This window comes from Winogradskyella eckloniae (assembly GCF_013249045.1).
Classification (GTDB): domain Bacteria; phylum Bacteroidota; class Bacteroidia; order Flavobacteriales; family Flavobacteriaceae; genus Winogradskyella; species Winogradskyella eckloniae.
On record NZ_JABRWP010000002.1, the window covers coordinates 1 to 57671 of the forward strand.

A 57671-nucleotide genomic window follows, 5' to 3' on the forward strand; every position below is an offset into this window, starting at 1 on the left:
GTAATAAGCTATTAAAACAAGCCTTTGCTATTGCTAAATCTGGATTAATATATGATGATACTTATAGAAGTACTTTAGTGAAAAATTAATGAGTTTTTACTTGTTTTTTACCACAGTACTTTGTTGTGGGTAGTACTTTATGCTTTTGGTTCGTCTTTTTCTTTAATTTCATACTTTTCAATTAGTTTAACTCTATCCTCTTTCGGCAATTCTTTTAATGCTCTTCGATTACTTATTGAGCTTAATCTAATTTCTTCAGCATCATCTTCAAGTTCCTCGTATTCTTCAGGACCAGCAAGTAATTTTATATCATTTCCTTTCACTATGTGCTCTGATAGAATATCTGCAACATCTTTTACTTTTACTTTGATAGCTGTTCCGTCAATTGCATTGTCTTCTTTTTTTGCTAATTTATGTTGCTCTAAAACTTTGGCTTCAATTGCTTTATGAATATTTTCAAGCATTGCGTCTTCTCTTTTCTTTTCTTGAGCAATTAGTACTTTATTCCCAAAATAAGTTGCTATTATATCTTTCGCTTTTGATTTGTATAGTAGATATCCACCAAAGACCTTAAAACCTAATTTTATTAATTCTACTAAATCTACAGCAATATCAAAATCTATATTTACTAAAACATCAATTGAGCCATTTTGAACTTCAACAATCTCTATGTCTTTTGGTGGTTCACTTGACAAAAGTTGATGATAAATCAGTAGAGTCCTGTTCCATTTATTTAAGACTCTTGAAAATTCTTTTAGACTGGTTGTCGTTTTTAAGTCTTTAAAAATTAATGAAATGACTGCGTTTTCTTCTGAATTAATCTCCTGTTGTTCAAAGTCTGCATAATTTTGAAAAATAGTCTTAAGTCGATTGAGTTCCGTATGATTTGCCTCAATTTGAGTTTGAAGAGTATTTAGTAAACTATTTAATTTGCTAAAATATTGAGCAGTTGCTAATTCGCTGTCATTCAGGATTTCATTTAATTTTTCTAAATGGTCTGTTTCCGTAAATGGTCTTCTTGAATCAGTTGGAAGTACAGATTCCAAAGCTTCTGGTAAATCCGATTCATAAATCATAATTAGATACGATTCAATTTTTTTTGCAATATCTTGAAAAAGTTGAAGATTCTGCCTGTTTTGTTGTGGTGCAATACTTTCCTTAAATCCTGTAACGTCTCTTTTAAATCCGCTGTCAATTATAAGTTTTTCAAAAAGTTTAATTTTTTCTAATAAGGATTGTATGTTCATAAATGTTCGTTTTTCGTATTACCCACAACGTGTGCGTGTATGGTTAGTGGTGTGTTTAAGCACGTAATTTAGCAAATAAAAACCGAATAGAAAATCCGCGAGGATTTTCGTAAGTAGGCGAGAACCAGCCATTAATTATACACGGTGTTATGTAGCGTTTTTATTTTTTTTCGTTTATCCATTCAATTGCTTTTTGAATTACTAAATCGCTTTGTTTTCCAATTGAATTGTAATCAAACTCTACGATTTCGTCAGGTTCAATTTCAGCTCCAAATATTATTCCTTTTCTATCTGCATAAATTGAAGTAGTTAATAAAATCATAGAACCATCGCTTAAATCAAAATTTTGATTTCCAGTGGATACTCCATAAGTTTTTGTTCCAAAACTTTTAGTCTTTTCTTTATTATGAAAAGCTGTTACAACTACTTCTCCAGAACTTCCTGTTTTTGAACCAGTCAAAACTGCAATTGGTTTAGTATTGTCATAAAGTTCATATGGTTGATGGCTAACTTTTGTAATCGTAAACTCATTAATTCCAGATTCTCCATTCTTATAGAACCAAGAGGATTTGTTTCCTTTTCTGTCAACGAAATAACCACAGATTCCATTTCCTAAAATCGGTCCAATTCCAGTCAACATTGGCCAACAATTTCCGCCTGTATTCTCTCTCAAGTCTAAAATCCAACCTTTAATATTTTTATTATCAATAGATTTAATTTTATTCTGTAAGCTGTCAGCATATTTTTGAATCGAAATAGAATCTCCGCTACTAAATCCATCCATTTTTATATACCCATAATTATCTTTTAATAATTTTCCTGAAAAAGTAATTAGCTTAATTTCTTCAGTAGATTTACTTGTCGATTTCCAATTTTTCACTTGTTCTTTTGACATAAAGAAACTATGATTATCTCCTAACTCTCTTAAAATTGATTGAACTATTGGATAACATTCTTCAATTGTATTTGTATTGGATAATTTAGAAAGAGCATTGTGTTTTATGGTTTTGAAATCAACGGAATCTCTGTTAATTGAGTTTTTTTCAACTATTTCTAAAACTTCATTTAAGTATTTTTTTGGGGTCAATACTTTTTCTTTCGAACTCGAACAGTTTGAAGTTATTGCAAGTAAGAAAATTATTAATAAATGTCTCATAGTTGGCTGGTTCGTCAAATGCTACATAACGTGTTTGTGTATGGTTAGTTGCGTGGTTTAGCAACTAAGTTAACAAACTTTTACGGACCAGAGAAAATTCCGCAGGAATTTTCGCAAGTAAGCACGTAAAAAGCAATTAATTATACACGGTGTTGTGGTGTCGTACTTATTTTTTATCCTCTATTAATTCAATTTCGTCTATTTCTTTCGGTGGTGGCGGTGGTGGTGGAATATCAAATTTTTCATTCAGCCATATTTTCAACACAACGCTGTCCGTTAATTTTTCATATTCATTAAGTACTCTTTCCAATGTTTTTGGAAGTCGTTCCATATTATTGTTGTCGTAAGAAATGAAAATCATTAGCTTTTCAGGACTAACGCTCCAAGATGGAATTTTACCATTGTTTTCAAAGTCTTTTTTCAGAACACTTGTTAAACTATCTAATGGATAAAAAAATCTGTCTGATTTACTAATCGTATCATTATGTATTTGAATTGTATTTTTTTGCTTAATTAAAATACAACCTATTCCTTCCCAACAAGGATTCCTCAAATAAACCCTTTTTATAATGCTATCGTTGTCAAAAGTTATTTTTGGAAGACTATCATTGCAAACAATTTGTTCAGTCCGTTCGAGTAATTCGTTCCAGTTATTAAATTCGTTTAATTTTAATTCAACCGCAATGCTGTCACTTTCATTCTCGTAAAGACCGAAATCTTTTTCGATTTTTTTTATAGGTTTTTGTTCCGCATTTTGACAGCCAAAAATGCACAAAATCAATATAATTAAAGACGATATTTTAATGTTAGTTACCATTTTCTCGTATGCACCACAACGTGTTTGTATATGGTTTGTTGCGTGGTTTAAGCAACTAAGTTAACAAATAAAAACTGAATAGAAAATCCGCGAGGATTTTCGTAAGTAGGCTAGAACCAAGCAATAAATTATATACGGTGTTGTGGTTAGTTTTTTTCAGTTATTGGAATTCCATAAGGACCATTTTCAGATGTTGATTTTGAGTAAGATTTTCGGTTTTTTAAATCCATAATCAGAAAATCAATTCCGTTTAGTTTTATACTTATTTCGTTTCCGTTCCAATCAATTTCTATGTCCTTATTTTCAATTTCTCGTTGGATAGAGAATTCATTCGAATACCTTTTCATTAATGGCGCAGAAATAGCGTTATTGATATAGTTTTTTATTTCTTTACTTGACTCAACAAGAGTTCCACGAGAGCATATAAATCCGTCAAATTCAATTCCGATACTTTCCTCCGAATGTTTCAAGACATAAGCCCAAATAGAATGGTCATCTCCTTCGACAATGACCTCTCGATTTTGTTCTTCATTTATTTTTGATAAATAGATTTCGTTCATTTTAGACTTCTTCATTTGTTTTACCATAAATGTGGTTTTGCAAAATAAATCCAACTACACCATAAAGTCCATAAGCAACTGAATAAAATTCCGAATATGAAAAATAATATTCGGAACCTTTTAATTCCGACTCTGTTTTTCAGGTAATACCAGTCAAATAATTCCAATAAAATTCCTAGTGAATAAAAAATATTTGCTCCAATTCCCCAAATCAAAATTCCGATTGTGTCGTCTACTGTCCAAGAGTATTCTCCTCTTGAAAGTCCATCGTAAATTCCAAAAATTCCGAAAAGTCCAACAGCAACATTATAAATCCATCTTTTGGATTCCCACCATTTTATGTTCGATTTTAATTGTTCTATCGTCATTTTTTAAATTAACCACAACGGTTCGTGTATAATACGTTGCGTGGTTAAGCAACTAATTTAGCAAACTTTTGCGAACCAGAGAAAATTCCAGCGGAATTTTCGTGAGTAGTCAATACCAAGCAATGGATTATATACCTTGTTAGCAGCAGTTTTTTTTAGAATAAAGAGTTAGATTGGTCACAGAGATTAAAAGTCCTGCGTAGTGAGGCAAATAGGCTTTAATAAACTCACAACTCACGAATTACTCGGACGAGGAACCTGTCCTGCGTGAGAATTGGGAATTTTTGGTTTCCAATTATGGTTTATCTGACTTAAAAATCTAAAAAAAAATCGCGAAAAAAGGAAGCTGGTAAATTTTGAGTGGCTATTGCTGCTAACGTGTTTGTGTATGGTTAGTTGCGTTGTTAAGCAACTAAGTTAGCAAACTTTTAAGAACCCGTGAAAATTCCGCAGGAATTTTCGCAAGTAGGCACTAAAAAAGCAATTAATTATACACAGTGTTGTAGCACGTTTTTATTTTTTGTTATTCCACTCGTCATTTTCTTTCCAAATACTTTCTTCGTCTATTATATCAAAACGATATTTATTCAGATTGTCAATCAGATGAGTAAAATCAGATGATTCATCAATTTTATACTTGAAAAAATCCGCATCAACAAACTGTGTTAAAATATCATCATCTTTATCGATACAATCTTTAATCTTCGTTTTTAATTCGGTCAGTTTATAAGTTCCTATTTGTTTCCAATTCAGAGTTACATCAAATGATGGATTGTAAATTGTTTTCGCTAAGAATCTATTCCACTTGGTGTTTTTAAATTTGTCAGTTTTCTGTTCCAAATTCAAGATATTCATTTCGCTTGAGTACATTTCAGCGTCATCTTTACCTAGAATCAAACTATTCGCACTTGTTCTGTTAAAGAATTTAATCGTTTCTCCATTAATAATTTCAATTCCTTTGTTTTTGTAAATACAAATTAAGGGAAGTTCAGGCTGTTCAGATGTTTGATTTGTGTTTGTCATGCGAAATGTGCTACAACGGTCTCGGCTATGAGTAGTTGCGTGGGTTTGCGGTTAACTTTGCAAGTACACACCAAACTGAAAATCCGCGAGGATTTTCAGAAGTAGGTGAGAACCAGCAATTACTTATAGCCATTGTTGTGTATAGTGCTTTTATTGTTTTAATTCCATTTAATCGGTTCAGTTTCTTTCAGTTTTGAAGCATAAAAATCAAGAGCGTCATTCAAATCCGAAAAGTAATCTCCATCTTTGTTTTCATCTGTTGATACATAATAATTTCCAAGTTCCTTTGGTTGTTCTTTGCTATGAAATATTGGAACAATATAAGTGTCAAGTGGCCAACATTCAGTTATAAATTCCTTTCTCGGACTAAATCTTAACCAATAATGACTTGTGAAAGGAAACAGTTCCTTAAATTCAGTATGCTTTTTTGCTCCGAGTATCATTTTCAAATACCTGTTTTTCCATTCCGTATTCTCCCAAAATTTCGTGTCATTAAAGAACATATTCTTGACTTTGTTCCAAGCTTTTTCGATATCTGAATTTGAGTTTTCAAAGTCAAAATTTTCATAGATTTCGAGTTCATTAAATTCGGATTTTATTTCGGAAATTGATTTTTGTTCTCCAACCCAAAAGTCAATTACTTCTGATAGTCTTTTTAAATCATTAAAAATTCCACGTGCGAAGCATTGTTCATAGTCTTGCTTTTTAGTCCGCTCAAATAGTACAATAGAAAAGTCCTTGTCAGTTTGAGCAAATTCCGCTCGAAAACTTCTTCCATATTTGTTGTAAAATGCATAACGATTTGGTAGAATTCCATCAATTGTTTTTGCCAATTTCACTTTGGAATTAGTCTCGGTTAAAATTCTTTGTATTTCTTTTGAAAAATGCATTTTGTCGGTTTCGGGCATTATACACAACCGTCTAGTGTATGAGTAGTAGCGGGTTTCTATTCACAAACCTTTCGGTTTTGTACTGACCTTTGTTTTATGTTTATACTTTCGTTTTATCGTTTAAACCGCTATTACTAATACACCGTGTTAGCAGCTTTTTGTTCCACATAACTTCCTTTTTTCGATTTTAGAAAATAATCTCCATTAACTACTTCTACTTCTCCTTTTTTAAATGATATAAAAGACTCTTTAGGAAAGAATAAGTATGGTAAAGAGAGTGGTTGCTTTAATACAATTTCATATAAAGATTTTACAGAAAGGTTTTTAGGATTATTATTGTCTATTTCCTCTTTTAGGCTTCCAATAAACCAACCAGAATCATTAGGATTATTTTTTGAAGGTTCGTATCTACTCATTATGAAAGGCTGTTTATCAAATTCAATTCCAACAATCGCTGTATCTTGTAGCTTCGCATATTCAGATTCTAAATTGAAACTTTCAACTGTAAACTTTTGCTCCTTAAAAACAAGGAATGTATTGGTTAAGTTTTTAGTCCAATTAAAAGGAATTAACTTATAATCTGGACCTTTGATGTGTAGAATATTTTTTTCTATCTGAAACTTTAACATAGAAAATCCAAATTGTAATGTCTCTTCGTTTTCTATCGTTTTTCCTTCTTCAACATACTTTTCTAACCAATCAAGCAAGTAATTTGTTAAGAGCTCAGGAATTGATTCTTCAACTTGAATTTGGACTGAATCAAAATTAATTGATTTAATTTCTTTGTTTATAATTTTAATCTTATTCATCTTAGTAGAAAATGATGGCTGTGATTTTCTTCATAATTGCTGCTAACGGTTCGTGTATAATACGTTGCGTGGTTAAGCAACTAAATTAGCAAACTTTTGCGAACCAGAGAAAATTCCAGCGGAATTTTCGTGAGTAGTTAATACCAAGCAATGGATTATATACCTTGTTAGCAGCAGTTTTTTTAGAATAAAGGGTTAGATTGGTCGCAGAGATTAAAAGTCCTGCGTAATGAGGCTCATAGGCTTTAATGAACTCGCAACGCACGAATTGATCGGACGAGGAACCTGTCCTGCGTGAGAATTAGGAATTTTTGGTTTCCAATTATGGTTTATCTGACTTAAAAATCTAAAAAAAATCGCGAAAAAAGGAAGCTAGCAAATTTTGAGTGCCTATTGCTGCTAACGCTCAGTGTATAATTGGTTGCGTGATTCGAGCAACTAATTTAGCAAATAAAACACGAACGGCAGAAAATCCACAGGATTTTCGCAAGTGAGCCAAAACTAGCAATTAATTATACATAATGTTAGCGCACGTTATTAAATTTTTCGGAAAGTTATGGTTTTTTAAAGAAAAAGTTATTCCATCTCGAGATTCAAACAGCATGAGTTGCTTGGGATTTTGATGAGTCCTTTTTATAAATTATATTATTCCAGAATTCAATCCTACGAATAGATTGCGCGCTGCTTTGGTCAGTCATATTTTTTAGGTTTAATACCCGTCAAAAAAAAGAGTTGTTTTTAGAGTAGATTGGCAAATGTGCGCTAACGTGTTTGTGTATGGTTAGTTGCGTGGTTAAGCAACTAATTTAGCAAATAAATCACAGATAGAATATTCCGCAGGAATGTTCGTAAGTCGGCAGTGACCAAGCAATTAATTATACACGGTGTTACCACACGTTTTTTATTTCAGTTTCTTTTAATTTTTTTACAATCCGAGTTCTTTCAATAATCTTGTCAATTCTATTTCGAAAATCTGCAGTGTTATCCAAATCCGTTTTTAATTTCTCAACTCTTCGCTTTAGTTCCTGTTCCCAATCACATTCTAAATTGTTTTCTAAAACGAGATTAAAATAATGTTCGGACTTTTTTGGTTCGTTATTCAGTCCACAAATAATTGCTCGATGGTAATTTCCCCAAAGACTATCGCTTGTATATTCGTGATTGAGTATTGTATTGGTTACAGTTCTTAAATCCGTTAATTTCTCACGTAATCCTAATGTGCGTTTTAAAGCTAATTCCACCAGAGAATTCATTTCATTCTCAAATTGCTCTTCATTCACAAAATCAATAAATTCAGATTCTCTATATCCAATGTCATATGAAAAATAGCTTTTCTCATACCAATGAAAATTAACACCAACATTTAAACAAGTTCCTCTTCTGTCTTTAAAAGGTTGAAATTCAATTCCAGTTGTAAACCAATATTGGTCATCCAGCCATTTTCGAGATTGTCCTTTGCGAACAATTCCGTGCTCCTTTAAAATTTTTCGAGTAACTTTATTTATTATTTTACTATGAATTGGTGTTGGCATTTCTCAAATGTGTGGTAACAATAGAATATAGTTATTAACTATATTCACATTATATATTGTACTAAGATAATAAATCTTTTATTTCCATAAAGGACCTATTGGCAACATGTGTGTATATTTCTGTCGTTTTCGTAGAACTGTGTCCTAATAATAACTGAATATGTCTTAAATCAGTGCCGTTTTCTAATAAATGAGTCGCAAAACTATGTCTAAGCATATGTGGCGTCACTTTTTTATGGAGTCCAGCCTTTTCTGCTGATGTCTTTACAATGCTTAAAATACTCGAAGCACTATATTGCTTACCATATTGCCCTTCAAAAAGATAAGTTTCTGGTCGGTATAACTTATAATAGGCCTGTAAATCTTTTAAAATTACCGGACTCAATACTGTGATTCTGTCTTTGTTTCCCTTTGCACTTTTTATAATAACAACCATGCGTTTACTATCAATATCGTTTACCTTTAGATGGATAAGCTCACTGCGTCTTAAGCCAGATGAATACAGCAAACCTACAATACACTTATGCTTTATGTTATTGGTGTGTGCTATTATAGCTAAGATCTCTTCTTTAGAAAGTACATTGGGTAACTGTTTGGTTTTCCGAGGGCGTTCTACACTATAAAATCGATTTGGCATGCCCAAAACAGTTTCGTAATAAAACTTAATACTGTTTATGGTTAAATTAATATAAGAGTTAGATTTTCCGGATTTTACTAAACATTGTATATAAGCTCTGATGTCTATTTCATTGATATCTATAAGGTCTTTGTCTTTGTAATAATTGGCGAAAGCTTCAAATCGCGATACATAATTACTTACCGTGTTGCTAGAATAGCGTTTTAGCTCTAATTTAAGCAAATACGATTCTGGACACGCTCTATAACCCTTTGCTAATTTTCTGTTTCTATAGTGGTCTAACTTAAGGGTTGGATTGTTTTCATTCACTACTTTTTCTGCAAAGAAATAATTGCCATTTACCCAAGCTATACGATAAAAAGTCTTAAATATAAGATCGAGATTAGAGCGGTTATTGGGTAAATAAAACAAGCCATAATCGTCACTCCAGGCCACATGTGGTAAACCTTCTACCAAGGCCTGAATAATTTTATCTGTATTAAACTGAAGGCCTATGCACTTGGTTTTGTTTATAAAAAGATGCTTTAAAGTAATACTCTTTTGTGGTTTCATGGACATGTTGTGGATTCGTATGTGCCAAACTACGCATCAAAAATGATTTAAGTGTGGTTTATACGTATAATTGTCGTATATTATTCGTTTAAATGAAAAAGGATGAGAATTCAAAAACAGTGCTTGTACTGCAATAAGGATCTAGTGGGTAGAACGGATAAAAAATACTGCGATCCGCAATGCAAAAGCGCATACCAATACCAAATTGCTAGCGATCAACCAACACGATTTTTTGATAAAGTAATGAATCAGTTAAAACTAAATCGTAAAATCCTAAAAGAGTATAACAAAGGCGGAAAAGTAACTGTAAGAGCGCATCTTTTAATAAATGAAGGCTTTAATCCTAAGTTTTTTACACACTATTGGAGAAACCAAAATGGAGACACCTATTTGTTTGTTTTTGAATACGGCTTTTTAAAACGAAAAGAAAACAATATAAACAAGTTTGTTTTAATTCAATGGCAAGATTATATGGTGTAAACGCAAATCTTTTTCGCACTAAGTAATGATAATAAATACGAAATCTAAACCTGAAGAATGCTTACATTAGCAATAGCAAGTTATGTTATGCCACCTTCTTTAACAAATCAAAACAAGGACATTTTTTACAACGTTTGTTTTCAGATTTCTTAAACTTTTTGCAACACTTAGATTTTACTTTGCCTAATGATGCAACACCAGAGGTTTCCAGAACTTTAATGCGTTCTTTCTTTAACGTTTTGTTTTTCTTCTTTTTGCCCATCTTTGAGTAATTAGCATAGCAATATGCTAAGAGACACGGCAAATGTAACTATTTATATTTAATCTAAATAAATTTTAACATTTATTCGGCAGGTGTTTCTGCAGCAGAGCTTACTGTAAGTTGCTGAATATCTCTATCAAACAAGTATAATCCGCCTTTGTCATCACCAATCATTTTTATTTTATCTAGGATGGTTCTTGCTGTAGCTTCCTCTTCAATCTGTTCTGCAACATACCATTGTAAGAAATTGTGGGTTGCATAGTCTTTTTCTTGTAATGAAATATGAACCAGTTCGTTAATACTTTCTGACACAAAAATTTCGTGTTCTAATAGTTTTTCAAACATGCCTTTAAAAGACTTAAAACTTACGTTTGGCGCTTTTAACTCAGAGATGTGCGCATGGCCACCACGTTCGTTAACAAATTTAATGAGCTTTAACATATGCATACGTTCTTCATCAGACTGATCGTACATAAAACTAGAAATACCTTCTAATCCTTTTACTTCTGCCCAAACGGCCATGGATAAATAGGTTTGTGATGATTCTGCCTCTATTCTTATTTGTTGATTTAGTGCTGCTTCTATGGATTTTGATAACATATCGTTCTGTTTTTATACAAAGATAAGTATACTAAAAAATAAAATTGACGATTTTAATTTAAATCGGTTTTAAACTACTTATTAAAATCTAATCATAAACCTGGATTTGGAACTAGGTCTCATTTTATCTGATTTTTTGTTATAAAATTAAAAATTAAACTAAAAAAGTATGTATCGATTTCTTTATAACATTAATTTAATTCAATGTAATTGTTTTCTCCTCACAGATAAGGGATCCGTCGCTAGCTATTCCTTCTATATATAGCGTTACAGGGACTTTTGGCTGAGCAAATTTTATTGATACACTACCTGTAGGGTCAAAATGTAGGTTGGGTTTCCAATCTATCGTTCCATAATACTTATAGAAATCTTTGTTTTGATATTGATACTTAGGTACATAATATGTTTTGTTTTCACTAAAAACTAAGGGCAGTTTAAATTCTTGAGTAGTTAGTTTGTTAGTGTTAGATTCTATTAATTTTGAATTTGTGTAAATTTTTATTGAACCATTTCCGCCTCGTATACCCTCACCAAAACCTGACTTGTTAATAACAACATAATCAATATCAAACATGGGATAATTATTTAACATGTTAGAACTGATAAGAGGAATGTCATTTAAGTAAATTAAAAGTGAAGGATCACTGTTTATCGTTGTTGGTATCCGGCTAACTACCACTAAACCATTTTCACTATCGGTTGCTCTTAAATTTGTTGTAGTATTTATAAATTGAGTTAAAGTATGAAAACGCCTTCTATCATTATCACTAAAAATGTATACTTTCCCCCAAGGTTTAGACTGTTGAATTTTTTCAATTCTGAGTTTTTCTTGATCTAATTTGGCATTAAGAACCACTTCTTTAAGTTGTTGCACTCTATCTGTTAAAATAACCTTGATTGGTTGTTTTAATCCTGCTTTAATATTGTATTCTGTTTTTGGATTTAAGATGTTTATGTTATCATTTAAAATAGGAATATTATTTGGAAAGGATTGAAGGTACAACTTGGCTGGTTTTAGTTGTCCATTCTTCTTTATTTTTGAAATAAGAATATCATCGTTTTCTGAGAAAAAATTATTTTCAATTGAAAAGAAGTCCCCCTTTTCTGAAAGCTCAACAAATAACGGTTGATGATTTGTTGTTTTGTGAATTAAATATTTGGCTCGTTCCTTTTTAGCTTCTGAATTAATGTTAACATTTAAAGTGATCCCTTGTTCAAATGGGTAAATAGTTGTTCCCTCATAATTAAATATTGTCCGCCAATCGTAACTGCTCCAACCTTGTGTTAATAAGAGGTTATCGAGTTCTAATTTTTTTGTTTCAGTGATTTCTGAAAAATAATATTTCGCATTTTCAACGGTACTTTTAAGATATGGTTGTAAATAATTATAAGATATAATGTTGTGATGCCTTTTATAAGATTTTGTGTCTTTTGGCAATATAGAAACACTTATATTGTTTTTTGTTGTAGTATCTAATATTTTATAGTTGATTTTTAATGAAATAGAATCTTCTTTAATTTGCTTAGAAATACTGTTAGATTTTGTGACGTCAATACCATTATAATTAAAAAATAATCGTTCGGATATTGCTTGGTTTTTTTCATTTATAATTGTAAAAATATTAATACCTGGAGGCAACTTTTTTAAGTTAAATGACTTCGTAATTGCTAAATTTTCAGTAAAAACATAATCACTCACTTGTATTTGATTACCATTATGAATAACTAATTTAAAAACCTTATTTTTTAAATAATCTATACTTTTGGTATTTGTATTCAAAGTAACAAAAACTTTATCTTTTCGACTTGCAACTGAAAGTGATATTCCTATGGGTTCTACTATTGTATTAAATTTAAAGTTAAATTCTTTATTCCGATAATTAATACTTATTTGATAGTCTTTACCTCTTTTTGGGATCAACATAAATTGACCAATTCCAAATTGATTTACTTTAAATGTGGTTATAACATTATCTTTTTCGTCAGTCACAATACCTTGAGCATTAGAAATACCATAACCTGAAGAGTCTTTTAAAACAACACCTACTTTGTTAATAACATCTTCTAGTAAATGACCGCCTTCTGGAAGGAACTGCGCATCAATGTTATTTTCCATCAACGAACTTGTAATATATTCCTCTTTTTCTGGGTCGATTATTCGTATGGATTCAGAGAAATGATTGTTTTCAGGAAAATTTCGCATCCAATTAGTGTATGCGTTAAATGTGTAATGACCTGAGGTAAATGTAGAATCTATAGGAAAAACACTTGAAGTTACCCCATCTACAACTTTTAGAAGCTCTTTTTTAATCACATTTTTATTGCTATCCTTAATAACAACATAAAGATTTGAAGTAAGATTAGATATTTGTTTAGTATTCTTGTCTAAAACGTAAGCCGAAAATCCAATACTTTCTCCTTTAATGTATGTTGATTTGTTTAAATGAACATAGGCAACCTCTCTTGGAGCTTTGATATACTCTACATATTTATCTCTTAGTATAGTAGCATCATTAACTTGTGCAGAAACAAGATCTAATGCACTTAAAAGAATAATTAACGTTAAAACAAAGATTCTAAGGGGTTTAAGGTAGGTTTTAATCATCACAAGTATTTTTTTTAAAGAATATAGGAAAAGTAATTAAATGTTATGTCAACATTATAAATTTATTTATGCAATTTTAACTGTATCCGTTTCCTACTCACATCAACCTCTAAAACCTTTACAATAATTTGTTGATGTAAATGCACATGCTCATTCACATCTTTTACAAAACTATCGGATAAATTAGACACATGGATTAAGCCACTTTCCTTTATACCAATATCTACAAAACAGCCAAAATTGGTAATGTTATTGACAATACCTGGCAATAATTGCCCTTCATGCAAATCCGTTATGGTTTTTATGTTTTGATTAAAAGTAAATGCCTTGGCCGTTTCTCTTATATCTAATCCTGGTTTTTCAAGCTCTTTTATAATATCTTTAAGCGTCAACAAACCAACACCTTCAGAGACATATTTTTTTAAATCTATATGTTGAAGAATGGCTTTATTACCAATTAAATCTTCAAGTGAAACACCCTCATCTTTTGCCATTTGTTTTACCATCGTGTAGCGCTCAGGATGCACAGCAGAATCATCCAATGGGTTTTTAGCGCCTTTTATTCTTAAAAAGGCTGCACTTTGCTCAAATGCTTTGCCGCCTAATCGTGGCACTTTTAATAAGTCTTTTCGCGATTTAAAAACACCATGTTCTGTTCTGTAATTAAAAATGTTTTCGGCTAATTTTGGGCCTATACCAGAAACATAACTTAATAAAGGTTGACTGGCAGAATTGATATTAACGCCAACCGCATTCACACAATGTTCTACAACGGTATCCAATTGCTTTTGAAGTTTAGTTTGGTCCACATCGTGCTGATATTGCCCAACTCCAATAGATTTGGCATCAATTTTTACCAATTCGGCCAAAGGATCTTGTAAGCGTCGTCCAATAGACACCGAACCTCTAACGGTTACATCATAATTAGGAAATTCATCGCGCGCAATTTTTGATGCCGAATAAATACTTGCACCTGCTTCACTGACTACAAATACCTGAATCTCATTTTTAAATTGAATTTTACGAATCAAGGCTTCCGTTTCTCTTGATGCTGTTCCGTTTCCTATAGCAATGGCTTCAATTTTATAAGCTTCTGCTAGACTAGAAATCTTTTTTATGGCGCCTATACTATCGTTTTTTGGCGCATGCGGATAAATGGTTTCGTTGTGCTTTAAATTGCCTTGCGCATCTAAACAAACCACTTTACAACCTGTTCTAAAACCAGGATCTATAGCGAGTACACGTTTTTCGCCAATTGGCGAACCTAATAATAATTGTTTTAGGTTTTTAGCAAAAACAGTAATGGCAGATGCATCTGCTTTTTCTTTAGCATTAGTTAAAGCTTCATTACTTAACGACGGAAAAAGTAAACGTTTATAAGCATCTGAAATGGCCAACTCTATTTGGTCTGCACAAGCATTATTACTGCGTATTATTTTATGATCAATACGTTCTAAAACTCTAATTTCATCAACTTCAATTTTCACACGAATATAACCTTCGCTTTCGGCTCTTAATATGGCTAGTAATCTGTGGGAAGGAATTCGGTTTAAACTTTCCGACCAATCAAAATAATCTCTAAATTTTTGTGCTTTGTCATCTGTAGATTTAGACTTAACAACTTTAGTGCTTATTTGAGCGCGACGTTCTAGTTCGTTGCGCAATATATTTCTAATATCAGTACGTTCATTGAGCCATTCGGCTATAATATGTCTGGCACCTTCTAAAGCCTCTTCTGTAGTTGAGACGTCGCCATTTACGTATTTATACGCAATAGATTCTATATCATTAGCATTTTGACTCATGATGATTTTAGCCAAAGATTCTAAACCATGTTTACGAGCCGTTTCTGCTTTTGTTTTTCGTTTTTTCTTAAAGGGTAGGTATAAATCTTCAAGCGTTATTAAATCTTGAGTTTTTGCGATTTTTTGTTTGAGGTCTTCCGTTAAAATAGCTTGTTCTTCTAAGGCTTTTAAAATTGCTAGTTTTCGTTTTTCTAAAGCTTCAAATTGCTCTTTAAACTTAACGATATTTCCAACTTGTACTTCGTCTAAATTCCCTGTGGTTTCTTTTCTATAGCGCGAAATAAATGGAATGGTGCAGTCTTGGTTTAAAAGTTCAACTGTATTTTTTATACTAATCTCAGATAATTGAGTGTTTAGGGCAATGTATTTTATCATTGTAAAATATAGAATTAAAAAGTAAGGTATTTGTAAATCTTTGAATCTTCATCAAAATAACCAAGTACATATGAGCCGTTGGCTTTAAAAATAGATTTAAAGGCGAAGCTTGTCTTCGGTTTACTTTCTATATAGGCATTGATAATATCAAAGTGGTTTTTAGGTATTGTACCAGAAATACTCGTCAAGTCGTTATTAAATAAACATTCTATTCGCGTAGATTTTGTTTTCGTGTAAGTTAAAAAATTAGTGGTTAATAGTGAGGTAGAAATGCCTACCATAATACCACCAAGTGCACCACCATACAACATCATAAAAGCAGATGTGGTCATGGTTTCGCTACTACCTAAGGTCACTACATAGTTCCCATTGTTTTTGTAAACGCTTAAACCTGCGTTAGAATTGGATACTTTTTTTAAAAACTGTTTGGTCTTATCGAGTTCTCGATAACTCTGAAAATCTCCACCTTCTAAAATAATAGGAGTATTTTTAAACGCAATGGAGTCCTTATCTGAAATAACTATGCGTTTTAATAAAGCCTTAGAATTGATATCAAAAACCGAAAAATCGAGTGTTTCTTTAGCGACATATATAGTGTACAAACGACTGTCTAAAATAAAGGAATTTGATTTTATACTATGGTCTTTTTTATCAAATGACGGTTTAGGAAAACGATGATACGCAGTATCTTTTGTGTCTAAATCTATAGTAATAAGTGTGGTTGATATGGCATCAACATCATTGGTTAAAATGAGTTGGTCTCCATCTAAATACAGTTTGTTTTTTTGAATAACTTGCTCTAAAGAAGTTGGCTCACCATGATGTATTAAAGAGACATCTGGTAACTCATATCCACCATCTAAAATTCTATTTAAGTCCGTTTTAAAACCGTTATAGGTTTTTAATTCTATGTGCGAAAAATCAAAAGTGTCTTCCGAATGTTCCTCGTGATTGTGAAGCTTATATAACTTTAATTTTGAAGATCGTTTTACGGTAGAAAGTAAGTAAATAGTCGATTTGTATTCAAATGTGCCTAATAAGGTTTCAGATTTTAAAGGGATATTTAATTTATTTGAAAACTGAAATCCCGAAGTCTCAAAATTTAAGGTTAAGGCACTAAATTTGGTACCATAATCATTCTGAAAAAATAGCGTGTATGCGTCGCCATGTATTGAAGTGCCAAAATAATTGTGTTTGTATTTTGGAAGCACTTCTGTTCTAAAGGTATTTTTTAAAACACCTTCTTGGTTATACTTATGCGCAACGATAAATGTTGTATATCTAAAAAACACAACGAGTTCGTTTGTTTCAGGATTAATGACCTGAATCACTTGCCGCAATGTTTTATCATGAGATTGCTCATGGGTATCAATGTGAAACCATTCGGTTTGCGCATTTAAAGATGGAACACTAATACTTACGAATAACAAAAACAGGAAGATGAATCTCATCGCTTTTCTATGGGTTTTGAAACCATGAAATTTAACGATTAAATAGAAAGGAAACAAATGCTTATTGACCAAAATAATTTCTAAGCATCATTTCATATGAAGCGTATTTATTAGAAATTTCTTTTATCTGTTCTAAGGCTTGTTCTATTTTATGTCGCTCATGATACGCTGATGCTGAACCTCCAGAAATTAAACCAACAACTAAAGTTAGTAATCCAGATTTTGTTTCAATAGCATCTAAATTTAAACTGGGAATGGTTTTGATGTAATTGAGTATAAAGTCGTCATCAATGTTCTCAAACAGATAAGCTTTTATCTCCTCGTTATATTGAGCAAAAGCCTCAATCTCTGGCATATTACCTTTAGTTCTAATAAGGCGCTCTGCCTGAGCCTGTAAATCTATAACTTGTCTTAATATGGAAGGTTTAGACATTAACTAATCTGCAATCCGTTAGAAACGTTTTGAGTATCAGGATTCACAAATACCAAATTACCACCTTCGTCTTCAGTCATTAAAATCATACCTTGACTTTCAACACCACGTAAAGCTCTTGGTGCTAAGTTCACTAAAACGGTAACACGTCTTCCAACAACGTCTTCTGGTTTAAAGCTTTCTGCAATACCAGAAACAATAGTACGTGTATCAATACCTGTATCTACTTTTAAAACTAAAAGCTTTTTGGTTTTAGGCATTTTTTCGGCTTCGAGAATAGTACCAACACGTAAGTCTAATTTGGTAAAATCTTCAAAGGTAATTTCTTCTTTTTGTGGTTCTGTTACCTTATTTGCTGCTTCGTTGGCTTTTTTACTGGCTTCTAGTTTTTCTAGTTGCGCTTCTATGGTTTTGTCTTCAATTTTAGAGAATAATAATTCGCCTTTATTGATTTTATGATTCGCAGGAATTAGGATGTCTTTAATTGAAATATCGTCCCATTGAGATTCTGAATCTAGTTCAGAATGACAAAGAATTGATTTTAGTTTGTTAGACGTAAACGGTAAAAACGGTTCAGATAACACCGCTAAAGCAGATGCGATTTGCAAGGCAACAAACATCACGGTTTTAGTGCGCGCTTCGTCTGTTTTAATGGTTTTCCAAGGTTCTTCGTCTGCTAAATATTTGTTTCCTAGTCGTGCTAAATTCATTAATTCTTGGCTCGCTTCTCTAAAGCGGTAACGCTCAATAGAACTAGAAATAACAGCAGGATACGCTTTTACAGCAGCCAAAGTTTCTTCGTCTATTGTAGAATACTCCGAAGGTTCTGGGATAACACCTTCGTAATATTTGTTAGTTAAAACGACAACACGGTTTATAAAATTTCCGAATATAGCCACCAATTCATTATTGTTTCTGGCTTGGAAATCTTTCCATGTAAAATCATTATCCTTAGATTCTGGTGCATTAGCGGTTAAAGCATAACGCAACACATCTTGTTGATTCGGAAAATCTATTAAATACTCTGGTAACCAAACGGCCCAGTTTTTAGAGGTAGACAATTTTTTGCCTTCTAAATTTAAAAATTCGTTAGCAGGTACATTATCTGGTAAAATATAAGAACCTTCGGCTTTTAACATGGATGGGAAAATAATACAGTGAAATACAATATTATCTTTTCCAATGAAATGTACGAGTTTTGTGTTGTCGTCTTTCCAGTAATCTTCCCAATTTTTGCCTTCGCGTGCAGCCCATTCTTTAGTAGAAGAGATGTAACCAATTGGTGCATCAAACCAAACGTAAAGCACTTTACCTTCGCCACCTTCTACAGGTACCGGAATTCCCCAATCTAAATCTCTTGTTACTGCTCTTGGTCTTAAACCATCATCTACCCAAGATTTTACTTGTCCGTAAACATTAGGTTTCCAGTCTTTTTTATGACCTTTTAAAATCCATTCGCGTAAAAACGCTTCGTGTTTATTAAGTGGTAAAAACCAGTGTTTTGTTTCTTTTAAAGTTGGTACATTACCTGTTATGGCAGATTTAGGGTTAATTAAATCTGTTGCATTTAGGCTTGTGCCACAGTTTTCGCACTGATCACCATAAGCTTCTTCATTGCCACATTTTGGGCATGTACCAGTTACAAAACGATCGGCTAAAAACTGGTTCGCTTCCGCATCGTAAAGTTGCTCAGTTACTTCTTCTACAAATTCATTTTTGTCGTAAAGGGTTTTAAAAAACTCTTGAGCCGTATCATGATGAATTTTTGCAGATGTGCGCGAGTAATTATCAAAAGTGATACCAAAATCCTCAAAAGATTGCTTAATGATGGCATGATATTTATCTACGATGTCCTGTGGTGTAACCCCTTCTTTTTTTGCTTTTATGGTAATAGGTACACCATGCTCATCACTACCACAAATAAAGGCAACATCATTACCTGTTAAACGCATATAACGTGCATAAATATCTGCTGGTACATAAACACCTGCTAAATGGCCAATATGTATTGGGCCGTTTGTATAAGGGAGTGCTGCTGTGATGGTATATCTTTTTGACATGGTCTTACTTTTTTAAAGCACAAAAGTAAACATTTTGTAGTGTGATTTATAATGAATTGTTGAAACGATTTGTCGAAAAAAACTGAAATCATTTTGTAGTATTATGAATTATGTTAAATTTACGTGCTTAACCTATAAATCATTAAAAATGAAAATCTTAAAACAAATTATTTTAGTGTTTACCCTTAGTGCAATGTCTTTTTCTTGCGGAAGTGATGACGATGGTGGCAGCTCTAATAGCAATGGCGTATTAATCTATGGAGATACGGAATATCAGCTAAAGGCTGGAATAATTGAAGATTATGGAGAATACTATGATGGTCTTTATAATTTTGATATCTCTTTAGCTACTTCAGAGATTATAGAATCTGATGGAGTACCAGTTCCTGAAGATAATATATTCTCTGGTGTTTATTTTGAATTATTTACAAGTAATTCATCTGATTTAGCAGAAGGGACGTATGCTTTTGGTGATAATGTAGAAGTAAATAGTTATACGTATGCAAATTTATTTATTGATAGCTCAATAGAAAATAATAACGCTATTTCAATCAATTCAGGTACGTTTACGGTATTAGAAAATGGTTCAACGTACGAGTTTTCATTCCAAGGAACGTCATCTGACGGAACGTCTTTCTCTGGAAGTTACACAGGTTCTTTACAATCATATGATTATACAGATGAATTTGATAGACCAGCAACAACGTCAAGTGTTAAAACTAGCGGAAGAGCGTTTAGAAAATAATAGGTCATTAATAATAACCTATAAAAGAGGCTACTTATTTTAAGTGGCCTTTTTTTTATCTAATTAAGAACGACTTACTGTAATGCTGGTTTCCAACTGAGATTTTATAAATATACTGACCAATACTCAATTTTTTACCTATAGATTGTTTTATACTAATGCTATTTTCTCCAGCAAAGAGCATGGCATTTTTAAGTGTACCTATGTCTCTACCCATAAGGTCATATAGTTTTATAACGGTATGTTGCGTATAAGGGTTGGTAATTTTTATGATAGAATCGGTATCTGTGTATAACACATAGTGTTTAAATCGGTCACGATTAAAATCATCTAAACTTAACGCATCACAACTAAAGCCAAGATCTACTCTGGCATGGGTCGTATTGAGTAGTGCTTCATCAACCAAACCACTTTCTATACACAGCCAATTTTCTAATATACTCGCATATACTTCTCTAAAATCTTGAGTAAAGTCTAAATTGCCTTCGCCATCTCCAACGGTTAAATCAGGATGTGTCCCTACAAAACCATTACCTTCTATAGCTGGTCCAAACAAAAATAATGGTGCTGCTTTGCCATGATCTGTCCCATTCGATCCATTTTCATAAATACGACGGCCAAATTCACTGATGCTCATGGACAATACCTTATCGTCAAAACCACCTTGGGCTAAATCATCGTAAAATAATTTAACAGAATTTGATAGATCTTGTAATAAAGTGCTGTGGTCTGCTAGTTGATTGGCATGCGTGTCAAAACCACCTAAGGTTACCATATACACTTTAGTGCCCAAATTTCCTTTGATTAACCTAGCTACAATAGATAATTGTTGGCCAAGCTCTGAGTCCATATAGGCTACAGTATTAGATCCGGCAGAATAGGCATCGTGTATTGTGCCAGCATATTGGTAGGTGGTATTTGTGGTACCTCTCATAAACTCTAATTGTTCACCGTAAATACAATCCGGAAAACTGGTCATATCATGTACAGTACCACTTTGTGCAATGGTTTCTAATTGGTTAGGATTTGCTACAGAAAACGCATAGTTGTTAGAACTACCATCAAATATTAAATTTCCTATACTACCAATTTGAACAGCAGCAGGAACGGCTGGAGGATTTAATAAATATTCAGGATATATCTCTTCAAAATGCCGTCCTAACCATCCCGAATTTACAGTATTAGTGGGATCTGCAGACGCCCAAATATCAGAGCCTGCAAAATGCGACTGATTGTGGTTCTCATATCCCACGCCATGCACCACCTTCATCGCGCCATTATCCCATAAATTCACTAAATCGGTCATAAAATTTGGGATGCCAAAATCTGGAGTTAAAGCCGTAACATCACTAAGGTTATGCTTTATGGTTGGTCTGTTAAAGGCATAGGTGTCATAATCATATATGGGAACAATAGTATTAAGACCATCATTGCCACCTTTGAGCCTAATAATGACAAGAATTCTATCCGATTCTGAGTTGCTTATGGCCGAGGCAAGCTTTGTGGAAGAAGATGCAGAAAGCGGCATGCCTCCTAACATTATGGTTCCTGCACCAGATAACCCTAAGGCTTGTAAGAAAGAGCGTCGGTTCCATTTTTTGTGCTCCATGTCATGAGCATTCATTCCCGATTTAGTTTTAGTTTTGGATTGGTCATTGCACATAATAAGGGCTTATTTAAGTTGAAATTCAGGAATTTTTATAAGATGAATAAGTAAAAGCACAACTTGAAATGGTACAGAATCCCATTGTAAATTCCAGATTTGATTTTCGTAATAATTTTCAGGAAGGTCATGTTTAAATACGTCTGTGGCCGTTTGGTAATCTTCGATTGAAAATAATTCTAAAGGCATAAAGCGATCAATGATTGTTTTGGTAACAACATAAGGATCATTACTGTTGTCAGAACAATCTATGGCAAAGGTTCTTAATTCTTCATTATAAGTGTTCCAAGTATGCCAGATAAACCATTGTAATATTTCCCAACGACCACCTAAAGTACTAGAGTTAATCCAATCTTTATCGCCTTGCCAACCTGCAACATCAACAGGCTCAAACATAATCTGTCCAAGTATGCCATTAAAATAAATCATGGCCTCATAAAAATCTTGTGCTAAACTAAAATTAGTCACCTTGAGATATGAAACCGTCATATCATAAGGGCTTTTTATTTGAATGCCAATGGTTTTTTGATCGAAAAAATGTTGACTTTTAAAAAGCGTTCTTAAGATGTTTTCGATATTAAAATCTAAAACAAATTGATTTGCCATGGCAGTAATGATAGCTTCATTTACCGTTGGACTCACAAAGTATGTGTATAGTTTTTTGCAAATATGTTGCGCAATAAGTGGTGCTTTTTCTTGAAAAAGTAGGTCTATAACATCATCATAACCCCAATTACCTGTTTGACCAAAAATGGTTTTATCGGTATCATTAAATGTACTAGCGTCAAAATATATAGGGTAAGTCCAATTTACTCTGTGATTATAGCCAGTTAAAGCTTTCGACGTTTCTACAATATCATTTTGTGTATACCCATTATCTACACCAAGGGTAAAGAGTTCATAGAGTTCTCTGGCATAATTTTCATTTGGACTAAAGCTGGTATTTTCTACACCATTTAGAAAAACAAGCATAGCACTAGTTTTACCTATAGCTCTTACAAAATCTTGAAAATTTCCAAGTGCATGGATTTCTAAGGTGTTAAAATATTCGTAGAGATGATTGCTTACATAATAATCTTCTAAGCGCGTAACAAAATGGTTACTCCAAAACATGATTAACCGACTCTTTAAACCCACAGTTTGCATTTGATTGACAAGAGCGATCATCAGTTCGGCTTGATTGGCTTGGGTTTGTTCATCAAAATCTAAACCTAAGTTATTATAGTCGTCATTAGTGAATTCTGCCCAAGATGGTGTTGGCCAATGAGGTGCATTTAAAGATGCATTTATAAGCTGATCGATTAAAATATCTGGTGCTAAGGTTAGTGCATTTGCTATAGTTGCTTTATTGGCATCATAGCCAATACGTCTATATGCGTGTCTTACACGTTCTTCATTCCAAGGGTTTTCTGTTGACGGAATGTAGGGTTGTAACGTTGACGTAATACATGATGTAAAAACAGCCATATGATTTAGATTTTAAATAGTTCCCTTTTAATAAATTAACTGAAAAGGTATAAAAATATTGAGAAACCCTTTGTTTATTTACGTTAAATAATTGAATTATAGATGTTTTTGGTTAAAATTTTAATAAAAAATCATTTTAGTTAGAGGTCATCTTTTTCCTTTTTATATTTACAAAAACTCTATTTATGATTTTTAAAAAGTACGTTTTATGTCTAATGTGTATCGTTATTACAACAATGCATATGGATTTAAGTGCCCAAAATGAATCCGATAATTCTATAAAAATGACTTCAAAATTAATACAACCACCATATTTAAAAGCAGGTGATACCGTGGCTATTGTGGCACCTTCAGGGATATTAAAAAATAGAGAGCGCGAAGTACAACAAGCTTTAGATCTACTTAAAAGTTGGGGTTTACACGCCATTGTGGGTAAGCATGTATTTAGTAAGTCTAATCATTTTGCAGGTACAGACGATGAACGTTGTGAAGATCTACAAAACGCTATGGACGACCCAAAAATTAGTGCCATTTGGTGTGCAAGAGGTGGTTACGGAACTGTTAGAATTTTAGATAAATTAAATTATACAGCGTTTAAGAAAAAGCCAAAATGGATTATAGGCTATTCAGATATTACAGCATTGCATAACCAAATACATAATGAAGGATTTCAGTCCTTACACGCTTTAATGTGCGTGAGTTTAACTAAAGATCTAAATGATGTAAAAACGGCTGTTTCTACTTTTAAATCAGCAATTTTTGGTCAACCTGAAGATTATACTTTAGAGGCTTCTCAATATAATAGGGAAGGCGAAACTTCTGGCGAATTAATTGGTGGGAATTTAACCATGTTGCACACCATGTTGGGTTCTGATACAAGCTTAGATACTTCTGGAAAAATCCTCTTTATTGAAGAAATTGGTGAATACAAGTATCATATAGACAGAATGTTGCAAAGTATGAAACGTGCTGGATATTTTGATAATTTAAATGGGTTAGTAGTTGGTGATATGTCTAGAATGCGAAAAAACACCACACTTTGGGGAACGTCGGTTGAGCAGCTCATTTTAGACGCTTTGGCAGATTATGATTTTCCTATTACGTTTAATATGCCAGCAGGACATGAGAAAGATAATCGTGCGTTGGTTCTAGGCAAAGTTGTAGACCTAAAGGTTGATAAAAGTGGAAGTAAATTAGCATATAAATAGCGTTTATGCTAGTGATTAGTGCCTGTAGCGGACGTACTAATTACACAAGATTACATTATGGCAGATCATAACGAACTTGGTAAATTAGGAGAACAATTAGCCACAGATTATCTTATTAAAAAAGGCTATGAAATTGTGGCTAGAAATTATGTGTTTCAAAAAGCTGAAATTGATATCATTGCCAAGCACAATAATTTTATGATTTGTGTTGAGGTGAAGGCTAGAAATTCTGATTTTTTTGGTGATCCACAAGAGTTTGTAACACCGCGTAAAATAAAACACTTGGTAAAAGCTATGGATGAATTTATTACAAGTAATGATATAGAATTAGAAACCCGTTTTGATATAATTGCAGTCTTAAAAAATAAAACAACCGAGCAACTGACGCATTACGAAAATGCTTTTTATCATTTTTAATTCCTGACAAAGCAGAAATCTCTTTACGCTTTACCTATAAAAATTCATTTCATCAATAAATTGCCAGACGTTTTCAGACAACAAAGGCCGAATATTTTTGCCATCTTTGATTTCATTTCTAATAAAAGTTGAAGATATTTCCATAATAGGTGCATCTACTTTTATAATCTTAGGGTGCGTATGAAACTGTGTGTCAATTTGCCCTTCTGATATTCTAGGATATACATATATGTTGTGATTTTCTAAAATGAGTTCATAGTTTTTCCACTTATGAAAACCCTTTAAATTGTCCTCACCCATAATTAAGGAGAAATCATGGTCTGGATATTTTTCTAACAAATATGTAAGCGTATCAATGGTGTAATTAGGTTGTTTTAAACCAAACTCAATAGCACTGGGTTTTAGCTTGTCGTACGTTTGAGTGGCTTGATATACCATTTCTAAACGATGATAATTATCGAGCAGGCTACTTTTCTTTTTAAACGGACTTAAAGGTGTTACTACAAACCAAATTTGATCCAAATCACTATGTTCGGCTAAATGATTCGCAATTGTTAAATGACCAACGTGTATAGGATTAAACGTGCCAAAATATAAACCTATTTTCATGCTATTTTGCTATAAATTCTGAGACTAATTTATAGGCGTTTTCTAACGCTTCATCTAAATTAGAGTTGATTACAATGTCGTCAAAAAGTGGTGCAGTTGCCAATTCTGCAGGAGCTTTTGCGACACGCATGCTAATTTTATCTTCACTTTCCTCACCGCGTTCTTTAAGTCGTCTTACGAGCTCATTTAAATCTGGTGGTTTTACAAAAATGGCAATGGTCTGTTCTGGAAACTTTCGTTTTATTCGCAAACCGCCAGAAACATCAATATCAAAAATAACATGTTTGCCTTTTGCCCAAATGCGTTCAATTTCACTTTTAAGTGTGCCATAAAAGTTATCTCTATAAACTTCTTCCCATTCTAAGAACTCATCATTCTTAATGCGGTTTTTAAATTCCGAGAGCGATAAATAATAATAATCTTTACCGTCTGTTTCATTGCCACGTTTATCGCGCGAGGTAGCCGATATCGAAAACTCTAAGTTTAATTCTTTTTGCTGCAATAAATGACGAACAATTGTAGTTTTACCAGAACCAGATGGTGCTGAAAACACAATAAGCTTACCTTGTATTTCGTTTTTAATTTCTGACACTTTTCTTTGATTTACTAATGTTTTTGATTGTGAATTCCATTAAAGGACATTTAACATTTGTTCCTTAATTTTTTCGAGTTCATCTTTCATCTGTACTACTAACTTTTGCATAGGAGCGTAGTTAGATTTAGATCCTATAGTATTGATTTCTCTTCCAATTTCTTGTGAGATAAAACCTAACTTTTTCCCGTTAGAATCGTCTGAATTTAAAGTTTGAAGAAAATACTCTAAGTGATTATCTAATCTTACTTTTTCTTCGGTAATATCAAATTTTTCTATGTAGTAAACCAATTCTTGTTCAAAACGGTTTTCGTCAACTTTTTCTTTTATATCTGAAATACCTTTTTCTAGCCTTGCTCTTACACCATCTATTCGATCAGGATCCATGGTAATCACCTCGCTTAATAAACGTTTTAAAGTTGCAATTCTATCAATAAAATCTTGCTTTAAAGTTTCACCTTCGTCTTTTCGGTAGCCAACAATTTTTGTAATAGCATCACCAATAGAGTTGGCAATTAAAGACCACTCTTCTTCATCTATATCGTCGCGCTCTGTAGTGACAGCATCCGGAAGTCTAATCGCCATTTTTAGTAACTCTGTAGCGTCACCATCAACAACATCTTTGAGTTGTTTTATGTATTCTTTTACGACGGTTTTGTTGATTTTAGAACTGGTGTCTTCACCTGTAATTTCTACAAATAATGAAAAGTCTACTTTGCCACGTCCTAGGTGTTTTGAAATAAGTTTTCTTATCTCTAATTCCTTGGCTCTATACATGGATGGCATGCGCGCATTCAAGTCTAAACTTTTACTATTTAAAGATTTTAATTCTATAGAAACTTTTTTTGTTGGGAGCTGTAAAACAGATTTCCCATAACCTGTCATCGATTGTATCATTAGGATTTTTACTATTGAAGTTGTGCAAAGGTACAAAATAGAACTGTTTTTAACCGAATTAAAATTAATGGCAACTCTTGCGCTCGCCTTGGATACTTTCTTAACTTTGTTTCGCAAAAATTTAAGTTATGAAGACCTACAAAAAACAGTTTGAAATTAGATGGAGTGATGTAGATGCGAATGGACATCTGGCCAATTCTGCTTATACTAATTTTATGAGCCACGCTCGAATGTCTTTTTTTTCTGATCAAGGCTTTTCTATGCCAGAAATTATGAAACATAATGTTGGTCCTGTGGTGTTTTATGAGCATATGTATTATTTTAAAGAGTCTTTTCTCGGTACGCCAATTACAGTAACTATTGAAGTATCTGGTTTAAGTGAAGATGGTATGTTGTTTATGTTTGAACATAATTTTTACAACCATAAAGGCGAAAATTTAGCCTATTGCGAAATGCAAGGTGGTTGGATAGACTTAAAAGCAAGAAAATTAACGGGCTTACCAAAACCATTATTAGACTTGGCTCATACATTTCCAAAATCAGACAGCTTTAAAGTGCTTACAAAAGAAGATACACGTAAGCATGGCGTAAGACCAAAACCGATGGCATTGTAAATAGTATAACAGGTATAATTCTTGCGCTTTTTTGTTTAAACTAAAAATAGTGTTTAAAAAGGTTGAAGTGCATTTTGCGTAATAGGTGTTACAACCTTTTTGGGCGAGATAGTGTTTGTGTTTGTAAAAACAAACTAATCTGCTTTTTTAGATTTAAGCGAAACTAAATAGACACCAGAAAAAATTAGAAGCATCGCTATGATTTTTAAGGTATCCATACGATCTGCTCCCATGACTAATGCAAATAAACCTGCAATCACAGGTTGTAAATAAATAAAAACACCAACGGTTGAAGCTTTCAACTTATTTAACGCAATAGGATTAAGTAAGTAAGTACCAAAAGTTGCACCAACCACAACAAAGGCAATAGAGAAATATATATGTGGCGAAAACGTGTCCCAAGGTATGGCTTTAAATTCGGTGTAACCAAAAGGCAAGACCATAAAAAAGCCAAAAAGGAATAACCATTTTATAAATGTAAAGGGATGGTATTTTTTAGTTAATTGCTTAATTAAAATGACATATATACTATAGAAAATAGCATTTAAGAATATAAAAGTATTGCCTAAAACAACATTGTCGCCAACTCTATCTGAATCTCCAAAAAGCGTTAAGACTAAAGCGCCAGAGAACGCAATAGTGATACCAACAATTTTTAAAATGGTCACTTTTTCTTTTAAAACAAAAGACGATAAAATTAAAATAATAACAGGTGTAATGGTTGTTATTGCTGCAGCATGTATTGGTGTTGTAAGTTCTACACCTTTTAGAAAAAACAGCATATTAATGCACACACCAAAAAGTGCTGCGATAAAAAACTTAAAATAATCACCGCGTTCTATTTTTTCTTTTGGCAACCATATACTAATTAACCAAAATAAAATAGCTGCTCCACCAACTCTTAAAATAGTTAAAGCAAAAGGCGGAACAAAATTGCCATTCATTACAATTTTTGCATAGGTATAGTTTAGTCCATATAACACTTGAACCATAATCAATGCAAAAAGCGCAAAACCTCTACTTTGCATGGATAGCGGTTTTAGCAGATGCTACAGTCTTTTTAGAATTGCCTATAAATATCTGGTCGTTAAAAACAATAACAGGGCGTTTTAAAAACGTGTAATGTTCTAAAATGTAGTTTTTATAATCGTTTTCTGAAAGTGATTTATCTTTTAAACCCAATTCTTTATAAAGTCGTGCACGTTTACTAAATAAATTCTCATAGCTATCTGTAAGCGCTCGCATGGCTTCAATGTGTTGCTCAGTAATAGGTTTGGTTTTAATATCCTGTAACTCAAACCCTTCTGGTAACTCTAGCTCATTAATGATTCTAGTACACGTATTACAAGTGCTTAAATAATATATTTTTTTCATATCAGAAATCTATATAATTTTGAGATTGCAAAGTAACCGTATTTAAAGGGGATTTTAAGTACATTTAAGAAAAATATATTTTATGGATTACTATTCTATTGCCACTGTTTTAATTGTGTTATCGGCAATCTTCGGCTATTTAAATGTGAAGTTTTTAAAACTTCCAATTACCATTGGTTTAATGATAATAACTATTGTGTTTACAGTGGTTTTAGTAGGTATTGCACAGTTTGATGATACACTACTCATTAAAGAACGCGAATTTATAGCGTTAATAGATTTTGAAACCGTATTACTAGATATTATGCTGAGTTTTCTATTATTTGCTGGTGCTTTGCATACTAATTTTAACCAGTTAAAAGTGCAACGTTGGCCCATCATGGCATTTGCCACCTTAGGGGTTTTAGTCTCTACCTTTTTAGTGGGTATTACGATGTTTTACGTTCTAAAAATGATGAGTTTAGAGGTCAATTTTATCTATTGTTTATTGTTTGGTGCTTTAATTTCGCCAACAGACCCTATTGCGGTTTTAGGGATATTGAAAAAAGCTGGCGCACCTAAAAAATTAGAAACCAAAATTGTAGGCGAATCATTATTTAATGATGGTGTAGGTGTGGTTGTCTTTTTAACCATTTTTGCCATTGCTGCTAAACCAGATGCAGCGATTGAGTTTTCGGATATAGCTACACTTTTTGGACAAGAAGTTATTGGTGGCATTGCTTTAGGTCTTTTATTAGGTTGGGTTACGTATCGCTTAATGAAATCTATTGATAATTACGAAATTGAAGTTATTTTAACGCTAGCCACAGTAATGGGAGGCACCATGTTAGCACAACAGTTTCATTTGTCAGCACCTTTAGCCATGGTTACAGCTGGCCTTATTGTAGGTAATGATACGGTTAGAGATACTGCAATGTCTGAAACCACTGAAGCTTATGTCGATAAATTTTGGGAGCTAGTGGATGTTTTATTAAATACTATTTTATTTGTTATGATCGGTATGGAAATGCTGGTGTTAACCTTAGAAGGTAAATTTATTTATGCAGGTTTATTGGCAATTCCAATTATCTTAATGTGTCGTTATATTTCTTTGTTTTTGCCTATTAAATTCTTTGAAAAACGATTAGATTTTGTGCCAAAAACCAATTTAATAATGACTTGGGGCGGATTGCGAGGCGGAATCTCAATTGCACTAGCATTAAGCTTAACGGCCGAGATGCACAGAGAATTATTTTTAGTTATTACCTATGTGGTCGTTGTGGTCTCTATTGTAGGACAAGGTTTAACCGTTGGCCCAATTATAAAACGATTAACACGCGTTAAATAGTTATTTAATCCTTAAATACGAATCTACAGCTTCAAATGGAATGACAAATTCAAAATAACCTTGGTCGTAAGACACAACGTCGTAAGGATTATAAAGTAAAACGAGTCCATCGTCGCTGTAGCCTATGTTTTCTGGTAATTGAAATGGTTTTCCAAAGAAGAAATCGTCCATGTTTAGAGTAGTATCTTTTAATTCGGATGCCTTTTTAAAATGGATTTGAGCAAGGGATTTAAGATCGTTTTTATTTTCGATAAAGTCATCAAGGGTTAAAATAGTTCCTGTTTTAGCATCTAAGTTCAAAAACTTAATTTGGTCGTTACCATGTGCACCACCTTTAAATTCGTATGTGCTAATTACAATAGTTAACACAGCTTCGGATTGATATACCAGTTCCGTCTCTACGTCTAATTCCCAAACAGGCTCAGAAGCTTCATCAAAGTTCTTTTTAAACTCAAGAAACTCGTTATTAAAGTCTTTAAAAAGTGTGTTAAGGTCGCTTTTAGTGTCAGCTATGCTTAACGTTTCTACAATAGCATTTTCAATATTTTGATTAATGGTTGTACTGCGTTGGTCTTTACCTTCGGCTTTGCTAAACGTAGCGGTTATTTCAGCATCAAACGATTCGTTAAGAGAAATTGTTTCAAACGTGGCTGGTTTAACGTCTTCAGAACACGAGGTTAAAACAATAATAAAAAAGAATAAAGTGAGCATACGTTTCATAATAAATGAGGCTTATGATTTAGAAACAATAAAGGTATTATTTAGATTTAAGTTAGAACGAATAATCCATTAAATTTGTTGTGATTTTAATTCGAAATTTCAAATACCTGATTAATTATGAAATTCAATACAAAAACCATTCATGGTGGCCAAAAACCAGATGCGGCTTATGGTGCCATAATGCCACCTATTTATCAGACATCGACATTTGCTCAGTCTACACCAGGTGGTCATAAAGGCTATGAATACGCACGTTCGGCGAACCCAACACGTCATGCCTTAGAAGAAGCTTTTGCTAGTATTGAAAACGGAAAATTTGGTTTGGCTTTTGGTTCTGGTTTAGCAGCCATAGATGCCGTTTTAAAATTACTAAAACCAGGAGATGAGGTACTGTCTACTAATGATTTGTATAGTGGCACGTATCGCTTATTTACTAAAATTTATGAAGACTTCGGAATAAAATTTAATTTCATTGGTATGCAAAATGCCAATCATATTGAAGATTACATTACGGATAGTACCAAACTGATTTGGGTAGAAACACCAACCAACCCAATGATGCATATTATAGATATAGTGACCACTGCTAATATTGCTAAAAAGCATAAGGTGCTTTTCGCTGTAGATAACACATTTGCTACGCCATATTTACAACAGCCTTTAGATTTGGGTGCAGATATTGTAATGCACTCTGCAACTAAATATCTAGGCGGTCATAGTGATTTAGTAATGGGAGCTTTAGTTGTAAAGGATAAGGAATTGGCAGAGCGTTTGTATTTTATTCAGAATGCAAGTGGTGCTATTTGTGGTCCTCAAGATGCCTTTTTGGCCTTAAGGGGAATAAAAACGTTACACGTAAGAATGCAAAGACATTGTGAAAACGGTAGAGCTGTGGCAGAATATTTAGACAATCATCCAAAAATTGAAAAGGTATATTGGCCTGGATTTAAGCATCATCCTAATCATGCTATAGCCAAAACACAAATGAGAGATTTTGGTGGCATGGTGTCCTTTACAACAAAAGGGAATAATTACGAGGCGTCTATAAAAATTGTAGAAAACTTAAAAATATTTACACTAGCCGAATCGCTTGGAGGTGTAGAGTCTTTAGCGGGTCATCCGGCAAGTATGACGCACGCTAGTATTCCTAAAAAAGACCGAGAAAAAATAGGTGTAGTAGATTCTTTAATACGCTTAAGTGTTGGGATAGAAGATGAAGCGGATTTAATTGCCGATTTAAAACAAGCCATTGGGTAAGTGGCTAGAAAAAATTAGATACAAAAAAAGACCAAGTCAGAAGATTTGGTCTTTTTTGTATGTTGTATTTTGTTTTTTAATCTAAGTAATAAATGTAACCAAAGTTGAGCCAAACCATCCAATCATTGGCTTTGTTAGATTCTAATTGGTGATTTAAACCATCCGTCCAATCACTAAAAAAGTATTGAAATCTAAGATCTATCATAAAATCAGACAATACCGAAAGTTTATAGCGTGTTCCTACACTGCTAACAATAGACCAAGTAGAACCACTCATATCATCTACAGAACCAGGTTCCCAACCAGAATAAAAGTTGTTAGGGTCATCTGGGTTGCCAATATCATTTGGGTTTAATGGGTCAGAACTTACATAATCGGTATAGGTTTCAGGACGATAAGACACATAGTGCGCACCTAAACTTGCAAAAGGTGCAAATTTGTATATTCCAGCTGAAAAAGCTCTAATACTTCTAGGGAAAAACTCAAGTTGCATTCCAATATCCCAGTTTTGAGACTCTCCTGTATGACCTCTTAAACGCTCTGCGTTTTCAGAATCCTTATCAGGATCTACCCATTCGCCAAAATGTTCTAACGTTGTATTGTTCCAAGCTATTTCACTTCGTAATTTAAAATGATCGTTAAAATATTTGTCTGTTGTATAACAGTTACAATCTGCTCTATAAGAGAAGTTGATGTAGTGTACAAGACCTATACCAATACCGGAATTACCAACATTTGTTTCAAAATCAGACCTAACACCAAAATCAGATTGGTAGATCACAGGGCCCGCAATAACACCGATTTCATGAGAGAAGCCTAGTTGCGAAAAGCTAAGTTGCATTGACAATAGTAATGCAAGAGGGATGAATATTTTTTTTACGTTTAGTATCATGTAAATCTTAAAATTGAAATCCTAACAGCGCAAATATATAAAATATCGACGAACTACCAAATAAAACGGATAAAATGCATAAAATATTATTTTTTAGTAAGAATATTATTCCATCACATTAAAAAAGAAATTGAGAATAATAAAAAAAAAGACACTTATTTTTATAGATAACGTATATTTGCAAGCAAAATATGTAAATACAATAATTAATCTTTAAAAAATTGAGTATTGTATAATTCTATTAATAAACTACTGGTTATATAAGCCAACAAATTAAACATTAAATGTAACAAATTGTTAGTATGAAACAAAAGATTGAAGCTTTTTTAGATTTAGTAAAACAACGTAATGGCCATGAGCCTGAGTTTTTACAAGCGGTTAGGGAAGTTGCGGAAACCGTAATTCCTTATATAGCAAAGCATGATATTTATAGTGGAAAGAATATTCTTTTGAGAATGGTTGAGCCAGAACGATTAATTTCGTTTAGAGTAAGTTGGGTAGATGATTCTGGAGAAATCCAAGTAAATAGAGGTTATAGAATTCAAATGAATTCCGCAATTGGCCCATATAAAGGCGGTCTGCGTTTTCATCCAACTGTAAATGCCAGTATTTTAAAATTTTTAGCCTTTGAACAAGTGTTTAAAAACTCCTTAACAACGTTACCAATGGGTGGTGGTAAAGGAGGGTCTGATTTTGATCCTAAAGGAAAGTCAGACAATGAAATTATGCGTTTTTGCCATGCTTTTATGTCTGAGTTATTTAGACATATTGGTCATAATACAGATGTGCCTGCTGGTGATATTGGTGTTGGTGCTCGTGAAATTGGTTTTATGTTCGGAATGTATAAGAAATTAAAGAATTCGTTTACTGGTGTTTTAACTGGTAAAGGGGCATCTTGGGGTGGTTCTTTAATTAGACCAGAAGCAACAGGTTACGGAAACGTCTATTTTGCGCAAAATATGCTACAACGAAAAGGGGATTCATTTGATGGGAAAACCGTAGTAATTTCTGGTTCTGGTAACGTGGCGCAATTTGCGGCGGAAAAAGCCATAGAACTTGGCGCTAAAGTAGTGACCTTATCAGATTCTGGTGGATTTATCTACGATAAAGATGGTATTAGCACAGAGAAATTGGAGTATGTGATGTACTTAAAAAATGAAAAGCGTGGTAGAATCAGTGAATACGTAGAGAAATATCCTAACGCAGAATATACAGCTGGTAAAAGACCTTGGTCAGTGAAGTGTGATATTGCCTTGCCATGTGCCACTCAAAATGAGTTAAATGGTGAAGAAGCGAAGCAATTAATTGAAAATGGCTGTATGTGCATCTCAGAAGGGGCAAATATGCCATCTACTCCAGAGGCCGTTCATGAGTTTCAAAAAGCTAAAATATTATTTGCACCTGGTAAAGCCTCTAATGCAGGTGGTGTAGCAACATCTGGTTTAGAAATGAGCCAGAATTCATTGCGTTTAAGTTGGACAAGAAAAGAGGTGGATTCTAAATTAAAGGATATTATGGAAGATATTCATGATTCTTGTGTAGAATACGGTAAAAATGAAGATGGCTCTATAGATTACATCAAAGGTGCTAATATTGCTGGCTTTGTTAAAGTCGCAGATGCCATGTTAGCGCAAGGTATTGTTTAAATACACCTATATTTTATATATTTAAGCTTCTATGATTTTCATAGAAGCTTTTTTTTATGACATAATATATGATATGCATCAAATTTCCGTTACTATTAAATATCTTTGACCAAATTTAATTATTGAATGCGTAAAATCATTTTTAACGTTTTTGTACTGCTCTTTAGTTTCTCAACGGCATGTTATAGTCAAGATTTTGAGGCATTATGGCAAGGGCATTTCTCCTATAATAGTATTATTGATGTTGTCAGTGGTGAAGATAAAATATTTGCAGCTGGTGAAAATGCCGTTTTTGAATACAATACATTAACCAATGAGATAAATACCATTACCACTGTAGATGGCCTTTCGGGTGAATCTATAACAACCATTTATTACAGTGAAGCGTATCAATACCTCATCATTGGGTACGAAACAGGTTTAATTGAACTGTATACTGAAAATGATGACGATGCGGTACTTACTATTGTTGATATTTTAGAAAAGCAAAATATTACGCCTGCAAACAAACGTATTAATCACTTTTATGAGCACAATGGCTTAATTTACATTTCTACAGATTATGGGGTTTCTATCTATGATTTACAAGGTCTAGAATTTGGCGATACTTACTTTTTAGGTAATGGCGGTGCTCAGATTACGGTGAACCAAGTGGCTATTGCTAATGATGAAATATTTGTAGCCTGTTTAGATGAAAATGGCATCAAAAAAGCAGCATTAAGTAATCCAAACTTAATCGATTTTCAACAATGGGAAACCGTCATTACAGGAAATTATTATTACATAAGTACATTAGATAACAGCGTGTATTCGGTAAGATCTAATGGTGCGGTTTATGAAATCGATGGTACTATAGTTAATACCTTATTTACCTTGCCCACCTTACCTGTAGATACTGATGTGGCAGCATCGCATTTAATGTTTTCAATGCCTAATAGTAGTGTGGTTTATGATATCAATCTTCAATTGGTCAATACATTTCAACCCAATGCCGTTTTTAATACCAGTTTTACAGCGACCACCATTGTAGATGATGAGGTGTTTATAGGTACTGAGGATTTTGGTGTGCTGAAAACCGGGCTTCATACCGCAAGTATATATACGGAAATAAAACCCAATGGCCCATTGTATAATAATGTCTTTAGAATCAATTCTGATGCCCAAGCTGTTTGGGTCACTTTTGGTGATTATTCGGCCTCTATTAACCCTTTTCCGTTGCGAAGTAGAGGTCTCAGCTATTTAAGAAATGAGGCGTGGGTAAGTATCCCTTACGATAGTCTTTTTCAAGCTAAAAACTTATCCGAGATTTCTGTAAATCCATTTAATACAAGCCAAGTATTTATAAGTGCGGTGCATACAGGTTTAATTGAGTTAAATAACTTTGAGCCTACAGATTTGTACGACCATACCAATAGTGGTTTAGAATCGCTGTTTGCACCTACTGATCCTACAGCAATAAGCGTTAGAATTACAGATACTCAATTTGATCGTGATGGCCTCCTTTGGACCGTTTCGAGCAGAATAGACAGTCCATTAAAATCGTATAACCCATCAACAGGGAATTGGCAAAGCTATAGTTTTACCAGTTTAATTGAAGATGGTTTTGATGATGAAGACGGTTTTTTTGAAGTAGAAATAGATAATAATGGTACCAAATGGATTGGCTCTTATGACAATGGCTTAATCGCTTTTAATGAAAGCGTTTCTAATAACCCTTTACGCAATATCAATACGGCTGCGCAAAATGTTCAACCCTTTACGCGTTTTATTAGTTTAGCTATAGATAATAACAATCAGCTTTGGGTTGGTACCACTAACGGTTTAAGAGTGCTGTATAACACCTCTGGGTTTTATGACGATCCCAATCCTACCCTTAGCCAAGTGATTATATTAGAAGATGGTATTGCAAAAGAACTACTAGAAAGCCAAATTATTACAGATATTGAAGTCGATGGTTCTAACAACAAATGGATTAGTACAGTAGATTCTGGTGTGTTTTATTTTACACCAGACGGCCAAACAACCGTGTATCATTTTACTAAAGATAATTCGCCTTTGCCATCAAACACCGTAAATGATGTGTCTATTGATGAAAATAATGGTATTGTTTATATCGCAACAGATAAAGGCTTGTTAGGCTTTAAAGCAGGAGGAACTAAAGTACAAGAGACTTTAGAAGATGCCTATGTGTATCCTAACCCAGTACGACCAGAATATAATATTCTAGGTCTTAACGATCTCACTGATATTAATAAAGGCATCAAAGTTAGTGGACTCACCGATAGCGTTAATATAAAAATTACGGATATTGAAGGAAACTTAGTCGCAGAAGCACAGTCTAATATTAATCTGAGGTCGTCTAACAATAGCTACAATTTTGCAATTGATGGCGGAACAGCCATTTGGAATGGTAAAAACATGGCCAATTCTGTAGTACGCACAGGTGTTTATTTAATATTAATTTCAGATTTAGAATCGTTTGAAACCAAAGTTCTAAAAGTCTTAATTGTGAGATAAATCATGCTTTCAAAAAATAACAGCATCGTACTTTCCAAATTAAAATATAGAGAGTATGATCTTATTGTAAAGTGTTATACACAACAAAGAGGTGTGGTGTCGTATTTGTTAAAAGGTGTGCTTAAATCTAAAAAAGGCTTGTCTAAAACGGTGTATTACCAAGCCTTATCGCAATTGCAAATAGAAGAATCGTACAAACCCAATCAATCCTTGCATTATATACGTGAAGTCAAATTTAATTACGTCTACACAAGCTTACATACCAACATTTTTAAAAGTGCCATTGTTTTATTTTTAGCTGAAATTTTGTCTAATGTGCTAAAGGAAGAAGAAAAGAATGAAGATTTATTCGATTTTATTATCGCAGCACTTCAATATTTAGACAACGAAGATCAGTTTGCTAACTTTCATTTGTTGTTTCTTTTAAAATTAACACGTTACCTTGGATTTCAACCCGAAAATTTAAAAAATGATTACCCTTATTTTAATTTAGAAAGTGGCATTTTTGAAGCTCAGAATAACGGTATTTATTCAATTTCTGGTTCAAATTTAACACTGTTAAAACAGCTCTTGGGCACAAATTTTGATGCTTTACATACCATAAAAATTAATGCTGCACAAAGACAAGAGTTTTTGAATATGCTGTTGTATTATTTTGAATTACATTTGGGTAGTTTTAGAAAACCAAAATCATTACAAGTTTTAACGGACGTATTTCATTAAGCTGTTGTCAATAACGATTAATTATAAGTGAAAAATAAGTATCTATTTAGTATCATTATATGTTTAGTGCTGCAATACAGTTATGGACAAACCGTAACCGTTTTAGAAGCAGATACTAAAACACCTATTTTGGGTGTATCGTTATATAATAATAGTAAAACGAAAACCTTAGTCACGGATAAAAACGGACAAGCTTCACTAGACCGTTTTAAGAAAAATGAAATTATAATTTTTAAAGATTTCTTATATCAAAAATTAGCCTTAACTAAAGTACAGATTGCCCAATTCAATTATATCATTTATTTGACGCCTAAAGTAGAAGGGTTAAGGCAAATTGTCATTTCTGCTTCAAAGTTTGAACAAAACAAACGCGAAATTCCGCAAACCATCGTCAGTGTAAGTGCTAATGATATTACGTTTACAAACCCGCAAACCAGTGCAGATCTTTTAGAGCATACAGGGAATGTGTATGTGCAAAAAAGTCAATTAGGTGGCGGAAGTCCTATGATTAGAGGGTTTTCTACCAATAGACTATTAATTACGGTAGATGGTGTACGTATGAATAATGCCATCTTTAGAGGTGGTAATCTTCAGAATGTGATATCTATAGATCCTTTAGCAGTGCATAATACCGAAGTAACTTTGGGTGCTGGTTCTGTGGTTTATGGAAGTGATGCCATTGGTGGTGTTATGAGTTTCTACACTAAAAAACCACAGTTGTCTTATAAAGATGATCTGTATTTTAGTGCCAATGCCATGTCGCGTTTTGCGACTGCTAGCCATGAAAAAACAGCACATCTAGACTTTAATTTAGGCTATCATAAATGGGCGTTTTTAACGAGTATTAGTTATACCGATTTCGGTGATTTACGTATGGGAAGTCATGGCCCAGACGATTATTTACGATTAGAGTACGTCACACAACAAAATGGAGAAGATGTGGTTGTAGAAAATCCTAATCCTCAAATTCAGAACCCAACAGGTTATAATCAGATTAACCTTATGCAAAAGTTGCGTTATGAACCTTCAGATAACCTCGATTTTGATTTTGGTGTTTACTTTTCTACCACTTCAGATTATTCGAGATATGATCGGTTGTTGCGCTACAGAGATGATACCTTGCGTTCGGCAGAATGGAATTACGGACCACAGCAATGGTTTATGGGTAATTTTCAGTTAACGAAACTTAGCAGTAGTTCTCCGTTTTACAATAAAATACAAACAACGCTTGCCTACCAAAACTTTAAAGAGAGTAGAAGAGATCGCGATTTTCAATCTGAAATCCGCAACATAAGAGAAGAACAAGTTGATGCGGTTTCGCTCAATGTAGATTTAGAAAAACGGTTTAATTCTAAAGTATCCTTATTTTATGGCGCAGAGTACCTCTATAATGTAGTGGGTTCTGTTGGTGAAGCCCAAAATATTGCAACCAATACAAGTACAGCTACAGTAACACGATATCCAGATGGCGCAACATGGCAGTCGTTTGCAGCCTATACGAGTTTAAAGTATAAGCCTAATATTACATTTGTTTTTCAGACCGGTTTGCGCTATAATCAAGTGCTGTCTAAAGCAGATTTTACAGCAAATAACCAGTACTTAAACTTACCGTTTAATACCGCAAAAGTAAACACAGGCGCATTAACTGGTACAGCAGGTTTAACCTGGTTACCAAGTGATATGATACAATGGAAATTAAATGCTTCTACCGCTTTTAGAGCACCAAATATTGATGACATTGGTAAAGTGTTTGACTCAGAACCTGGTGCTGTTGTGGTGCCTAATGATAATGTAAAAGCCGAGTATGCCTATAGTGGTGAGTTAGGCTTTAAGCTAAATCTAAATGATAAAGTTGTTATTGATTTGGCGACCTACTATACGTTTTTAGATCATGCCCTAATCCGAAGAGATTACGAGCTCAATGGCGAAACCGAAATTATGTACGATGGCGAATTAAGTACTGTACAATCCATACAAAATGCGTCTAAAGCATGGATTTATGGCTTTGAAGTGGGTATGGATATTAATTTCACTAAGCACTTACAATTGCGATCGCAATACAATATTATTGGTGGTACTGAAGATAACGAAGGTGTAGAAGAACCTATTAGGCACGTTGCACCAAATTTTGGGCAAACCCATTTAAAGTATAAAAAAGATAAATTATTAATCGATGGATTTTTAGTGTATAACAATACGTTTTCTAATAGTCAATTAGCACCTTCGGAAGCCGAAAAAGATTATATCTATGCTAAAGACAGTAATGGCAATCCTTATGTACCGTCTTGGTATACACTTAATTTAAGAACCCAATATCAGTATAACGACAATTGGACCATATCAGCAAGTTTAGAAAACATTACAGACCAACGCTACAGAACCTATTCTTCGGGTATTACAGCTGCTGGTAGAAACTTAATTCTCGCGTTAAAATATACGCTGTAATAGCGCTTGGCAATGGGTTTGTGCTAATTGATATTCGCAACGATACTGCTATGTGATTTTACACGACTCTAAAACTGGTTTTAGAAGCCCTTTCCAAAAAACAGTGAAATATCAAAATAATAAGACACGGTTTCGCCTTCTGCATTTTTAAGTCTAAGAATATCAAAAGGCTTTTTGTCATTGTAGGCTAAAGCTTGGCCAAGTAATGTACAATTTACACAGGCTTTCTTTACAAAAGCGTATTCATCAGAGATACTTTTAACGATAATGGCCTTTTCAAACGAACTACCATCACGTCCTGTATTATCAATACTTTGCGACGTATTTGTCTCGGCTTTTGTAGCGGTTTTTGCGGTTTTTGTTGAAGAACAAGAGGTGATAATTATAAGACTAACGATGCCAATAATTTGTGCTAGAGTTTTCATAAGTTTTGCCATAGAGAATGTGATTATTTAGGGTTGATGATAGGTAAAAAAATACGTTCTCAATATATAACATATTAAGAACGTATGGTATGGGTTTTACTATGTAAGTTCTTATTTTTTAATGATTTTTTTATTGATGACTTGTCCGTTAGATAAGGTGATCTTAGCAATATAAGTCGCTTGGCTAAGTTGCCCTAAGTGATAAACTTCAGTGGCATTGTGGCCTTTAAAGCGATGCACTTGTTTCCCTAAGAGATCCAGAATATCTACCTGTGCAATGGTCAGTTGTTTAGAATGAATTCTAAATTCTACATTATCATGTGTAAGTTCTACAACAGTAATGGCGTTAGCATCTAACACAGCATCATCAATAGAAAGTGCCGTTGTTGTAAATACAATTTCAAAACGCTCATTAAATTCACCAGTTTCTGAGGTAAACGTATAGTCATTTGCAGACAGATCATGGTACACGTTAAGACTATTGTCTTTTAAGTACACTGTATTGTTGGTGATAAAATCGCCTTCAAATTGAGGTATAGAAATGGTATATAACGTGGCTTCATCTATAGCAGTGTAAAACCCTAAAGGAATAACTTCGTTACTATCTAGCCCAATAGGATCTTTACCTTGTATGGTAAATTTATCGGTATGAGAATCATCTAATAACGAATATAGCGTAGCATTAACATTGATAGATCGGTTGCGCTTGGCATCATAGTACATACCATCATTGGCATCTGTAGCACCATCAAGATACGCGATTAATATTTGATTAAACACACCATTATCAGAAGTTAAGTTTAACCAAAGTCTATTGGTTTGTGTTGTTGTCGTTCTAAAAAACTGATCGTTATTACCAGTAACACGCATACTGTTGTTAAATACAACATCTGTAGTTCTTACACTACCACTAACGACAGTAGACGTAGCACTATCATCCATTGATACAAAAAAGCCTTGACCAGAAGGGATAAACCTATTTGGTACTACACCTTCACCACCAGCTGTTTGGCCAGACGCATTTATAATGGCATAATCGCTCTGCGCGTAGTTTAGCGATTGGTTACCGTTAGTATCTGCATCTGCTGCTGTATCATGAGACCAGAAGAAAATAGCACCATTTAATGGACCTGCAGTTTGATCAATACTTGCATTGGCAGCTAAGAAAAGATCTGCATCTATAGCCGAAGGATAAGGGTTCCCTATAAAGTTCCAGTTGTTATCTGCCATTTCAGAATCATTTCTATAAATAGGTACATTATAAACACCGTTGTTAAAAGGGCCTTCAAAGATATAATCTAGCTCATTGCCAAATGGAATAATACCTTGTGTGGCTGCATAACCTACACCAGGAGCCATAACGGTTGCACCTGCGGCAAATTGCCAATCGTCACCATTGTCGTCTATATCATCTTGTCCTGCTATTGTGGCATTGTCATTGTTAGTTTCTTCAGTGGCATCCAAATAGTTTTGACCATTAAACCAATAAGCTTGTTGTAAGTTGGCTTCTGCCAAACCGTTGTTAATGGTTTCGCCAGAGACTGGTGAACTCCAATACACATATTCTTGAGACGAGTTTAAATACGCAGTCTTCTTTACAACAGAAATTTTACTAGCTGTTGTTAATACGTTGCCAGTTACTGTACCAGCATCATTAACTTGAACAAAGGACCCATAAGGTCTTACCACTAAAGTACCATCTACAACGAGATTATTGTCTACACGTACAAAGTCATTGTCTTCAATAAGCAACTCATGTGTATCAGTAATGGTACAGCTACAAGCTTCAAAACTCGTTTCGCCATTGGTAATTTCAGAAGTATCATAATCACCATCAATTATAGCATATCTATCTAAGGCTGGTGGTGCAGACCAATTGGTACCATCCCAAATCGAAGCACGTACATCGAGTTTTACAGCTTCAGAAGCTTTAAAACAAGTGGCTGTATCTTCTCTTAATTGACAGTAATACTGGTAACCATCTAAGCCAATAGTGTTAGGTATATTTAGTATTGCAGACTGCTGCCCTGTATAATTGGTGTCCGTTGGTAATATCTCAGTCCAAGTAGCAGCGCCAGGCACATTATAAAACCATTGGTAAGCTAAATTTTGTGTGTCTGCAGGTACTGGACCTGTATGACCTTCAGTTCCAGAAATCCATAAGCTCGTTGAGAATTCACAGTCAAAAGCTAATGCTGATGGATGAGTATTAACTGTTGGAGGTGAGCCAGTAGAAAAATCATAATTTCCAATATCACTATAATCAACAGGTGTAAAACTATCCCAATCTGTAGCATCCCAAGTTGTACTTGGTGCCGTTATACCAGAATTCTTTCTTCTGTAAACATAATCTTTACTAGCAACTGTAAATACATTACCTGCTGTGTCTCCCCATAAATCTATCCAAGTGTTAGTTGGTGTATAATACAAACGAATATTGTCATCTTCATTTACACCACTTGCGTTATCATATTGATCGTATCCGTGAGAGGCATATGGGTTAGTTGCATCAGTACTACCAAAAGCAAGTACAAATACATCATTGTTAAGCAACGTACCAGTTAAAGGAATAGTGTTAGTGGCAGTACCAGTTCCATTATTATGAATTCTTATTTCATAATTCGCTAAATTAACTGCGACTCCTGTTCCGTTAAAAATTTCTACGTAGGAATGAGAACCACTACCATGATCTGTAATTTCGCTAAAAAACAAATCTAAAGGTGGTGTACCTGTATTTCCTTCACAAGAAGATATAAGCTGATCGATAACCGTAAATAATGCCGAACTCAAACAACCTAAATCATCATTAATTTCTAAGTTTCCGGTTGTTGCACCCGAAGGAATCGTTACTTCAATTTCAGATGTAGAAATGACTGTAATAGCAGCAGCAATTCCGTTCACAGTAACCGTTGTTGAACCACCAAAATTATTAGTACTAGATGTTACATTTACAATAGTGCCAACAGGTCCATTGTCTGGTAAAAACGTAAGTGCACCAGCAGCACATTCACCATTACCTTGCACGTTGAACGTATAGGGATCTTCATCTGCATCGTCACTTCTAATAGTGATAACGCCTGTTCTAGTTCCAACTCCTGTAGGAGAGAAAATAATTTCAAAATCTACCTCAGTACCAGCAGTGATTGTTGTTGCACCTGGATTAAGAGAAATTGTAAATTCTGCAGGATTAGATGATACAATACTTACTAAACTAAGGTCGCCAGTACCTTCATTGCTAACATAGTAGGTTTTAGGTGCTGTAGAATTACCCATTACTGTAGACGCAAAAATGGTATTTCGACCAGTACTTGCAGCAGCTCCATTGGCAATTGAACCACCTGTATTACGCTCAATGTCTATTTCTGGAGTAGGTGTAAAACCGATACCAGTTAAATTAACTGTACACGTGCCTTCATCGATGTCATTATTATTTATGGTAAGCACACCTGTTCTTGTGCCATTCGCAGTAGGTGTAAATCTTACAGTTACCGTTTGAGAACCACTTGCAGCAATAGTAAAAGGCGTTGCAGGCGAAACAATAGTGTAATCTCCTGTGATACCATAAGAAGAGATATCTAAATCCGATGAACCAATATTTTCAATATCAAAAGTTAAATCTGTTGTACTACCATCACTAGCGACATTTCCAAAATCAATAGTGTAGCCACAATTTTGATTTGAAGCAGAACTATCTACTAGTTGTAATTCTGGTTCAGGAGTAGAAGCTCCACAGAAAATTTCAACATCATCCAAGTAAAAAGATCCACCAGACCTAGGAGATTGTAGAATTCTTAAATAGTAAGTACCTATTAAATTTAAGTTGATGTTAAATGTATTTGCAGTATTTGTGATATCACCTGTATTTGATCCATTAGCAACGATTGAAGTAACAGTTGTCCAAGGTCCTCCTGGAGCTGTAGAATATTGAAAGTTTATAGTGTAATTTGAGGTTACTCCTGATGCTCTAGCTATAAAACTTATGGAAGTTGGGTCAGTAAGTGAAACTGAAGTAATTATATCGTCATTATTGTCGTTGAAACCGACACCATTACCTGTGATTCCAGCTGTGCTACTATTGAATGTGCCTGATCCTCCAGTCCAATTCCCATAACCAGAATTGAAATTATCAGTTAAACAAGGACCTGATATAGTAGTGTCATCTCCTGTCAAAGGACTTGGTGTATAATATAATGGACCACCAGAACAACCTGCGCCATTATAAGCAAAAACAAAAAAGTAATATTGGGTATTTTGTACCAAACCAGATGCTGTAAAAGTTGTAGCAGTAGAGCTTTGTACAACTGTGCCACTTCCTAATGAGTCGCCAGTTGAGTATGAAGTCCCATCTACAGGGTTTGCGCCTAAAGTAGCAGATGTACTTGCTACTACCAAGTAGCTGTCTGCCGCTGAAGCCGTGAATGCACCATCAATAGAAGAACTCGTAATGTTATTTAAAACTAAACTAGTTGGTTGAGCTGTTGGTGTTGTACATGCAGCAGCAGGTGTTCCAATAATTTCTGCATCATCAACAATCCAATATTCATTGTCACCATTATTATTCATTACTAACCTCACTCTTAAATTGGTAGAATTAGGTAAGCCATTAACTGTTATATTACTATAACCGTCGGTTGTTCTATCGTTTCCACCAGCAGGTGTGAATATTGTGGCAGAATCATCACCATCATAAGTTGTAGATGCTGAGCCAGTACCTGTATCAAATGACCATCTAGAATTACTATTACCTTGAACTTCCAATTCACTTGACCAAGTAGTTCCACCATCTGTGCTGATATCCACATAAACTTCATCTGCACCATCGGCACCATTTCCTGTAGATCCTGAGAAAGAAGCTAAACGACATGTGAAATAAACAGATGTAAATCCAGATGCATTTACCGTAGAAAATAAAACAGTTTCCGTTCCGTTGTTTACTTCAATGGCTTGTGAACCACTGACAAAATTATCATCGCCTGCAGGAAAAGGACCAGAACCTGTAGCAATAGAACCACCAGTATAAGTCATAGTTGGTGTAGCTGGTACAGTTTCAAAATCTTGAATGGCAATAGTTGTTTGCCCATAACCAAAGCTAACAGCAAAACATATAAAAATAAGTGGTAAAACGTAGTTTTTAATCATAAGGGATAATTAAAAAGGATTAATAGCTTACAAATTTAACTTAATAGTGTTGTAAGACAGCAACTTGTAAGTTACGAATTTATTAACAATTCATTATGATTTACCCACATTTCCTCCATAAAATACACATAGAGACGATATCATGTAAAGTTGTGGGTTATTTTTAGGAATGCCAATAGGTTGGGCAAAAAAAATCTATCGTATTTTTGGCATAATGAATTCTACCAAGACCTATACAGTCACTGAAGCCAAACGAAAGTTAGAACGTTACTGTGCTTATCAAGAGCGTTGCCATAAGGAAGTGAAAACTAAACTTAAGGAAATGCGTATGATACCAGAAGCTATTGATGTTATTTTGGTGCATTTAATTGAACATAATTTTTTAAATGAAGAACGCTTTGCTCAAGCCTTTGTCCGTGGGAAATTTAGAATTAAACAATGGGGAAAAGTCCGATTGGTAAGAGAGCTAAAACTTAGGGAGATTTCTACCTATAGTATTCAAACGGCCTTAAAAGAAATTGATGAAGAAGCCTATCACCAAACCTTAGAAGCCTTAACGCTAAAACGTATAGCGCAGGTGAAGGAAAATGACCGTTTTAAAAAGAAGAAAAAAGTCGCAGATTATTTGTTGTATCGTGGTTGGGAATCGCATTTAGTATATGAAAAACTAAATGAATTTATAAAATAACAAAGCCTTTTCAGTCCTTGTAATGATAAGTTGAAAAGGCTTTGTGATTATACTGCGGTAGCGTATTATAAATTAAAAACAGCACCAAAATTAATGGTAAACTGATTGTGTAATTCTTGTACCTCAGTTAAGCTGGTATCATATTTAGCAAATGGCGCATTGAGTTCTGTGTACAAACCAAATCCATCTGTAAAAAAGTAGCGCGCACCTAAGTGACCACCAAAATTCTTTAAACCAAGGCTTAAACCAGGATACAGATCAAAGTTATCATCTATGGCTAAAACGTTTCCGATATTGGCATTAAAACGGACTCTTAAGTCGTAACGGTCTATAAAGTCTGCCGCATCTTTTAAGGCATCATCTAAGCCTAATACGTATGTTGTAGACACACCAACAGAAATATTTTCACCAATGCCATAATCGTAAGAGACATTTAGTCCTGTACCATTATTCTGAAAGTTTGCACCAACCTGAAATTTGCCATCACCTTTTCCATTGTAGGCTTGCGAGTGTCCAAAGCTAAAGGCCACTAATGCTAATATTACTAGTAATTTTTTCATGTTTTTATTTTTGAATAATCGGTACAAATATACAAATAGAATTGTAATCCACGTAAGAATTTTACACGAAAGGCGCTGTGTTTGTAACCGCCTTTTTGTTTTTATAATCGATCCATTTTTGCCCTTTTAATTTTCGCATTAAATGATCAAAATGCCGCATTATCAAAATGTTATAAACAGCTTTGCAAAGGTGCAGCGGACGTTTGGGAATGGCGCGTAAACTTAAAGAAAAGCCTGGTGTAAGGTAGCGCATATAATGCCAATAGCCTTCTGGCAAATACAACAATTCACCATGTTGAAGTTGGCAGGTCCATCCTTTGGCATTTTTAAGGGCTGGCCATGTGTTGAAATCTGGATTGTTAAAATCGATATCTTCGCGTGTGATTAAAGAATGTGGTACTTTGTATAAGTATTTTGTTTGCCGCTGATCAAATAAAATACAGTCCTTTTTACCATTAAAATGCACATGAAAAATATTGGCCAAATCAATATCATAATGCATAAAGGTGTGGGCGTCTGTACCACCAAAAAAGAGCATTGGTAATGTTTTCATTAACCGAAGTCCAAAATCTGGATACTTAAAATCTTGCTGAAGCTGTGGTACTTCTTTTAAAATATTCCAAAGGAAGATGCGATATTTTGTAGGTTCGCGTTGCAAGAGATCAATATAGTCGCTCATTTTCATTTGAGCATGCGCCTGGTTAAAGCCATCTTTGTAATCTACAGGTCTATCATCATAAAGTGGTACTGTAATATCGCCTGCAATTGCTTTGATATACTCTAAATTCCATTTAGAATACGCAGGCCAATCTGTAATGCCTTGTTCTATCACCACAGGAAGTTGTGGCTTATAATAGGTATTGAGAAAGGCATCCTTAGAAATGGTTTTTACTCTAGGAATGGCTGTAAGATTGAGTGTCAAAACGTAAGATTATTTAACTTCAAAATTAAAGAAATGAAAACGAATGTGCTTTTTTGAAAGGTTAAAATTGCAGTCGTTCACATGGTTGTTTTGCTGTAAACGCTTAGGGCTTACGTTTATATTTATTAGAATTTGAAACCACAAGTAAATACGGAATGCCAATGATTAAGGCGCCAAAAAAGAAATAGTCTTCTAGTTTTGGTAACGCTAACAGATCACTTAAAGCTACGCCAATGAGCATAAGAGCAGCCATGCCAAACATGGCGTTTCTAAACACAGTGGCAATGCCTTCAATATCGTAGTTGGCCTTTTTTTCTTCAGACATGGTATTGTAGCCAGCAATTAAAAAATACATTTTTCCATACTTAATTAAAGCGCCTAAAACAATAAAAAGAATGCTCGTAAAAATCATAAATTTGTCATTTAATTAAATCCATTTGCTTTGTTTAGTAGTCGCATCTAATATATCTATATCTAAAATAGATGCTATTTGTTTGGCTTTAGAAAACGCCTCTTCTTCGTGTCTAGTTGTGTAAACCTCAATTTTCTGATTGGTGTGATAAAACAGATTCACTTTAACAACAGCATTCGAAATATTAGCACTAGCACTCGCAGCCCAAACGGTTGTAGTTTCTGTGGTTTTAAATACAGACACATAATCAATATCTGGAAGCGGTTGCCATTTGCCAAACGCTAGTCCAAAAAAAGATTTAGTACGTCTATAGGTACGCGCTTCAAAATTGAGTTCAACACCATCTTGAATTAATAAATAGATGCCCATAAATAAAGGAACTATGCCTTTTAGGTCATCAAAAGTGGCTATAACTCCAACACCTAAGGCAAAAATTCCCAGAACTTGCTGCCAAAGTAAATTGTTTTGTTTGAATTTATAACGGTTCATAATAGATCATTAAGGTTAAAAAAGTCCATTCGGTTACAAATGGACTTTTTTTGATATTTAGTAGATCTTAAGACTTTTCAATTTTAGCATCTTCTGCGTCAATCTCTTTTTTGTCTTTTCCTTTTAAATACTCTGGTAAATCCATACCAGCCATATTAAACATGTCTTGTAAAGGTGGTACTGATTTGTACATACCAGATAAGAAATTAGCCGTAGATGATTTGCCATCTTCATTGCTAGAACCACCATCCCAAACGGTCACTTTATCGATTTTAATATTCTTAATCGCTTCGGCTTGTGCTTGTACCAGTTCAGGTAATTTATCTGCAATTAATAATAGTACAGCATCTCTACTGTTATTACCAGCAGCTTTTACTATTTGCTCCATACCAGCAGCTTGCTTGGTTAAGATTTCAAACTGACCTTGTGCTTCGGCTTGTGCTTTAAATAATATCGCGTCGGCTTCACCTTTGGCTTTACGTCTAATACGCTCAGCTTCTGCTTCAGCATCAATTTCAGCCTTTTGCTTATCAATTTGTGCAGGGACAATAATATCTGCCATTTGAGATGAACGCTCACGTTCTGCTCTTGCGGTTTCTGCTTCTTGCTCTGCCGCATAAGACTCTTCTAAGGCTTTTGCAGCTTGTACTTTCTCAGCAGCAATCGCTACACGTTCTGCTTCGGCTTCACGCTGACGACGTGTAGAATCTGAGTTGGCAACTGCAATTTTAGCCGTGTTTTCCCCTTCTACAGCTTGTGCATTCGCTGCCGCAACTTGCGTTCTTTCATCTTGTACAGCGTTTGCTTCACCAATAGAACCATCTCTGGTTTTCTCTGCAACCGATTTACGAGCTGCGTTAATAGCGTGTGCTGCTGCTTCCTTACCAAGAGCTTCAATATAACCAGACTCGTCAACAATATCAGTAATGTTTACGTTGATGAGTTTTAACCCTACTTTCTTTAATTCCGTTTCAACCGACTGCGAAATGTTAGTTAAAAACTTATCGCGATCGTTGTTAATTTCTTCAATATCCATAGAAGCGACTACCAAACGTAATTGTCCGAAAATAATTTCTTTCGCTAATTCTTGTACATCTTGCGCGCCTAAACCTAATAAACGTTCTGCAGCATTTTGCATTACACCAGGTTCTGTAGAGACACCAATGGTAAAACGCGATGGCACATTAACACGAATGTTTTGTTTAGATAAAGCATTGACCAAATTCACTTCAATAGAAATTGGTGTTAAATCTAAAAATTCATAATCTTGAATCACAGGAATAATAAAGGCTGCGCCACCATGAATACATTTGGCCGACTGTCCGCCACCAACTTTACCATAGACCACTAAAATACGATCCGAAGGACAACGTTTGTAGCGTTTAATTAATATAATTAAGGTCAGTACAATAAATAAGACCACAAAAATGGCGAGCATAGGAACGCCTAAGCTGTCCACATTAAAATTTTCTTGAATGGTTAGTAATGTCATAGTTTTTAAATTTGAAGGTTTATTTTTTTAGTTAGATATTTTCTTTTGCACGTTACCATCCAATAAAGGTTCAGATTGTGATGGAGTAGGCTCAATGGGTTTTCGGGTTTGGTCTACAATTAAGATGCCGTTTGAGGTTACATCCACGACTTTTATAATGGTTCCGGTTTTTAATGGTGTTAACGAATCGGTTAGTGCATCTAATTCTCTCATGGTACCTTGCACGCTAACGCTTACTTTTCCCATTCTAGAACGGTCTTCGCCAATGGTTAAATACACTTCGCCAACCGCATCAATAGCATTTTTATAATTTAAAGTACCACTATCGGTTAGTTTACTGATAAAGTAGAAGAGTGTTGCCATAATAACCATCATTAATAAACCACAAATTGTGGATACGATGATGGTTAATGGAGTAGAAAGACCAGCATCGATACACGCAATGCCACTCCAACCAAAAATGGTAAAAAAGCCAACCAGGTTTTTAAAGGAAATAAACTGAAACCCAGCTTCAATATCGGTATCAATATCATCAGCATCGCCTCCTGTAAATGCCATAATCATAACTACAGAAAACACAAGAGAACCAAGGATAGCCGTTAACCAATATATTTTGGATATAAATTCTAAATTCGAAAACCAGTCTGCCATAATTCTAGGGTTTAATTTGAGTTAATAAAGATACAACCTAATAAGGTTTTAGGCGTATTATTTTGAAAGTAAATTAGACACCAAATGACCACCAAACAAGACAACGTTTGTCTAGGATAGTTTTAAATCTTGAATTGGAAGCGTAGTTATCCAATACGAGAAATGTAAAATGTATATGATGGTTATTTGTAGTGTGGTTGTTTTAATACTTTTGAAGCTTCATAAAAGATTAAAATGCTAACCACTTTCAAAGTATAAGTAGCAGAAGAATGTATTTTGTTACAGTGTTTTTGAAAAATATTTTATTTGGTTGATTTATGGTTCTTAGGAAGACACTAGTCTATAGTTACTAAAATCCTCTGTTTGTCATTGCTGCTGTTTGTTATTCCTGCGAAGGCAGGAATCTACTGAGGGCCTAAATGTTGGTTGATTTTTTCTATAGTAAAACACCCCTAAAGTCCCCTCAAGGGGACAATTAATAAAAAAATCTTTTAGATTTTTTTATTCGCAACAGTGAGACTGTCCCCTTGAGGGGACTTTAGGGGTGTTTTATTACTAATAAATAATAATCCTGCAAGGTTTCAAAAACCTTGTAGGTATTCTACATTTAAATCCTGCAAAATCAAAAATAGACCTTGCAGGATTTTACAAAAGTTATTATATTCCTCTGTTTGTCATTCCTGCGCAGGCAGGAATCCACAATGATTATTTAAACTTATAACGCAACCCAAACAACACATTACTTGGTGGCATTGGTGTAAAACCAGATTCAATATAATCCACATCAAAAATATTGCTTGCTGTTATTGATAATTCCACTTGTTTTAATGCCATTACAATAGAAGCATCCCAAACGTTATAGGTTTGTCCTGTGGTACGTTCAGCATATTTGTAAACGATATTCTGGCTGATGTTTTTAAATAATTTTGTGCTTAATCGTGTTGTAAAATGATGCTTCAATGTGTTTAGAGAGTAACGCGATAATTCTGGGTTTTGGTCTAAAATATCATCTTCTAAAAAGCTATAACCAATGGCTAAAGTTTGGTTGAAGTTATTCAACTTAAAGTTATAAGACGCATCAAATTCAAAGCCTTTAGTGTTGACTTCGGCGATATTTGTTGCTGTAAAGGATTCTTCATCTGTATTTTGCCTCACATAATCAATAAGGTTTTTAGCATCTCTATTAAATGCCGCTAAGGTTACTGAGAATTTTGGCGTTATATATTTTAGTCCTAGTTCTTGCGCTAAGGCATCTTCTGGTTCTAAATCCGGATTCCCAATACTTCCACCACCATTATAATACAAATCTGTATAGGTTGGTATTCTGTAGGTGTAACCCACATTTCCGTAGGCTTTTAAGTTGTTAGTAATATCATAACCAATATCTAATCCAGGAAAAGCATTGAATTTAAAATCCGAAAAATAAGTCATAGCAACACCAGGTGTAATGTCTAATCGGTTATCGGCAAGCTCAAATCGATGTTCTAAGAAAACAGTCGCCATAAAACGATTACGATGACCTAAGTTATTGCTTCGTAAGTACACTTTAGACATGTCCACACCAAAACCAGTTTCCCCTAATTCAGATTTATAGGATGCATTAGCTTCAGCACCTATTTTATTCGAAATATGAAAATTTCTAAAAAAATTAGGGTCATCACGTTGTAATAAAAACATATCTTGATTACGTTTCCAATACACACGCGGTTGAATTTTTAGTCTTTCAGATTTAAAAGTTGAAGTAAACGCAATTAAACTGTTTTGTGTTTCTTCATATTCATTAAAACCCCAACTTGATGGTGTATAGAAGTTTTCAGCACCAAAATTTTTTTCAAAAAACGTCGCTATCATTTCAATAGGTTGTGCTTTTTTATTGAAAACACTTTTTAAGAAATAATTAGAATTGTCATAATCGGTGTTGAATCGGTAACCTTCAGAGGTCATTTTCCCAGCATGAAAAATATGTGTTGAGTTTTCTAAATTAGAACCAACCGTTACAGAGCCGTTAAGCTGACCAAAAGAACCCGCTTCAATATTTGCAGAAACAGCATTGTTTACGTTAGATTTCGTCACAATATTAATAGCACCAGTAAAAGCATTTTGTCCAAAAACTCTAGCTGCAGGCCCTTTAATAATTTCAATACGCTCAATAACTTCTAGAGGTAAAGCCGCATTCATGGTGTGATGACCCGTTTGCGCATCGTCCATTTTTATGCCATCAATTAATAGAAGGGTTTGGTCAAAACCACCACCTCTAATAAATAAATCAGCCTGACTTCCGCCTGTGCCACGTCTTCTAATATCTACGCCAGCCACTTGCTGTAATAAATCTGCCATGTTGGTCGCAGAGCTATTTTTAATATCAGTTGCTGTAATAATGTTTATGGTTCTGGAATTTTCTTTAAAGGGTAAATCGATTCGAGTAGACGTTACTATAACTTCACTTAAAGAATCGGTTTTAATTTCGGGTTGCTCGTTTTGTGCGCTTAATTGAAAGATACTAAAAGCTAAAACTATTAAAAGTAAGATTGATTTTTTCATTTATTTTAGTTTTGCAATACAGGTTATTGCATGATTTAATTTTATGTTGCAAAAGTCGTAACTTTCCGGACGATTAAACTAGTCCAGTTTTAAAACAATGAATAGTCCGGTTAATGATATTTTAAAGCAACTTGTTAGGTTTGATAAAACGTTGGTGCAACCTGTATATATTCAAGTCGCGCAACAAGTCATAAATGCGATTCAACGTGGCTATTTAGAAAAAGGCAGCAAATTACCAGGAACGCGTGTTTTAAGTCAATTGTTAAAGGTTCACAGAAATACTGCTGTTGCCATTTATGAAGAATTGGCATCACAAGGTTGGGTAGAAATTGTAGCCAATAAAGGCACGTTTGTTTTAATACCTGATGCCTCAGACACTAAAATTAAAGCCGCAACGCAGCATATTCATCAAGCTTATGCATATCCAAAAGTGGCTGGTTTTCCGTTTCAGCAATCCTTTCATTTGGCACCAATAGTAGAAGAAAGTGCTGCAAAATATACGATTAGCGATGGTAAACCCGATTTACGTTTACATCCTGTACATCAATTTTCAAGATGGTATAGTGCAGCCATGAAACGCAAACCACTCATTAATAAATGGAATAGAGCGAGTGCGCTAATCCCTTCGGTGTTTAGTAAGCAACTCTGTAATTATCTGAACGCAACACGTGGATTTCATATAAAACCCAACAATTTATTGAATACTCGAAGCACAGAAATGAGCTTATATATTGTATCTCAACTCATCATAAAACAAGATGATTTAGTCTTGGTTGGGCAGTTGAGTAATTATGCGGCAAACATGATTTTTCAGCAAGCAGGTGCCACTATTAGAACGATTCCTGTAGATGAAGAAGGTCTAAATGTTGAGTATATAAAAACCCATTTTTTAGCCGGAAGTATTCGGTGTTTGTACATCTGCGCTAATAGAGATTACCCAACAACAGTAACTTTGAGTGCCAACCGTCGGTTAGAACTATTACAACTGGCAAAAACCTATGGCTTTGCCATTATTGAAGACGATTACGATTACGATTTTCAGTTTACAGGTTCAGCCATGTTACCCATGGCAAGTGCAGATGTTAGTGGAATGGTTATTTATTTGGGTAAATTAGGGCAGTCGTTATTTCCAAGTTTTCACACAGGTTTTGTGGTGGCACCAGAAAATCTAATTTCTGAAGCTAAAAACTATTTGCAATTATTAGACAAGCAAGGCGATTTAATACAAGAACAAATGCTGGCTGAACTCATTTCTGAAGGCGAAATATACCGATTAAAGAAAAAGAATATTGTCACTTACAAACAGCGTCTCAATTGTTTGTGTCGTTTTTTGAATATACATTTTGAAGATATGATCACTTGGGAAAAACCTTCAGGTGGATTAGCGCTATGGTTACAATTTGTAGAAAATATTTCTTTAGTAAAACTAGCTGAAGAAGCTGAAAAATTAGATTTATTCTTACCAAAAACTATTTTATATCAAGATAAAAATACCTGTGCTATTCGTTTTGGTTTTGGTCATTTAAACGAAGACGAACTCGAAATTGTGATTAAGAAACTGAAAAGTGCGTATACTAAAGTTATTGCGCTTTAATTGGGAATTCGGTATTGCAATCTTCACATTTATACTGGTAACGTGTGCTAAAAGGTAAAGTGCCAGTAATAAAACCAATAAAAAAAGATAGTAAAGATTTTAAATTAGTGATGGTGGTGTACATTTCAATATGTTCGCCTTTACAGTTTGGGCAAACAATAGGATTGCCATCATTATCTACAGAATAGGCTTTAATGGATTGTAAAATAGCTCTCGCTTTTTCTTCATCTTTAGCGAGTACTTTTAGTTTTACACCACCAATAGCTTGGCTTACCAAAGGGTCTGTGTCTATGGTTAAATTATCGCTAAGAAAAACGTCTATACCATCGGCTTCTAAGCGACCTTTGGCAATTTGGGCTTCTGTAGAATAGGGGAATTTTGCTACGGTTACAAAGGTGTCTTGCATTTAGTAAAGATAGTGAAATACCTAGCAGGTCTAAAAATGAATTACTCGATTGTTCCTTTAGCCATTTTAGTTTTCCAGTCGTCTTTATCAACCCATTTAAAATTGTTGGGTTCTGTGGCATCTAACAAATCAATGTTTAATTGTTCTGAAAGGTCAAAGCCGATGAGAAAAGCTTCTTTATAATTGTCTTCTTCATACAACTCAAAATGTTTATTGTTATCGTACCAAAGGTTGACTTCAAAAATATAATTCCCACCAATTGTTGGTTGATGAAAGACCGAAACATATTGATAGTTTTTAATGGTTTGCCAAGAACCAAATTTTATAGGACCTATGTTATAAGTTGGTCTAAATTTTGAGTTTTTAATATCTATATGAATGCTTTTTGTTAAGGTAAACGCAATACCTATAGATACTAAATAAATATTTGGCTCAATTCTATGTATCAATGTTACTAATCCCTTCTCATTAAATTCTATGTTGTATAATGCAAATAGTATGATTATTGTGGCCATAGAAAAGAATAACGCTGCAATAGGAATTTGCCAAATTGGTCGCGGACTTTCTGAAATGATGATGTTAGGTTTCATAGATTCAAATATATGAAAAGACCTAGTAGGTTTACTTAGTACTGAACTTGTTTTAGTATCTGACTTTGCAGGTCTAGTTATTGAAATTTTAATAATTAAATTATTGTTTATCGATAATTTTTGTATATTTGTTATCGTAAAACGATAATTATGAATTCTGCAAGAACACTTTATGTTATACTAAATGTTATTATTTTTCTCATTCTGGCTAGTATTGGAATAGGGATTTTTGTTTTATCAATGCGACTCTTTGATGTTGAACAAAATTTTATTTTTATAGATGAAGATGTATTAACTTATAAAACTGAAGCAATGCTTTATGGTTTTACTTTTTTTAAGCTCGTAATTTATGCTGTTTTTGTTGCTGCACTTTGGAAATTAAGAAAGGCAACAAAGTTGTTATTGAATAATGATTTTCATAACACAAAACTTATAATGAAAATGTTCTCTTCGGGAAAATTTATGGTGTTTTCTTCAGTAGCATTGTGGTTTGTTGATGAGATTGGTTATATGTTTTATAAACGGCAAGTTGTACTTGGGTTAAGTGAAAAAACGTTGGTTTATTTATCAGTAATTGCAATGGGATTATTTTTAATGCTAATGAGTACAGTGCTTAGAGATACTAAGGTTATAAAGGAAGAAAATGATTTAACCATATAATCATGCCAATAATAGTCAACCTAGATATAATGCTCGTTAAACGAGGCATGAAAAGTAAAGAGCTCGCTGAAATTATTGGTATTACTACAGCAAATCTATCCATATTAAAATCTGGTAGAGCAAAGGCGATTCGGTTTTCAACTTTGGAAGCAATTTGTAAAGCATTAGATTGTCAGCCTAGTGATATTTTAGAGTACGTTGAAGATTTAGGTTAAAACTCGACTTAAAGTAGGGTTCTCGATACGATTTTCTCATCCTTCGAAAATTACGCGAACTGACGCTTATACGGTTTGGTTTGTCATTCCTGCGAAAGCAGGAATCCACAGG

The 57671-nt window shown here is 34.0% G+C and carries 50 protein-coding genes; 15 read left to right on the forward strand and 35 right to left on the reverse strand.

Annotated features, from left to right (window positions below; genetic code table 11):
• Positions 1-137: 137 nt before the first annotated feature.
• The 9 genes from HNV08_RS02985 to xerA all read right to left on the reverse strand — a co-directional run bounded on the left by HNV08_RS02985 (position 138) and on the right by xerA (position 9591).
• Positions 138-1247 carry a hypothetical protein gene (locus HNV08_RS02985; RefSeq protein WP_173279650.1) on the reverse strand — a complete coding sequence of 370 codons (1110 nt, stop codon included), beginning with the start codon at positions 1245-1247 and terminating at the stop codon, positions 138-140.
• Positions 1248-1407: 160 nt separating this feature from the next.
• Positions 1408-2403 (reverse strand): S41 family peptidase, encoded by a 996-nt coding sequence (locus HNV08_RS02990; RefSeq protein WP_173279651.1) that lies wholly within the window; start codon positions 2401-2403, stop codon positions 1408-1410.
• A gap of 166 nt (positions 2404-2569) precedes the next feature.
• Positions 2570-3220: a hypothetical protein gene (locus HNV08_RS02995; protein WP_194241968.1), complete on the reverse strand. Its 651-nt coding sequence runs from the start codon at positions 3218-3220 to the stop codon at positions 2570-2572.
• A 146-nt stretch (positions 3221-3366) separates the two neighbouring features.
• Positions 3367-3795 (reverse strand): hypothetical protein, encoded by a 429-nt coding sequence (locus HNV08_RS03000; RefSeq protein ID WP_241697166.1) that lies wholly within the window; start codon positions 3793-3795, stop codon positions 3367-3369.
• Positions 3796-4661: 866 nt separating this feature from the next.
• Positions 4662-5171: a hypothetical protein gene (locus tag HNV08_RS03005; protein WP_173279652.1), complete on the reverse strand. Its 510-nt coding sequence runs from the start codon at positions 5169-5171 to the stop codon at positions 4662-4664.
• 158 nt (positions 5172-5329) lie between these two features.
• The gene (locus tag HNV08_RS03010; protein WP_173279653.1) at positions 5330-6079 is read right to left on the reverse strand and encodes a hypothetical protein; all 750 of its coding nucleotides are present in this window, start codon (positions 6077-6079) and stop codon (positions 5330-5332) included.
• Positions 6080-6195: 116 nt separating this feature from the next.
• A complete protein-coding gene (locus tag HNV08_RS03015) occupies positions 6196-6870 on the reverse strand; it encodes an immunity protein Imm33 domain-containing protein (RefSeq protein WP_173279654.1) in 675 nt (224 codons plus the stop codon).
• Positions 6871-7757: 887 nt separating this feature from the next.
• A complete protein-coding gene (locus HNV08_RS03020; protein ID WP_173279655.1) occupies positions 7758-8402 on the reverse strand; it encodes a hypothetical protein in 645 nt (214 codons plus the stop codon).
• Positions 8403-8463: 61 nt separating this feature from the next.
• On the reverse strand, positions 8464-9591 hold the full coding sequence (xerA, locus tag HNV08_RS03025) for a site-specific tyrosine recombinase/integron integrase (RefSeq protein WP_173279656.1): 1128 nt from the start codon (positions 9589-9591) through the stop codon (positions 8464-8466).
• A 102-nt stretch (positions 9592-9693) separates the two neighbouring features.
• Between xerA and HNV08_RS03030 the strand changes: the two genes are divergently transcribed.
• A complete protein-coding gene (locus HNV08_RS03030; RefSeq protein WP_173279657.1) occupies positions 9694-10071 on the forward strand; it encodes a hypothetical protein in 378 nt (125 codons plus the stop codon).
• Between the two features lie 343 nt (positions 10072-10414).
• Here HNV08_RS03030 and HNV08_RS03035 read toward each other — a convergent pair whose 3' ends face one another.
• The 6 genes from HNV08_RS03035 to metG all read right to left on the reverse strand — a co-directional run bounded on the left by HNV08_RS03035 (position 10415) and on the right by metG (position 19662).
• Positions 10415-10933, reverse strand: a complete 519-nt coding sequence (locus tag HNV08_RS03035; protein ID WP_173279658.1) for a ferritin — start codon at positions 10931-10933, stop codon at positions 10415-10417.
• A 196-nt stretch (positions 10934-11129) separates the two neighbouring features.
• Entirely contained in the window at positions 11130-13538 is a 2409-nt protein-coding gene (locus HNV08_RS03040) for a hypothetical protein (protein ID WP_173279659.1), read from the reverse strand.
• A gap of 62 nt (positions 13539-13600) precedes the next feature.
• On the reverse strand, positions 13601-15718 hold the full coding sequence (locus HNV08_RS03045) for a Tex family protein (protein ID WP_173279660.1): 2118 nt from the start codon (positions 15716-15718) through the stop codon (positions 13601-13603).
• A 14-nt stretch (positions 15719-15732) separates the two neighbouring features.
• Positions 15733-17169: a hypothetical protein gene (locus HNV08_RS03050; protein WP_173279661.1), complete on the reverse strand. Its 1437-nt coding sequence runs from the start codon at positions 17167-17169 to the stop codon at positions 15733-15735.
• Positions 17170-17230: 61 nt separating this feature from the next.
• A complete protein-coding gene (locus HNV08_RS03055; RefSeq protein WP_173279662.1) occupies positions 17231-17602 on the reverse strand; it encodes a hypothetical protein in 372 nt (123 codons plus the stop codon).
• The gene (metG, locus tag HNV08_RS03060; protein WP_173279663.1) at positions 17602-19662 is read right to left on the reverse strand and encodes a methionine--tRNA ligase; all 2061 of its coding nucleotides are present in this window, start codon (positions 19660-19662) and stop codon (positions 17602-17604) included. The genes HNV08_RS03055 and metG overlap by 1 nt, the downstream gene beginning before the upstream one ends.
• A 148-nt stretch (positions 19663-19810) precedes the next feature.
• Here metG and HNV08_RS03065 point away from each other — a divergent pair, with 148 nt between their 5' ends.
• A complete protein-coding gene (locus HNV08_RS03065; protein ID WP_173279664.1) occupies positions 19811-20407 on the forward strand; it encodes a hypothetical protein in 597 nt (198 codons plus the stop codon).
• A gap of 55 nt (positions 20408-20462) precedes the next feature.
• On the opposite strand, the gene HNV08_RS03070 is transcribed toward HNV08_RS03065, so the two are convergent.
• On the reverse strand, positions 20463-22031 hold the full coding sequence (locus HNV08_RS03070; protein WP_241697167.1) for a DUF1501 domain-containing protein: 1569 nt from the start codon (positions 22029-22031) through the stop codon (positions 20463-20465).
• Positions 22032-22079: 48 nt separating this feature from the next.
• A complete protein-coding gene (locus tag HNV08_RS03075) occupies positions 22080-23537 on the reverse strand; it encodes a DUF1800 domain-containing protein (RefSeq protein WP_173279666.1) in 1458 nt (485 codons plus the stop codon).
• Positions 23538-23779: 242 nt separating this feature from the next.
• On the opposite strand from HNV08_RS03075, the gene HNV08_RS03080 reads away from it, so the two are divergent.
• Together HNV08_RS03080 and HNV08_RS03085 are read left to right on the forward strand one after the other, a co-directional pair.
• Positions 23780-24745, forward strand: a complete 966-nt coding sequence (locus HNV08_RS03080; protein ID WP_241697168.1) for a S66 peptidase family protein — start codon at positions 23780-23782, stop codon at positions 24743-24745.
• A 57-nt stretch (positions 24746-24802) separates the two neighbouring features.
• A complete protein-coding gene (locus HNV08_RS03085) occupies positions 24803-25162 on the forward strand; it encodes a YraN family protein (RefSeq protein ID WP_173279668.1) in 360 nt (119 codons plus the stop codon).
• Between the two features lie 30 nt (positions 25163-25192).
• On the opposite strand, the gene nadD is transcribed toward HNV08_RS03085, so the two are convergent.
• The 3 genes from nadD to HNV08_RS03100 are packed head-to-tail and all read right to left on the reverse strand — an operon-like array spanning position 25193 to position 27260.
• Positions 25193-25771, reverse strand: a complete 579-nt coding sequence (nadD, locus tag HNV08_RS03090; RefSeq protein WP_173279669.1) for a nicotinate (nicotinamide) nucleotide adenylyltransferase — start codon at positions 25769-25771, stop codon at positions 25193-25195.
• Position 25772: 1 nt separating this feature from the next.
• Positions 25773-26363 carry a guanylate kinase gene (gmk, locus tag HNV08_RS03095; protein WP_173279670.1) on the reverse strand — a complete coding sequence of 197 codons (591 nt, stop codon included), beginning with the start codon at positions 26361-26363 and terminating at the stop codon, positions 25773-25775.
• Positions 26364-26402: 39 nt separating this feature from the next.
• The gene (locus tag HNV08_RS03100; RefSeq protein ID WP_173279671.1) at positions 26403-27260 is read right to left on the reverse strand and encodes a YicC/YloC family endoribonuclease; all 858 of its coding nucleotides are present in this window, start codon (positions 27258-27260) and stop codon (positions 26403-26405) included.
• 128 nt (positions 27261-27388) lie between these two features.
• Here HNV08_RS03100 and HNV08_RS03105 point away from each other — a divergent pair, with 128 nt between their 5' ends.
• Positions 27389-27874 carry an acyl-CoA thioesterase gene (locus tag HNV08_RS03105; RefSeq protein WP_173279672.1) on the forward strand — a complete coding sequence of 162 codons (486 nt, stop codon included), beginning with the start codon at positions 27389-27391 and terminating at the stop codon, positions 27872-27874.
• 134 nt (positions 27875-28008) lie between these two features.
• On the opposite strand, the gene HNV08_RS03110 is transcribed toward HNV08_RS03105, so the two are convergent.
• Positions 28009-28902 carry a DMT family transporter gene (locus HNV08_RS03110; RefSeq protein WP_173279673.1) on the reverse strand — a complete coding sequence of 298 codons (894 nt, stop codon included), beginning with the start codon at positions 28900-28902 and terminating at the stop codon, positions 28009-28011.
• A complete protein-coding gene (locus HNV08_RS03115; protein WP_173279674.1) occupies positions 28892-29248 on the reverse strand; it encodes an arsenate reductase family protein in 357 nt (118 codons plus the stop codon). The genes HNV08_RS03110 and HNV08_RS03115 overlap by 11 nt, the downstream gene beginning before the upstream one ends.
• A gap of 82 nt (positions 29249-29330) precedes the next feature.
• Between HNV08_RS03115 and HNV08_RS03120 the strand changes: the two genes are divergently transcribed.
• Positions 29331-30575, forward strand: coding sequence for a cation:proton antiporter (locus HNV08_RS03120; protein ID WP_173279675.1), 1245 nt, complete (start codon positions 29331-29333; stop codon positions 30573-30575).
• Here the strand turns inward: HNV08_RS03120 and HNV08_RS03125 are convergent, their stop codons facing one another.
• Positions 30576-31295 (reverse strand): DUF3298 and DUF4163 domain-containing protein, encoded by a 720-nt coding sequence (locus HNV08_RS03125; RefSeq protein ID WP_173279676.1) that lies wholly within the window; start codon positions 31293-31295, stop codon positions 30576-30578.
• 117 nt (positions 31296-31412) lie between these two features.
• On the opposite strand from HNV08_RS03125, the gene HNV08_RS03130 reads away from it, so the two are divergent.
• A complete protein-coding gene (locus HNV08_RS03130) occupies positions 31413-32552 on the forward strand; it encodes a cystathionine gamma-synthase (protein ID WP_173279677.1) in 1140 nt (379 codons plus the stop codon).
• 76 nt (positions 32553-32628) lie between these two features.
• On the opposite strand, the gene HNV08_RS03135 is transcribed toward HNV08_RS03130, so the two are convergent.
• Complete coding sequence (locus HNV08_RS03135) at positions 32629-33444, reverse strand: THC0290_0291 family protein (protein WP_173279678.1); 816 nt, start codon at positions 33442-33444, stop codon at positions 32629-32631.
• Positions 33445-33746: 302 nt separating this feature from the next.
• Between HNV08_RS03135 and gdhA the strand changes: the two genes are divergently transcribed.
• The 4 genes from gdhA to HNV08_RS03155 all read left to right on the forward strand — a co-directional run bounded on the left by gdhA (position 33747) and on the right by HNV08_RS03155 (position 40775).
• The gene (gene gdhA / locus HNV08_RS03140; protein ID WP_173279679.1) at positions 33747-35090 is read left to right on the forward strand and encodes an NADP-specific glutamate dehydrogenase; all 1344 of its coding nucleotides are present in this window, start codon (positions 33747-33749) and stop codon (positions 35088-35090) included.
• Between the two features lie 126 nt (positions 35091-35216).
• Entirely contained in the window at positions 35217-37607 is a 2391-nt protein-coding gene (gene porZ, locus HNV08_RS03145) for a type IX secretion system anionic LPS delivery protein PorZ (protein ID WP_173279680.1), read from the forward strand.
• A 3-nt stretch (positions 37608-37610) separates the two neighbouring features.
• Positions 37611-38330 (forward strand): DNA repair protein RecO, encoded by a 720-nt coding sequence (gene recO, locus HNV08_RS03150; RefSeq protein WP_173279681.1) that lies wholly within the window; start codon positions 37611-37613, stop codon positions 38328-38330.
• Positions 38331-38357: 27 nt separating this feature from the next.
• Complete coding sequence (locus HNV08_RS03155; protein ID WP_173279682.1) at positions 38358-40775, forward strand: TonB-dependent receptor plug domain-containing protein; 2418 nt, start codon at positions 38358-38360, stop codon at positions 40773-40775.
• Positions 40776-40855: 80 nt separating this feature from the next.
• On the opposite strand, the gene HNV08_RS03160 is transcribed toward HNV08_RS03155, so the two are convergent.
• Positions 40856-41200, reverse strand: a complete 345-nt coding sequence (locus HNV08_RS03160; RefSeq protein ID WP_173279683.1) for a hypothetical protein — start codon at positions 41198-41200, stop codon at positions 40856-40858.
• Positions 41201-41311: 111 nt separating this feature from the next.
• On the reverse strand, positions 41312-46339 hold the full coding sequence (locus tag HNV08_RS03165; RefSeq protein ID WP_173279685.1) for a choice-of-anchor D domain-containing protein: 5028 nt from the start codon (positions 46337-46339) through the stop codon (positions 41312-41314).
• 214 nt (positions 46340-46553) lie between these two features.
• Here HNV08_RS03165 and HNV08_RS03170 point away from each other — a divergent pair, with 214 nt between their 5' ends.
• Positions 46554-47027: a regulatory protein RecX gene (locus HNV08_RS03170; RefSeq protein ID WP_173279686.1), complete on the forward strand. Its 474-nt coding sequence runs from the start codon at positions 46554-46556 to the stop codon at positions 47025-47027.
• 65 nt (positions 47028-47092) lie between these two features.
• Here HNV08_RS03170 and HNV08_RS03175 read toward each other — a convergent pair whose 3' ends face one another.
• The 7 genes from HNV08_RS03175 to HNV08_RS03205 form a co-directional block, all read right to left on the reverse strand.
• On the reverse strand, positions 47093-47587 hold the full coding sequence (locus HNV08_RS03175; protein ID WP_173279687.1) for a DUF6646 family protein: 495 nt from the start codon (positions 47585-47587) through the stop codon (positions 47093-47095).
• A 61-nt stretch (positions 47588-47648) separates the two neighbouring features.
• Complete coding sequence (locus HNV08_RS03180) at positions 47649-48509, reverse strand: cupin-like domain-containing protein (RefSeq protein WP_173279688.1); 861 nt, start codon at positions 48507-48509, stop codon at positions 47649-47651.
• Positions 48510-48612: 103 nt separating this feature from the next.
• Entirely contained in the window at positions 48613-48921 is a 309-nt protein-coding gene (locus tag HNV08_RS03185; RefSeq protein ID WP_173279689.1) for a DUF3784 domain-containing protein, read from the reverse strand.
• Positions 48922-48936: 15 nt separating this feature from the next.
• Positions 48937-49410, reverse strand: a complete 474-nt coding sequence (locus tag HNV08_RS03190; protein ID WP_173279690.1) for a hypothetical protein — start codon at positions 49408-49410, stop codon at positions 48937-48939.
• Positions 49411-49477: 67 nt separating this feature from the next.
• Positions 49478-50902: a flotillin family protein gene (locus tag HNV08_RS03195; RefSeq protein ID WP_173279691.1), complete on the reverse strand. Its 1425-nt coding sequence runs from the start codon at positions 50900-50902 to the stop codon at positions 49478-49480.
• 27 nt (positions 50903-50929) lie between these two features.
• Positions 50930-51553 carry a hypothetical protein gene (locus HNV08_RS03200; protein WP_241697170.1) on the reverse strand — a complete coding sequence of 208 codons (624 nt, stop codon included), beginning with the start codon at positions 51551-51553 and terminating at the stop codon, positions 50930-50932.
• Between the two features lie 705 nt (positions 51554-52258).
• Positions 52259-54094 carry a TonB-dependent receptor plug domain-containing protein gene (locus tag HNV08_RS03205; RefSeq protein ID WP_173279692.1) on the reverse strand — a complete coding sequence of 612 codons (1836 nt, stop codon included), beginning with the start codon at positions 54092-54094 and terminating at the stop codon, positions 52259-52261.
• 97 nt (positions 54095-54191) lie between these two features.
• Between HNV08_RS03205 and HNV08_RS03210 the strand changes: the two genes are divergently transcribed.
• Positions 54192-55688 (forward strand): aminotransferase-like domain-containing protein, encoded by a 1497-nt coding sequence (locus HNV08_RS03210; protein WP_173279693.1) that lies wholly within the window; start codon positions 54192-54194, stop codon positions 55686-55688.
• Here HNV08_RS03210 and HNV08_RS03215 read toward each other — a convergent pair.
• Together HNV08_RS03215 and HNV08_RS03220 are read right to left on the reverse strand one after the other, a co-directional pair.
• On the reverse strand, positions 55675-56094 hold the full coding sequence (locus HNV08_RS03215) for a putative signal transducing protein (protein ID WP_173279694.1): 420 nt from the start codon (positions 56092-56094) through the stop codon (positions 55675-55677). The two genes, HNV08_RS03210 and HNV08_RS03215, sit on opposite strands and share 14 nt — an antisense overlap.
• A 41-nt stretch (positions 56095-56135) precedes the next feature.
• A complete protein-coding gene (locus tag HNV08_RS03220) occupies positions 56136-56684 on the reverse strand; it encodes a hypothetical protein (RefSeq protein ID WP_173279695.1) in 549 nt (182 codons plus the stop codon).
• Between the two features lie 150 nt (positions 56685-56834).
• On the opposite strand from HNV08_RS03220, the gene HNV08_RS03225 reads away from it, so the two are divergent.
• Both HNV08_RS03225 and HNV08_RS03230 read left to right on the forward strand, forming a co-directional pair.
• Positions 56835-57344, forward strand: coding sequence for a hypothetical protein (locus HNV08_RS03225; RefSeq protein WP_173279697.1), 510 nt, complete (start codon positions 56835-56837; stop codon positions 57342-57344).
• A gap of 2 nt (positions 57345-57346) precedes the next feature.
• The gene (locus HNV08_RS03230) at positions 57347-57559 is read left to right on the forward strand and encodes a helix-turn-helix domain-containing protein (protein ID WP_173279698.1); all 213 of its coding nucleotides are present in this window, start codon (positions 57347-57349) and stop codon (positions 57557-57559) included.
• Positions 57560-57671: the final 112 nt, after the last annotated feature.

Excerpts from the sequence above, each read along its gene's own strand:
- HNV08_RS03185 (WP_173279689.1), bottom strand. The coding sequence starts at position 48,921 with ATGATTTTTACGAGCATTCTTTTTATTGTTTTAGGCGCTTTAATTAAG.
- HNV08_RS03005 (WP_173279652.1), bottom strand. The coding sequence starts at position 5,171 with ATGACAAACACAAATCAAACATCTGAACAGCCTGAACTTCCCTTAATT.
- gdhA (WP_173279679.1), top strand. The coding sequence starts at position 33,747 with ATGAAACAAAAGATTGAAGCTTTTTTAGATTTAGTAAAACAACGTAAT.
- HNV08_RS03055 (WP_173279662.1), bottom strand. The coding sequence starts at position 17,602 with ATGTCTAAACCTTCCATATTAAGACAAGTTATAGATTTACAGGCTCAG.
- HNV08_RS03050 (WP_173279661.1), bottom strand. The coding sequence starts at position 17,169 with ATGAGATTCATCTTCCTGTTTTTGTTATTCGTAAGTATTAGTGTTCCA.
- HNV08_RS03205 (WP_173279692.1), bottom strand. The coding sequence starts at position 54,094 with ATGAAAAAATCAATCTTACTTTTAATAGTTTTAGCTTTTAGTATCTTT.
- HNV08_RS02985 (WP_173279650.1), bottom strand. The coding sequence starts at position 1,247 with ATGAACATACAATCCTTATTAGAAAAAATTAAACTTTTTGAAAAACTT.
- HNV08_RS03010 (WP_173279653.1), bottom strand. The coding sequence starts at position 6,079 with ATGCCCGAAACCGACAAAATGCATTTTTCAAAAGAAATACAAAGAATT.
- HNV08_RS03230 (WP_173279698.1), top strand. The coding sequence starts at position 57,347 with ATGCCAATAATAGTCAACCTAGATATAATGCTCGTTAAACGAGGCATG.
- HNV08_RS03040 (WP_173279659.1), bottom strand. The coding sequence starts at position 13,538 with ATGATTAAAACCTACCTTAAACCCCTTAGAATCTTTGTTTTAACGTTA.
- metG (WP_173279663.1), bottom strand. The coding sequence starts at position 19,662 with ATGTCAAAAAGATATACCATCACAGCAGCACTCCCTTATACAAACGGC.
- xerA (WP_173279656.1), bottom strand. The coding sequence starts at position 9,591 with ATGAAACCACAAAAGAGTATTACTTTAAAGCATCTTTTTATAAACAAA.
- HNV08_RS03085 (WP_173279668.1), top strand. The coding sequence starts at position 24,803 with ATGGCAGATCATAACGAACTTGGTAAATTAGGAGAACAATTAGCCACA.
- HNV08_RS03080 (WP_241697168.1), top strand. The coding sequence starts at position 23,780 with ATGGATTTAAGTGCCCAAAATGAATCCGATAATTCTATAAAAATGACT.
- HNV08_RS03210 (WP_173279693.1), top strand. The coding sequence starts at position 54,192 with ATGAATAGTCCGGTTAATGATATTTTAAAGCAACTTGTTAGGTTTGAT.
- porZ (WP_173279680.1), top strand. The coding sequence starts at position 35,217 with ATGCGTAAAATCATTTTTAACGTTTTTGTACTGCTCTTTAGTTTCTCA.
- HNV08_RS03220 (WP_173279695.1), bottom strand. The coding sequence starts at position 56,684 with ATGAAACCTAACATCATCATTTCAGAAAGTCCGCGACCAATTTGGCAA.
- HNV08_RS03190 (WP_173279690.1), bottom strand. The coding sequence starts at position 49,410 with ATGAACCGTTATAAATTCAAACAAAACAATTTACTTTGGCAGCAAGTT.
- HNV08_RS03195 (WP_173279691.1), bottom strand. The coding sequence starts at position 50,902 with ATGACATTACTAACCATTCAAGAAAATTTTAATGTGGACAGCTTAGGC.
- HNV08_RS03045 (WP_173279660.1), bottom strand. The coding sequence starts at position 15,718 with ATGATAAAATACATTGCCCTAAACACTCAATTATCTGAGATTAGTATA.
- HNV08_RS03160 (WP_173279683.1), bottom strand. The coding sequence starts at position 41,200 with ATGAAAACTCTAGCACAAATTATTGGCATCGTTAGTCTTATAATTATC.
- HNV08_RS03030 (WP_173279657.1), top strand. The coding sequence starts at position 9,694 with ATGAGAATTCAAAAACAGTGCTTGTACTGCAATAAGGATCTAGTGGGT.
- HNV08_RS02990 (WP_173279651.1), bottom strand. The coding sequence starts at position 2,403 with ATGAGACATTTATTAATAATTTTCTTACTTGCAATAACTTCAAACTGT.
- nadD (WP_173279669.1), bottom strand. The coding sequence starts at position 25,771 with ATGAAAATAGGTTTATATTTTGGCACGTTTAATCCTATACACGTTGGT.
- HNV08_RS03215 (WP_173279694.1), bottom strand. The coding sequence starts at position 56,094 with ATGCAAGACACCTTTGTAACCGTAGCAAAATTCCCCTATTCTACAGAA.
- HNV08_RS03130 (WP_173279677.1), top strand. The coding sequence starts at position 31,413 with ATGAAATTCAATACAAAAACCATTCATGGTGGCCAAAAACCAGATGCG.
- HNV08_RS03135 (WP_173279678.1), bottom strand. The coding sequence starts at position 33,444 with ATGATACTAAACGTAAAAAAAATATTCATCCCTCTTGCATTACTATTG.
- HNV08_RS03065 (WP_173279664.1), top strand. The coding sequence starts at position 19,811 with ATGAAAATCTTAAAACAAATTATTTTAGTGTTTACCCTTAGTGCAATG.
- HNV08_RS03015 (WP_173279654.1), bottom strand. The coding sequence starts at position 6,870 with ATGAATAAGATTAAAATTATAAACAAAGAAATTAAATCAATTAATTTT.
- HNV08_RS03035 (WP_173279658.1), bottom strand. The coding sequence starts at position 10,933 with ATGTTATCAAAATCCATAGAAGCAGCACTAAATCAACAAATAAGAATA.
- HNV08_RS03100 (WP_173279671.1), bottom strand. The coding sequence starts at position 27,260 with ATGATACAATCGATGACAGGTTATGGGAAATCTGTTTTACAGCTCCCA.
- HNV08_RS03020 (WP_173279655.1), bottom strand. The coding sequence starts at position 8,402 with ATGCCAACACCAATTCATAGTAAAATAATAAATAAAGTTACTCGAAAA.
- HNV08_RS03175 (WP_173279687.1), bottom strand. The coding sequence starts at position 47,587 with ATGAAAAAATTACTAGTAATATTAGCATTAGTGGCCTTTAGCTTTGGA.
- HNV08_RS03110 (WP_173279673.1), bottom strand. The coding sequence starts at position 28,902 with ATGCAAAGTAGAGGTTTTGCGCTTTTTGCATTGATTATGGTTCAAGTG.
- HNV08_RS03165 (WP_173279685.1), bottom strand. The coding sequence starts at position 46,339 with ATGATTAAAAACTACGTTTTACCACTTATTTTTATATGTTTTGCTGTT.
- recO (WP_173279681.1), top strand. The coding sequence starts at position 37,611 with ATGCTTTCAAAAAATAACAGCATCGTACTTTCCAAATTAAAATATAGA.
- HNV08_RS03070 (WP_241697167.1), bottom strand. The coding sequence starts at position 22,031 with ATGAATGCTCATGACATGGAGCACAAAAAATGGAACCGACGCTCTTTC.
- HNV08_RS03225 (WP_173279697.1), top strand. The coding sequence starts at position 56,835 with ATGAATTCTGCAAGAACACTTTATGTTATACTAAATGTTATTATTTTT.
- HNV08_RS03115 (WP_173279674.1), bottom strand. The coding sequence starts at position 29,248 with ATGAAAAAAATATATTATTTAAGCACTTGTAATACGTGTACTAGAATC.
- HNV08_RS03000 (WP_241697166.1), bottom strand. The coding sequence starts at position 3,795 with ATGAAGAAGTCTAAAATGAACGAAATCTATTTATCAAAAATAAATGAA.
- HNV08_RS03200 (WP_241697170.1), bottom strand. The coding sequence starts at position 51,553 with ATGGCAGACTGGTTTTCGAATTTAGAATTTATATCCAAAATATATTGG.
- HNV08_RS03170 (WP_173279686.1), top strand. The coding sequence starts at position 46,554 with ATGAATTCTACCAAGACCTATACAGTCACTGAAGCCAAACGAAAGTTA.
- HNV08_RS02995 (WP_194241968.1), bottom strand. The coding sequence starts at position 3,220 with ATGGTAACTAACATTAAAATATCGTCTTTAATTATATTGATTTTGTGC.
- HNV08_RS03125 (WP_173279676.1), bottom strand. The coding sequence starts at position 31,295 with ATGAAACGTATGCTCACTTTATTCTTTTTTATTATTGTTTTAACCTCG.
- HNV08_RS03120 (WP_173279675.1), top strand. The coding sequence starts at position 29,331 with ATGGATTACTATTCTATTGCCACTGTTTTAATTGTGTTATCGGCAATC.
- HNV08_RS03075 (WP_173279666.1), bottom strand. The coding sequence starts at position 23,537 with ATGGCTGTTTTTACATCATGTATTACGTCAACGTTACAACCCTACATT.
- HNV08_RS03105 (WP_173279672.1), top strand. The coding sequence starts at position 27,389 with ATGAAGACCTACAAAAAACAGTTTGAAATTAGATGGAGTGATGTAGAT.